We start from the raw sequence: 41,760 nt of genomic DNA on the forward strand, positions 1-41,760 counted from the left end.
GCCGCCTCGCGGAGCAGGCCGGCGCGACCGCCCACCTGACCGTGGTCGAGGGCGGCGAGGGGGTCGCGCTGGCCGTGGTCGAGCCGAGCTGGACGTCTTTCCACGTCGCGTACCGGACGGGGGCGCGGCACCCGCTGGAGCGCGGGGCGGCGGGACGGGCCATCCTCGCCGGCCGGGCGGGCGCCGCCGGCCCGGTGAGCACCGCCGGGGAGCTCCAACCCGGGGCGTACGGCGTGGCCGCCCCGGTGCTCGGCGTGCCGGGCCTGGAGGCGAGCGTCGGGGTGGTGGCGCTGGCCCAGCTCGACGCCGAGGTGGTCGGCGCGCAGGTCCTCGCCGCGGCCACCGCCATCGCCGCCGCCCTCTCCTGAGCCGGCCGGCCCTCTACCTCCCTCGACTGGGGGGACGTCCTGCGCCTCCCGAGGGGCGGTCCTCTAGCACATCCGGCGGCCGTCGTTCCGGTTGTCCACAGGCGACGGTTCCCGGTGCGACCCCGGTTGTCCACAGGGGTGTCGGGCGGCCCCGGGCGGCGGGCACGCTGGCCGCATGCCACCTCCACCGCACCGACCAGGCGTCCTGGCCTGGCAGGTCTTCCGCGGCTCGGACGCGATCCGACAGGGCCTCATCACCGAGCACCAACTGCGCAGCTCCGCCTGGCTGCGCCTGCGCCACGACGTCTACGCCGACGCCCGGCTGGACCGGGACCACGCCCTGGCCTGCCGGGCCGCCGCCCTGCGGTTGCCGCCCGAGGCGGTCGTCGCCGGCCCCTCGGCGGCCTACCTGCACGGTGTCGAGCACGCCGCCTCGTTCGTCGACGACGTGCACGTCCTCGTCCCGAGGGCGATGCGGCTCGGCCCGCAACGGGGCCTGCGCGTGCACTCCACGGGCCCGCACCGGCAGCCCGGAAAGGCGGGTGGCGGTCCGCACCCGACGCTCCGCACGCCGGCCGAGGGCGGGGGCACGGCGGCACCCGCAACCGCCGGCCGGGACATGGCGGTCTGCGCAACCGCCGGCGGCCGGGACACGGCGGCACCCGCGACCGCCGGTGGCGGGGAGGTCGTGGTCGTACCGCCGGGCGGCGGCCTGCGCACGGCGCTGCGCGCGCCGGCCGACGGCCCGGGCACCGCGGTCCGGCCGGTTCCGGCCGGCCTGAGGGTGGCGGATCTGCGCACCGCCGGTGTGCCGGTCAGCACCGATCCGACGTCTGCGGCGTGGGAGACGGCGGTCTGGTTGGAGCCGCTTCGTGCGGTCGGCATCGTCGACTCGCTGCTGCGGCAGGGGCTGACCAGCCGCACGGCCCTCGCCGACGTCGCCACCCGCAACGCCGACCGGCCCGGCGGTCGCCGGGCCCGCTGGGTGTTCGGCCTGGCGGATCCGGGCGCCCGGTCGCCGGCCGAGTCCGAGCTGCGGGTCCGGCTGGTGCTGGCCGGGCTGCCGCGCCCCGCCGTCCGGCACCCGGTCCGGGTCGCCGCCGGGCTGGTCGTGCACGCCGACCTGGCGTGGTCGGCGTACCGCGTCGCCGTCGCCCAGGACGGGCGGCACGCCGAGGCCGATGGCGGGCGCCTCGACCGGATCGCCCGGCTGGTCGGCGCCGGCTGGCTCGTGCTGCCGGTCACCGGCAGGCGGCTGCGCCACGACTTCCCGGGTGTCCTGCGCGAGGCTCGCGCCGCGCTCGGCGCCCGGGGCTGGCGCCCGTGACCGGGGCGCCCGCGTCGGGCAACCAAATCGACCGCCCGCCGCCGGACGTGCGAGGGGCCCGGCCGAAGTCGGCCGGGCCCCTCGGGTGGTGCGTCGTTACGGGCGGGCGTTGGGCTTGAGCGGGGTCTTCACCGCCGCGTACGCGTCGACGATGCCGTAACCGTAGAAGCCGTTGAAGTTCAGCCCTCCGGCGCAGTAGGCGTCGAACTCGGCGTCCCGGCCCTCGTTGGCGTACGACTGCAGGCGCGGCTCCGGGCAGGCGCGCTCGGTCGCCGTCCGGTAGAGGTGCTGCTCCACCAGCTTCGGTGCCATCCCGAAGCCGCCGTGACGCTCCTTCTTGCCGTGCTTGCTGACGATCAGCGCGGCGACGCCGGAGGCGTGCGGGGCCGCCATCGAGGTGCCCTGCAGGTAGGTGTAGTACCCGCACTCACCGTTGGCCTTGCACTGCTTGAAGACCGTCTCCTCGAAGCCGGCGACGATGTTGCCGTCGGCGTCGACCGAGCCCTCCTCCTGGAGCACCTTCTTCGGGTACGTCGAGAGGATCATGTTGGCGTCGGTGCGGTAGGTGTCCGTGCCGAAGCCGTCGCGGAACCAGCCGCCGGGCGCCGCCACGGCGGTCCGCTCGGTGCCGTAGTTCGAGAAGTCCGACTTCTTGCCCGACGGCCCGACCGCCGACACGCTGATCACGTTGGGGCCCTCGGCGGGCAGATCCCAGCAGGTGTCGTTGTCGATCTCGCGCGGGTAGGGCGCGGTGTCACCGTAGTCCGGGCTCGACACGTCGGTCCGCGGGTCGCCCAGGTCCTCGTGGTTGTTGCCCAGCGCGCCGACCAGGGTGACGCCCCGGTTGTGGGCGAAGTTCAGGGCCCGCTTCATGGCCTTGATGATGGCCCGCTGCTCGGCCTGGTGCTCCGGGGAGTCGGCCGGGTTGGCGGTGCAGTTGTAGAGCCACGGGTCGACGTAGAAGGACATGTTGACCACGTCCAGGCCGACCTTCCCGGCGTGCAGCAGGGAGTTGACCACCGGCTCCAGGAAGAAGTAGCCGGAGTCCTGGCCGCCCTTGAGCTCGACCAGGGAGACGTTCGGGGCGACGCCGGAGAGACCGAAGCCGTTGGCCGCGGCGCCGATGGTGCCGGCCACGTGGGTGCCGTGCCCGCCGTCGTCGGTGCCGACCGGGTCGAGGCAGCTCGCCACCTCGCACTCGCCGTCGACGTCGACGATGTCCGGAGCGAAGTTGCGGGACAGCGCCCAGTTGAAGTTCGGCGCGATGTCCGGGTTGCTGGCGTCGACGCCGGTGTCCAGGACGCCGACGGTGACCCGGCGGTCGCCCGGCTCGATCTTGCGCGCCTGGTCTGCCCGGATCATCTCCAGGCCCCAGAGCTTGTCGTCCAGCGGGTCCATCTTCTTGCCGCGCTTGGCGCCGGCGCCCTTGGCAGCGGCGGCGGCCAGCAGGTGCTCCTGCTCGACCCGGTCGAGCTTGGGTTTACGGCCGATCGCCTTCTGCTCGGTGGCGCCGATCAGCGCCGACGCGGCAGTGGCCTTCGCGGCGAAGTCCGTCCGGTCGCTGGTGACCCGGAACATGCCGACCTCGTCGGACCGGGAGACCACCGTGCCGCCGGCCGAACGGATGGCGGCGATGGCCGCGTCCGCGGAGACACCGTCCTCGGCGACGACGGTGAAGGTACGGGCACTGGCCGGCACGGCACTGGCCGGCACGCTCATACCTGTCACCGCAAGTGCCAGCGCGGTCGCGGACGCGACAGCACCGGCGGTGAAGCGCTTGCTCACCACATCGGATCCTCTCGTTGAGGGACGTGGCAGCCATCAGACATCACCGGTGCGCATTCCGCCAGGGCAGCGTCGGCTATGGCGGGAATCTCGTTTTCATCCGCACTGCGGGCAGCAGGCCGGACCGTTCAGGTCGTCACGGCAGGGCGGGCTCGGTGGCGCGCGGCTCCGGGCGGTCGTCGGCACGGGGAGCGCGCAGCTCGTCGACGCGCACCAGGGCGACGCCGGCGACGATCAGTGCGCCGCCGAGCAGTTGCACCACGGCGGGCAGTTCGCCCAGCACCAGCCAGGCGATCAGGACTGCGAACATCACCTCGGTCAGCCCGACGAACGACGACAGCCGCGCGCCGAGGATCCGGGTGCCGGCGATCCCGGCGAGGTACGCGACGACGGCGGCGATCAGCGACAGCCCGACCACCGGCACCAACCAGCTGGTGCGCTGCCCGGCGAAGGTGACCTCGCCGAAGGCCACCCGCAGCGGCAGCGCACCGACCGCCCCGAGCAGCAGCAGGACGGCGGCCCCGACGGCCATGCCGCCGCTGGCCATGGCCACGGAGGGCAGTTCCTCGTCGACCCGTCCCGCGAGCACGAAGTAGCCGGCGAGGCCGACCGCCGCCCCGAGCCCCCAGAGCACGCCCACCGCGTCGAGCCGGCCGGCGCCGGTCAGGTCCAGGACGAAGAACAGGCCGGCGAGGGCGGCCACCGAGCCGGCGACGGTCAGCCGGCGGGGACGCTGCCCGTGGACCAGCCACATCCAGCCCACCACCAGGACGATGCCGAGATACTCCAGCAGCAGCGCGACACCGACCGGCAGGTAGCGCACCGCGTTGAAGAAGCAGACCTGGGCCGTCGCGACCCCGAGCAGCCCGAACACGCCGATCGCGGCGAGGTTGCGGCGCAGCACGCCCCACCTGCCGCGCAGCGACAGCGCGGCCGGGACAGCCACGATCAGCGCGGCGACGCCGACGCGGGCGATCACGGCCGCCTCGGCCGACCAGCCGGCGTCGATGAGGGACCGGGCGAAGGTGCCCGACGTGGCGAAGGTGACGGCGGAGAGCAGGGCGAGGCCGAGGCCGAGCCCGGCGGCGGGTGGCTGACGCATCGATCCACTCCCACTGTCATGAGTAAAATGCAACTTCACTCGTGACGCTAGGTCGGCCCCCCGACAGGAGTCAAGTTGCTTTTCACCCATGACACGGAATGTTCCCTGACCGCCGTGGCAGCGCTGGTGAACACCGCCGGCCGCGACGGTGAGGGCCTGCCCGACGTCGCCGCCCTGGACGCGTACTTCGTCGCCCACGCCTACAGCGGGCGGCACGAGCACACCGAGGAGGAACTGCGGGCCGTACGCGACCTCCGGCCCCGGCTGCGCCGCGTCTGGTACGCCGACACCGAGGGCATCGTCACGATCGTCAACGAACTGCTCCGCGAGTACGACGCGTTGCCCCAGCTCATCACCCACGACGACGAGCCGTACCACTTCCACGCCGTGCCGCGCGACGCGCCGCTGGCAACCCGGATGGCCGTCGAGGCCGCGATGGCGCTGGCGGACCTCGTACGCGCCGGTGAGCTGCGCCGGCTGCGGATCTGCGACCACCCGGACTGCGAGAACGTGCTCGTCGACCTGTCGAAGAACCGCTCCCGCCGGTTCTGTGACGCCGGCTGCGGTAACCGTGCCGCCGTCACCGCCTACCGCGCCCGCAGGTCCGCCTCGCGCGGTTGACGGCGACGATTCAGCGGGCCCGGCCGCGCGTCCGCTCCCCCGTGCCGATCCACCAGTCCCCCGGCGCGGTACAGGAACCACACCGGCGACAGGTGCGGCGAAACGTCCGGGCGTAGGGTGCACAGCCACACCACGCGCTCGCGGCCGAGGCGGTCCAGGACCTCCACGCCGGGCACTACCGTCACCGCCGTCGACGCCGCCGATGGAAGCGTGTCAACCGTCCCGCCCGTCGGCACGCCTGCCCCCTGCCCTGTCGAGCTGCCCCGCCCATGGGACCACTCCGCGCACACGGCCCTCGCCCGGTGCTCTACGTCGGATGGTCCGCTTTCGGGTCAGCGCTGGGACACCTGGCTGTCGGCAGGGCCGTCGGCGCCCCGGTCTCACCGGCGGGGCAGGTCGACAGCGCACACACCGCCCTCCGCGAGCGGGGACCGGACACCACCCGGCACGGCCCCCCGGGCGAGGCGAGGCGGGACGACTCAGGGGTGGGTCATCCGGAGCAGGTCGAGCGCCTCGTCGAGCTGGGTCTCGGTCAGCTTGCCCGAGTCGACGTGCCCCCGGGCGATGACCACCTCACGGATCGAGATCTGCTTGGCCAGCGCCTCCTTGGCGATGGAGGCGGCCTCGTCGTACCCGAGGTGGCGGTTGAGCGGGGTGACGATCGACGGCGAACCCTCGGCGTACGCCAGGCAGACCTCGGCGTCCGCGACCAGGCCGACCACCAGGCGGTCGGCGAAGAGCCGGCTCGACGCGGCGAGCAGGCGGACCGACTCCAGCAGGTTGCGGCCCATCACGGGGAGCATGACGTTCAGCTCGAAGTCGCCCTGGGAGCCGGCGAACCCGACGGCGGCGTCGTTGCCGATGACCTGGGCGCAGACCTGCCGCATCGCCTCGGCGACGACCGGGTTGACCTTGCCCGGCATGATCGACGAGCCGGGCTGGAGGTCGGGGATGCGCAGCTCGCGCAGCCCGGCGCGGGGGCCCGAGCCCATCCAGCGGATGTCGTTGGCGATCTTGTAGAGGCCGACGGCGATCGTGCGCAGCTGCCCGGAGGTCTCCACCAGCGCGTCCCGGGCGCCCTGCGCCTCGAAGTGGTTGCGCGCCTCGGTCAGCGGCAGCCCGGTCGAGCCGCGCAGCTTCTCGATGACCTTCGCGGCGAAGCCGAGCGGGGTGTTGATGCCGGTGCCCACCGCCGTGCCGCCCAGCGGCAGCTCGGCCAGCCGGGGCAGTGCCCCCTCCAGCCGCTCGATGCCGTAGCGGACCTGGGCGGCGTACCCGCCGAACTCCTGCCCGAGGGTCACCGGGGTGGCGTCCATCAGGTGGGTGCGCCCGGCCTTGACCACGGTCTCGAACTCCGCCGCCTTGCCCTCCAGGGCCTCCGCCAGGTGGGCCAGCGCGGGCAGCAGGTCCCGCGCGACCGCCTCGGTGGCGGCCAGGTGGATCGAGGACGGGAAGACGTCGTTGCTGGACTGCGAGGCGTTCACGTCGTCGTTCGGGTGCACGTCGCGGCCCAACTCCCGGTTGGCAAGCGTGGCGATGACCTCGTTGGTGTTCATGTTCGACGACGTGCCGGATCCGGTCTGGAACACGTCGATCGGGAACTGGTCGTCGTAGCCGCCGTCGGCCACGTGCGCGGCGGCGGCGGCGATCGCCGCCGCCACGTCCGCGTCGATCACGCCCAGTTCGCCGTTGACCTCGGCCGCCGCGCCCTTGATCTGGGCCAGCGCCCGGATCTGGGCCGGTTCGATGCCCCGGCCGGAGATCGGGAAGTTCTGCACCGCGCGCTGGGTCTGTGCCCGCCACAGCGCCTCGGTGGGCACCTCCACCTCGCCCATCGAGTCGCGTTCGATCCGGTAGCCCGTCGCCTCTGGAGTCGTCACGCGTACCATCCTGCCGCCTCGACGAGGGACTCGCAGATGATCGCCCAGTCCAGCCCGGCCCCCGCGTACGCGGCAGGGACCGGCCGGCGCGCGGGATCGGTCGAAAGTCGGGCGCCGGCACCGGGACCAGGCACTTAGGATCGTGGAAGTATTCGCACTCCATCGGAGGGTCTTCCACCTTGCACGAACAACGGGGTTCCACCGGCGTGCCCGCCGTACGCCGACGGCGCGCTCCGCGCCGGTTCCTCACCACGGGGCTCACCGCACTGCTGACCGCCACCGGGGCGGTCGTCGTCACCACCCAGCCCGCCGTCGCCGCACCGGCCCACTGGGTCCCACCGACGAGCGTGAGCTACACGGACGCGCGGCAGCAGGGCACGACCTTCACCACCACCACCGAAGCGGACGTCCCGGTCGGCACCCTGGAGACCGCCGGGGTCAAGCACACGACCAGGGCCTACCTCACGTTCGACCTGACGCCCTACCAGGGCAGGGAGATCATCGACGCCACGCTACGCACCGGGGAGTCGGCGGTCGCGGACTGCGACCGGCCGCGCGAGCTGGAGCTGTGGCGCACGGACTCGCCGGCGACCGCGCCGACCTGGGACGACGCGCCGACCGTACGGGAGAAGGTCGGCGACCTCGGTCCCACCGCTGGATGCCCGGCGGCCCACCTCGAACTGCCGCTCACGCGGACCGTGCAGCAGGCGGTCGACGCCGGGCGGGGCTCGCTCACGCTGATGATCCGGGTCCCCGGGGACCACGAGGGGAACAAGCACCACGGTCGGCGGCTGCGGACGCCGGGCATCTCGCTGACCGCGAACGCCGCGCCCGACGTACCGGGCGCCCTCACCGTCGCCGGGCGGGACTGCGCCGGCGACCAGGTGGTCGACACCGCCACGCCGACCCTCGCCGCCGAGGTCACCGACCCGGACGCGAACGGGACCGGCCTCGTCGAACAGGTGACGGCGACCTTCGCGTGGTGGCCGGTCGACCGGCCCGACGAGCGGACGGAGTGGACCTCGGGGACGTTCTCCGCGCCGCGCCGCTTCCAGTACACGGTGCCCGCCGACGCGATGGTCGACGGCGGCAGCTACGCCTTCGCGGTCCGCGCGGCCGACCAGCACGCCACCTCCGCCTGGTCGGCGGAGTGCCGGTTCGCGGTCGACACCACCAGCCCCGCCGCGCCGACGGTCAGCTCCACGGACTACCCGGCCGACGACGGCTGGTACGGCGGTCCCGGCATCCCGGGCCAGTTCACCTTCTCCGCCGGCGGCGACACCGACACGGTGCGATTCCGCTACACCGTCTCCGGGCAGCCGGCGACCGACGTGGCGGCCGACGTCCCGGGCGGCTCGGCGACCGTCACCTTCACCCCCGACCGGGACGGGCCGAGGACGCTCACCGTCGAGGCGGTGGACCTCGCGGGCAACCGCTCCACGCCCACGAGCTACGTGTTCCGGGTGCGCACCACCAGCCCGACCATCACCGACGCCAACCCGACGGCCGGCTTCGGCCAGCCGCGCACCCTGACGTTCGCGCCCCGGATGGAGGACGTCGTCGAGTACACCTACCGGCTCGACGACGGACCGGAGCAGACCGTGCCGGCGACCGCCGACGGCACGGTCACGGTCACGATCACGCCGACGAAGCCGGGCTACAACACCGTGTACATCCGCAGCCGGACGGCCGGTGACCTGCCGTCCGGCGAGGGCAGCTACCGGTTCCACCTCGCGACCAAGCCCACGGTCAGCTCGGTCGAGTACCCGATCAACAAGTTCCAGGGTGCGGTCGCCGGCACGCCGGGGACGTTCGTCCTCCAGCCCGGCATGCCCGGGGTGACGGAGTTCGTCTACTCCTTCGACGGCCGTCCGGCGCAGACGGTCGCGGCGGGCGCCGACGGGTCGGCGTCGGTGGGTTACACCCCGACGACGGCCGGGATCCACCGGGTCACCGTCTACACGCGGACCGGCGACGGGACCGTCTCGGAGACCTTCAGCGGCACCTTCTACGCCAGCCGGGCGAGCTGACGTAGGGCAACGACGAGGGGCGCCGGGCCACTGCCCGGCGCCCCTTCGCGTACGTGGGTCAGCGGCGGCCGACCGTCAGCACCGGCTTGGTGACCTCGGCGAAGAAGTCGTTGCCCTTGTCGTCGACCACGATGAAGGCCGGGAAGTCCTCCACCTGGATCTTCCAGACCGCCTCCATGCCCAGCTCCGCGTATTCCAGGACCTCCACGTGCTTGATGCAGTCCTGGGCGAGCCGGGCGGCCGGGCCGCCGATCGAGCCGAGGTAGAAGCCGCCGTGCTGCTGGCAGGAGCGGGTGACCTGGGCGGACCGGTTGCCCTTGGCGAGCATGACCTGCGAGCCGCCCGCGGCCTGGAACTTCTCCACGTACGCGTCCATCCGCCCGGCGGTGGTCGGGCCGAACGAGCCGGATGCGTAGCCCTCCGGGGTCTTGGCGGGGCCCGCGTAGTAGACGGCGTGGTCGCGCAGGTACTGCGGCATCGGCTCGCCGGCGTCCAGCCGCTCCGCGATCTTGGCGTGCGCGATGTCGCGGGCCACCACGAGCGGACCGGTCAGCGACAGCCGGGTCTTCACCGGGTACTTCGACAGCTCGGCGCGGATCTCGTCCATCGGTCGGTTGAGGTCGACACGCACCACCTCGGACGCGTCGAGCGTCTCGTCGGTGACGTCGGGCAGGTAGCGCGCCGGGTCGGTCTCGAGCCGCTCCAGCCACACGCCCGACGGGGTGATCTTGGCGACCGCCTGCCGGTCGGCCGAGCAGGAGACGGCGATCGCCACCGGGCAGGAGGCGCCGTGCCGGGGCAGCCGGACCACCCGTACGTCGTGGCAGAAGTAGCGCCCGCCGAACTGCGCGCCGATGCCGAAGTTGCGGGTGAGCTCCAGCACCTCCGCCTCCAGCTCCAGGTCCCGGAAGCCGTGCGCGCTCATCGAGCCGGAGGTGGGCAGCGCGTCCAGGTACTTGGCGCTGGCGTACTTGGCGGTCTTCAGGGCGTACTCGGCGGAGGTGCCGCCGATGACGACGGCGAGGTGGTACGGCGGGCAGGCGGCGGTGCCGATGAGCCGCAGCTTCTCCTCCAGGAACTGCATCATCCGCGTGGGGTTCAGCAGCGCCTTGGTCTCCTGGTAGAGGTAGGACTTGTTGGCCGAGCCGCCGCCCTTGGCCATGAAGAGGAACTTGTAGGCGTCGGGCTGCCCGTCGGGGTCCTCCGCGTAGAGCTCGACCTGGGCCGGCAGGTTGCTGCCCGTGTTGCGCTCCTCCCACATGGTCAGCGGGGCGAGCTGCGAGTAGCGCAGGTTGAGCCGGGTGTAGGCCTGGTAGACGCCGCGAGACAGGGCCTCGGCGTCGCTGCCGTCGGTGAGCACGTGCCGGCCGCGCTTGCCCATCACGATGGCGGTGCCGGTGTCCTGGCACATCGGCAGCACGCCGCCGGCCGCGATGTTGGCGTTGCGCAGCAGGTCGAGCGCGACGAACCGGTCGTTCGGCGAGGCCGCCGGATCGTCGATGATCGCGCGCAGCTGGGCCAGGTGCGCGGGGCGCAGGAAGTGCGCGATGTCGTGCATGGCCTCGGCCGTCAGCGCGGTGAGCGCGGTCGGCTCCACGGTGAGGAACCGGCGGCCCCCCGGCCCGTTGACGACGTCGACGCCCTCGTCGGTGACCAGGCGGTATTCCGTCTGGTCCGGACCGGTCGGCAGCAAGGGAGCGTACGAGAACGCGGCGGCACTGCTCATGAGCGGAAAGCCTAGGGCAGAAGGGTCGATCAGTCCCACCCGCCGGGTCGGTCCTGGGACGACGCTCTCACCCGGGGCAGAGCTCCCGCTTCGGGCCGCAGCTGTCCGCCGGCCCCGGCACGCTCCCCGTGCCGCCGGGGCCCGGTACGCCGCCGTCGCGCGGCGGGACGGGGGCGCCCCGCGCGCCGCCGAAGCGGACGTAGCCGATCTCCCGCCCCTCGCCGATGACCATGCCACCCGGGCCGACCGCGAGGGCGTTCGCGGAGGTGCGCAGGCTCGCCAGTTCCCGCCCGGTACGCGGTTCCAGCGCCACCAGCCGGGACGGCTTCTCGTCGGCGATCACGGCCGCGTACGGGGTGAGCGCGGCGCCGGCCTTCGCCCCGGTGGGGCGCGTCCACCGGACCCGGCCGGCGCCCAGCTCCCGGCCGACCACCGCCCGCTTGTCGGCCGTCCGGACCAGGGCGTGCCGGTCGTCGACCGCGAGCAGCCGCTCCCCGGCGTCGGTGACCAGCAGCAGCCGCCCGTCGTAGCCGTCGAGGACCGCCTCACGGGCGTCCGGGGCCACCCCGATCAGCACGTTGCGCGCCCCGTACGGGTCCTCGCGCTGCGCGCAGCCGGCGTTGTCGGCGGTCCGCAGGTTGATCCCGGCCCGCTGCCACGCCTCCTGGCCGGTCGCCGGGTCCCGCCCGGAGATGGCGAAGTAGCAGGTGCCGTCCTGGGAGCGGGCGGTGATCCGCAGCAACCGGCCGCCGACCACCGACAGCCGCTCGTCCCGGCCGGGCTCGACGTCCTGGAGCATCCGCCCGGTGGCGGTGTCGAGGACGTGCACCCGCCCGTCGATGGGGAAACCGAGCAGCGGCGGTACGGGCTCCGGGCCGGCCACCTCGTCGTCGATCCGGACGGCGTCGAGGCGGCGGGTGTCGAGCAGCCCGGGGTTGTCGCCGAGCAGGCCGCTGCGCACCCCCGGCACGAAGGCCGTCCAGAGGGGGGCGGTGCCGCGCGGGTCCCAGGCGCTCACCGTGCAGTCGGTGGCGTCGACGCAGCGGGCGTCGAGCAGCATGTTGCGGTACGTCCAGACGGCCACCGCGTCGCCGTCGCGCCGCCGCGTGGCGCCGGTCGTCGGGTCTAGCACCTCGTACCCCTTGACCAGCAGCTTGCCCACGACGACGACCGGGTCCCGGTCGCCGCCGGCCACCGCGGACCAGTCGGCCTTGCGCTCCCACAGCTGGGCGCCCGTGGCCAGGCTGCGGGCCTCCACGCGGGTGCGCTGCTCGACCACGACGGTCTCGCCGGCGATGGTCACGCTGCGCGGGGTGCCGCCGACGCGTTGCTGCCAGACCACGTCGGGCTCGGAGATCGGCTCGCTGCGGTCGACCCAGTCCCACACCGCGGGGAACGGGTTCCACACCCCGGTCGCGGCGAGCGCGACGACCGCGGCGAGCGCGAGCAGCAGCCCACCACGCCACCCACCGAGGCCGCCCGCCTTCGCCACACGCACACCGTAGCGACGACCGCCGCGCGCCCGCCCTCCCGCGCCGCCGTGTCGCCGCCCTTTCTCGCGTGCCCGAGGGCGTACGGGAGGGCCTTCGGCCCGCTGCTCACCGCTGGACGGCGGAGCGCACCAGGGGAAGGGTGCGGTAGGGGATCTGCTCGGCCAGGGCGATGATCGTCGAGGCGCGGCGGATGCCCTCGTACGAGACGATCTGGTCGATCACCCGCTGGAGGTCGGTGTTCGAGCGGGCAACGATCCGGCAGAGCAGGTCGCTGGAGCCGGTGATGGTGTGCGCCTCCAGCACCTCCGGGATCGCGCCCAGGTGCGCGGCGACCCGGTCGTGCCCGTGCCGCTGGCTGATCTCCAGCGTGACGAAGCTGGTCACCCCGAACCCGATCGCCGCCGGGGTGATCTCCGGCCCGAACCCGGAGATGACGCCGCGCTCGGCGAGCTTGTCCAGCCGGGCCTGCACGGTGCCCCGGGCGACCCCGAGGCGCCGGGACGACTCCAGCACCCCGATCCGCGGCTCCTCCGCGAGCAGTTCGATCAACCGCGCATCGAGAGCGTCGAGCTGCACAACCTGACCAGCACTCATACGGTTGCACCCTACTTAATGCGCAACCTGACCAGGCACAGGCACGACAGTTGCCCAGTGCGGCCCTTCACCGCGATCCTCGCCACAGAGCCACGGCACACGACCGACGGCGGCGGCCACGAGGCCGACCGGAACTTGAGGGAGACCGCGATGACCCAGGCGATCGACCGACCCCAGGCAACCGAAGACGTCGACGTCGACGTGCTCGTCGGCGCCGTCGACCACGACATCAGCCGCGACCCGTTCCCCGTCAAGGGCCTCGACCACGTGCACTTCCTCGTGGGCAACGCCAAGCAGGCCGCGCACTACTACTCCACCGCGTTCGGCATGACCTGCGTGGCGTACCGGGGCCCGGAGCAGGGCTACCGCGACCACGCCCAGTACGTGCTGACCAGCGGCTCGGCCCGGTTCGTACTCACCGGCGCGGTCCGCCCGGACGCCGACGGCGCCGAGCACGTGACGAAGCACAGCGACGGCGTCTCCGACATCGCGCTGGAGGTGCCGGACGTCGACGCCGCGTACGCGCACGCCACCGCGCAGGGCGCCACCGGCCTGGTCGAGCCGCACGACGTCAGCGACGAACACGGCACCGTCCGGCTGGCCGCCATCGCGGCGTACGGCGACACCCGGCACACCCTGGTCGACCGGTCCCGCTACACCGGCCCGTTCCTGCCCGGGTTCGTGGCCCGCAAGCCGATCGTGGACCGGCAGCCGATGATCGACGCCGGCCTCCAGCCGAAGCGCTTCTTCCAGGCCGTGGACCACGTGGTCGGCAACGTCGAGCTGGGCCGCATGGACGAGTGGGTCGAGTTCTACAAGCGCGTCATGGGCTTCTCGAACATGGCCGAGTTCATCGGCGACGACATCGCCACCGACTACTCGGCGCTGATGAGCAAGGTCGTCGCCAACGGCACCCGCAAGGTGAAGTTCCCGCTCAACGAGCCGGCGATCGCCCGCAAGAAGTCGCAGATCGACGAGTACCTGGAGTTCTACCAGGGCCCGGGCGCCCAGCACATCGCCGTGGCCACCAACGACATCCTGGCCAGCGTCGACGCGATGCGTGCCGCCGGCGTCGAGTTCCTGGACACCCCGGACTCGTACTACGACGACCCGGAGCTGCGCGCCCGGATCGGCCAGGTACGGGTGCCGATCGAGGAGTTGAAGGCCCGCAAGATCCTGGTGGACCGGGACGAGGACGGCTACCTGCTCCAGATCTTCACCAAGCCGGTGCAGGACCGCCCGACGGTCTTCTTCGAGCTGATCGAGCGGCACGGCTCGCTCGGCTTCGGCAAGGGCAACTTCAAGGCGCTCTTCGAGGCCATCGAGCGGGAGCAGGAAGCGCGCGGCAACCTGTAACACTGACGGCGTGACGCAGCCTCCGACGTACCCGACGCCGCCGGCCGGTGGGCACCCGCCCGCCGCCGGCGGCTTCGCGCCGCCCGCCGGTCCCGCCCACCAGGGGTACGCGGTGCCGCCGCAGCACGTCCCGCCCGGTCAGTTCCCGCCGCCCGGCTGGACCCCGCCGCCCCCGGGCTGGGCCGGCCCGCCCCGCCCGGCCCCGGCGCTCGGCCCGGGCGGGCAGCCGCTCGCCAGCTTCGGTGACCGGCTGCTCGCCGCGCTGATCGACGGCGCGCTGAGCGGGGCCGTGGTGATGGTCCTCCTCATGCCGCCGATGCTGATCCTGTTCCTGAACATGACGAGCGACCTGTCCCGGACCAACCCGGACGGCACCCTCGGGCCGACGCCCGACGCGTTCCTCACGGAGTTCCTGCTGCCGCTGTTCCTGCTTCAACTGGGCCTGATGGTGGTGATGTTCGGCCTCTACTGGCTCTACCACGTCGAATACATGAAGCGCACCGGGCAGACCTTCGGCAAGAAGGTGATGAAGCTGCGCATCGTGCCGCTCGACCCGGCCGCCACCCTCGACCGGCGGATGGCCGGCAAGCGGTACGCCGTGCAGTACCTGGCCGCCGGCTTCCTGCCCGGCCTCAGCTACCTCGACGGGCTGTGGCAGTTGTGGGACAAGCCCTGGCAGCAGTGCCTCCACGACAAGTTCGCCGGCACCGTCGTCGTTAAGGTGTCTGCGTGAGCGAGCGCAGCGAGGCCAGGCCATGAGCGTCGAACCGGGCTGGTACGTCGACCCGGCAGACCCGGACACCCGGCGCTACTGGGACGGCGGGGGCTGGATCGGCGCGCCGATCCCCGTCGACGCCACCCCGCCCGAGGGCCCGCCGCCGGCCGAACCGCCCCCCGCGCCCGCTCCGACGCCGCCCGTGGCCCCGGTCTCCGCGCCGGGCGCCCCCACGGGCGGGCCGCCCCTGCCGGGGCAGCCGCATCCGGGCCAGCCCTACCCCTGGCAGCCGCCGCAGGGGCACGGCCACCCGCAGGCCCCGCCGCCCGGCTGGCCGCCCGGTGGCGGACCCCCGCCCGGTTGGCCGCCCGGCGGCTGGCCCGGACGGCCGCCGGAGCCCCGCCCGCACGGGCTGCCCCTGGCCGGGTTCGGCGCCCGGCTGGTCGCCCGGCTGATCGACTTCGCGATCGTCTTCGCGCTGAACGCCGTAGTGAACGGCTGGTTCGTCTGGCGGCTGGTCGAGGAGGTCACGCCGTACTGGCGGGAGGTGTTCCGGCGGGCGATGGCCGGCGACAGCTCCACCGACGGCCTGCCGCAGCCCAGCGAACAGGCCGGCGGCCTCCAGGTCGTGATCCTGCTGATCGCCACCGCGCTCTGGCTCGCGTACGAGGTGCCGACGATGTCCTCGGGCGGGCAGACGTTCGGCAAACGGCTGGTGGGCGTCAAGGTGGTGCCGATGAGCGCGAACGAGCCGCTCGGCTTCGGCCGGGCGCTGCGCCGCTGGAACACCCTCGGCCTGCCCACCCTGCTCTGGTACTGCTGCGGCCTCGGCCTGCTGCTCCAGCTCGTCGACGCGCTCTCCCCGCTCTTCGACCACCCGATGCGTCAGGCGTTGCACGACAAGCGGGCGCAAACCGTGGTGGTCCAGCTCCCCCGCCGCGACCGCACCACCGGGGGCGGGCGCACCGCCACCGACGAGCGCGCCGCCACCGACGAGGACACCGCCCCGGACGACCGCACCCCCGACGACCGCACCCACCCCTCGGGAGACACCCCATGACCGACCCCGGACGACACCAGCCGGCGCTGCGGCTGACCCGCGCCGACCTGAACGCGCTGCCCAACTACGTACCCGGCCGCAGCGCTGCCGACCTGGCCCGCGAGCTCGGCCTCCCCGAGGCGATCAAGCTGGCCAGCAACGAGGTGCCGTACGGGCCGCTGCCCGGCGTCGTGGAGGCCGTCGCCGAGGCCGTCACCGGGGTGCACCGCTACCCGGACATGGGCGTGCTCGCGCTGCGCCAGGCGCTGTCCGAGCGGTACGGCGTGGACATCGACCGGATCGCCACCGGCTGCGGGTCGGTGGCGCTGGCCGAGCACCTCGTCCGGGCCACCTGCCTGCCCGGTGACGAGTTCCTCTACGCGTGGCGCTCCTTCGAGGCGTACCCGATCATCGCGGCGACCAGCGGCGCGACCAGCGTGCGGGTGCCCAACGACGCCGGGCACGGGCACGACCTGGCGGCGATGGCGGCGGCGGTGACCGACCGGACCCGGCTGATCGTGGTCTGCAACCCGAACAACCCCACCGGCACCTCGGTACGCCGGGCGGAGCTGGACCGGTTCCTCGACGCGGTCGGCGAGGACGTGCTCGTCGTGATCGACGAGGCGTACCGCGAGTTCGTCACCGACCCGGAGGTGCCGGACGGCCTCACCTACCTCGACCGGCCGAACGTGGTCGTGCTGCGGACGCTCTCCAAGGCCTGGGGCCTGGCCGGCCTGCGGATCGGCTTCCTGGTCGCCCAGCCGGCGGTGGCAGCGGCCGTGCGCAAGGTCGTGACGCCGTTCTCCAGCAGCATGGCCGCGCAGGCGGGCGCGCTCGCCGCGCTGGCCCAGGAGGACGAGGTACGGCGGCGCTGCGCCCTCGTGGTGGCCGAGCGCGACCGCGTGACGGAGGCCCTGCGCAAGCTGGTCGGCGACGTGCCGGACAGCCAGGCCAACTTCGTCTGGCTGCCGCTGGGCGACCGGGCGGTGGACTTCGCCAAGGCGTGCGAGGCGCGGGGCGTGATCGTCCGGCCGTTCGCGGGCGACGGGGTCCGGGTGACCATCGGTACGCCGGCCGAGAACGACGCCTTCCTGGCCGCGGCGGAGGCCGCGCTGGCCTGAGGCGGGTGCCGGTCCGGTCCGCCATCCCCTCGCGGACCGGACCGGCTGCTCAGGCGGCCGCCACCGGCTGCCGGACCCGGATCCGGCGCCGGTACGCGTACACCGCGAACAACACCAGGACCAGCCCCGAGGTGGCCAGCCCGCCGGTGAGCACCTGGCCGGAGCGGTCGACGGCGGTGGTGGCCGCCACCGGTACGGGCCCGAAGCTGACCCGGCCGGTGGCGGAGCGCTTCGTCCAGCCGCTGGCCAGGTCGAGCTTCGCCGCCCACGGCCCGTCCGGCAGCCGGCGGTCCAGGGCGACGCGTACGGTGGTCGTGCCGTCCAGCGCGAGCGTGCCCGCCTCCACCTTCACCGGCCCGGCCGACAGCCCGCCCGGCCCCTCGGTGAGCCGCAGGTCGCCGGCCAGGTCGAGCGCCCGCCTGCCGGTGTTGCGCACCTCGGCGGTGAGCACGGGGGTGCCGTCCTTCTCCCGCTTGCCGGTGAGCGGGCCGATCTCGAAGCCGGAGGGCGGCTCGCCACCGGGCCCGACGGAGAGGTAGACCCGGACGCCGGCCCGGCCGACGTTGCGTACGGTCTGCCCGTCGTCGGCACCGGCGACCTCGGCCCATACGACGGCGTACCGCTCGCCGGCCTCGGCGGCGCGTGGCACCTCGATGGTCACCAGAACCTCGGTCTCCTCGCCCGGTTCCAGGTCCAGTTCCGGGCGGCTGACCGTGATCCAGCTGCTCAGCTCGTTCTCGGTGCGGCCGGGCGCGAAGACGAAGCCCTCGCCGGTGACGTCCGCAGCGGCGGCGTAGACCGCGACGGGGCGACGATCCTCGGACTGGTTCTTGACCATGATCCGCCGCTCGATGGTCGTGCCCGGGCGCAGGTGGTCGACGACGTACCTGTGCGCCCGGGTGTCGTCGCGGCGGTTCACCGGGGCGTCGAGCAGCCTGATCCCGACAGCGGACGCCGGCCCGACCGGACTCGGGCTGGGCGACGGTTCGCGTGGGCCGTCCCGGCCGGGCGGCTTGACGGCCGGTTGGTCCGTGTCGGGCAGGTCCGGCGCCTGCGCCATCGGGTCGGAGCGGACGGACGGCCCCGACCCGTACGGGGCGGCCAGCGCCGGCGCCCCGACCGTGACGAGGAGGGTCAGGGCCAGGGCGACGACGCGGGCCGGGTCACGCCACCGAATGGGTCACCGTCGCACTGTAGGTGCCGCTCACCGCCGTTGCCGGGACGTTGATGCGGATGGTCGGGTTCCAGGTGGCGGAGTTGTTGCCGCTGCCGGAGGTCTTCGAGAAGGCCACCCGGGGCGAGGAGAGGGTGACGGCGTCCGCCTCGGTCGGCTGTCCGGGGACGAAGACGCCGGTGCCGGTGGTGGCGGTCGCGGGGCCGGACCAGTACTCGACCAGGCTGGGGGTGATGGTCTCCTCGGGGCTGCCGGCGCCGCTGACGAACTCCGTCACGCTCACCGTGGCGACCCAGGTGGCGTTGAGCGCCGCGCGCTGGTCAACGACCTGCACCGGGCCGATCTGGCCCTGGATGGTGGTGTCGGCGAAGGTGGAGCCGAGGTTCACCCCGGGCGGAGCGAAGACGTCCAGGTTCGCGGCCCCCACCGTGAAGGTGACGATGGTGTCGTCGGTGGGCGAGGCCGCTGCGGGCGAGCCCAGGGCCACCACGGCGGCCGCGGCGGCGGTCAGGGCAAGAAGTGGCTTTCTCATACGGCCCACGCTAGATACCCGACCTCGACCATAACGCCCTCTTTCGGACAAATCACCCATCAGGCAACGGAATGGATGATGGCGCCCCGATACGTGCCCGCCACGATGTCCGCCGGGATGGCGATCCGGATCGTCGGCACCCAGACCACCGCGTTGTTGCCGTTGCCGGCGGTCTTGCGGAACGCCTCGCGCGCGGTCCCCAGGGACACCGCCTGCGCCGAGGTGGACTGCCCGGGCACCAGGGTGCCGCCGCCCGTGCTGCGCACCGCCTGCCCGGACCAGTACGAGACCCGGCCGTTGGCGATCGTCCGCTGCGGGCCGCCCGCCCCGGCGACGAAGGCGGTCGCGGAGACGGTGGCGACCCAGGTGTTGGGGTTGACCGACCCCCGCGAGTCGCGCACCTCGACCGCACCCAGCTGCGCGGTCAGGGAGCCGCCGACGAAACCGGCACCGAGGTTCGCCGTGGCGGGCACGGCGATGTCCACCCCCACGGTCCGGGCGAGCCGGACCGTCCGGCCGGACGGCGCGGCGTCGGCCGGCGAGGCGGTGACGAGGATCAGGATCGCGCCCAACAGGGCTGCCAGTAGACGCACAGTGGGACTATAAATAACTTATGTCCGTTTTGCGAGTAGCCTGGCCACCCCCGCGTTTCATGTCGCGGCGAGGATGATCGGCTCCGAGGTCAGGTAGTAGCGCTGGTCGTCACCGGTCGGGTCGACGGGCTTGCGAAGCCGCTCCACGGCCACGAACCCGTCGGCCGCGTACGCCGCGCCGGGCGCCCAGCCGATGCCGTCCGAGCCCGCGTTGAGCGCGAAGAAGGACCGCTGCGCCCCCGTCGCCGGGTCCAGCGTCACCAGGTCGTTCGTCTCCGTCAGCAGGTGCACGCGGTCGGGCTGCACGGCGAGCAGCCGCACCGGCGGCAGGCCGACCCGGCGCCACAGTTCCGCGCCCGTACGCGCCGACCGGCCGACCGGCACCCCGTCGACGACGGCCACGGCCGTGCCGCCGACGAGTTCGGCGTCCGGCCGGTCCAGGGCCGGGGCCGCGACCGGCGCACCGGCACCGAGCAGCCAGCCCCGCCCCGGCTCGTCGCCCGGCCCGGCCGTCCGCAGCCCGGCGCACCCCGTCCGGCCGGTGCCGCAGCCCACCAGGGTCGCCACCAGCTCGTCGCCGGCGTCCGGCGGGCGCCAGCGCAGGCCCACCGCCCCGGTCACGGCGTCGCGGAACTCCACCACCGCCGGGCCCGCGCAGGAGTCGACGATCATCACCTGTCCCGACCCGGTCGTGCCGAGCGCGTCCCGGCACCCGGCGAACGCGTCGGCGTCCCCCGGCGGCACCGTGACCGTGCGGTGGGACTGCCACAGTTCGCGGCCGTCGGCCAGATCCACGGCACTCATCCGCTCCGCCCCGGCCGCCACCACCGCCTGCCGACCGTCGGCCCCCCGGGCCACGAGGAGCCCCCGGGGATCCCAGACCGTCGCCGCGCCGGTGCGCCGGACCGTCCGCTCCCCGGCCGGCGCGGGCCCGTCCGCCCGCCAGGCGACCCGGCCCGTCCGCGCGTCGAGCGCCACCAGCCGCCCGTCGGACCAGCGGGTGACCACCGTCGTCCCGCTCGCCACGACCCCGTCGAGCGTCGCCGGCCAGCGGCGGTACGACCAGTACGGGGTCGTCCGGTACCGCCAGTCGGCCGGCCGGTCGGCGTAGACCTGGCGGTGGGCCGCGTAGACCCGTAGCCGTCCGTCCACGAGGAGCGGGGCGACGGGGAGCCGGCCGACCACGCCCACGGTGGGAGACGCGGCCGGCGGATACCCGGCCCGGGCGGGCGTGACGACCTCGGCGGGGGCGAGCACCCGGTAGACCGTCGCCGCGACGGCGACGGTGGCGAGCAGCGCCGCGACCGCCACCGCGATCCGCCGCCGGCCGTTCGGGAACCCCATGCCGCACCTCCGTCCGGCACCCTACCCAGCGGGGCCGGTCAGGGCCCGGTCAGGTCGCCGGCGGGCGGGTGCTCCGGCGGTGACCGTCGGCGTACGCGCGGCGCGGCCGGCGCCCGCCGCCGCGCACCGGTGCCCCGACGTGCGACTCAGGCCGCCTCGGTCGCGCCGGTGGCCGCCGCGGCGGCCAGGTCGGCGACGTCCTGCCGCAGCGCGCGTTCGACCGCCCGGGCCGCCAGCCCGCCGAGCAGCAGGGCCACCACCCGACCGTACGGGGCGGTCGGCACCGCCTCCTGCTCGACGGTGACGGCGGTGCAGCCCCGGCGCCGCCGCTCGACCGGGCGCAGCGTCCAGGTGATCCGGTAGTCAACGCCGGCGCCCCGCGAGCCGAGCACCAGCCGTCGGGGCGGCTCGGCCTCGATGACGACGAACTCCTCGAGCAGCGCGGTGCCGTCGGGCTGGGAACGGGTCTCCCGCCACGCGGTGCCCGGGCCGAACGGGCCGGGAGTGAGCACCTCCACCGGGCCGGTGAAGCGCCGGGTGCGGGCGGTCAGGTCGGTCAGCAGCCGCCAGAGGTCGACGTCGTGCGCCTCCACGAACTCCGTGACCGCGACCGTCGACATGCCACCTCCCGTGGCCTCGACGGTACGCCGGGTGAGCGGGGATCGGGGCCCCGGAGCGGAATTTTCACACCGCCGGGAGCCCCGATCGTGGGCGACGCGTCAGCGATCGAACCGGCCGGCCCGGATCGCGCCGACGAACGCCGTCCACCCCGGCGGGCTGACGGCCAGCGTGGGGCCCGCCTGGTCCTTGGAGTCACGTACGCCCACCACGCCGAGGGCGTCGACCAGGTTGTCCGCCACCTCCACGCAGAGACCCTGGTCGTTGGAGCGGCTGCTGGTGCGCCAGACCGCGCCCGGGAGATCGTTCATCGTCGTCACCTTCCTGTCGTCGGTGCGCCAACCGGCGGCCGGGACCGGGACCGGAAGGGGGCGTCCGGGCCGGCCCCGGCGCGGCATGGCGACGGAATCCGCGACGATCAACGCGGAAGACGCGGTCCCCGGTCGCACACTTGGTGCGACCGGGGACCGGCGATGATCGGAAGGCGGGTCAGCGGGCGGCGACGACCTTCCCGGTCACCTCGCCCAGGGCGATGGTGGTGCCGTCCGGGCCGGGCGCGGTGGCGGTGATCGTGACGGTGTCGCCGTCCTCCAGGAAGGTGCGCGTCCCGCCGTCGGCGAACTTCACCGGCTCGGTCCCGCCCCAGGTGAGTTCCAGAAACGAGCCGACCTGGCCCCGTTCGGGCCCGGAGACGGTGCCCGAGGCGTAGAGGTCGCCGGTGCGCAGTGAGGCGCCGTTCACGGTGAGGTGGGCCAGCTGCTGGGCCGGCGTCCAGTACATGGTGGCGAACGGCGGCTCGCTGACCTGCTCCCCGTTCCACTGCACCGACAGGCGCAGGTCCAGCCCGAGGTGCGGCACGTCGCGCAGGTAGTCGGCGACCGGCGGGTCCTGCTCGGGGGCGGGGACGAAGGCGTCGCCCAGCGCGTCCAGCGGGGTCACCCAGGCCGAGACCGAGGTGGCGAAGGACTTGCCCAGGAACGGGCCGAGGGGCTGGTACTCCCAGGCCTGGATGTCGCGGGCCGACCAGTCGTTGACCAGCACGACGCCGAAGACGTGGTCGGCGAAGTCGTCGGCCGGGACCCGGTCGCCCAGCGGGCTGGGCACGCCGACCACGAAGCCGACCTCGGCCTCGATGTCGAGGCGTACGGACGGGCCGGTGACCGGCCCCTGCGGGGTGGCCCGCTGCCCGCTCGGCCGCACCACGGGGGTGCCGGAGACGACGACCGTGCCGGCCCGGCCGTGGTAGCCGATCGGCAGGTGCTTCCAGTTGGGCAGCAGGGGCGGCTGGCCGGGGCGGAAGATCTGGCCCACGTTGGACGCGTGGTGCTCGGAGGAGTAGAAGTCGACGTAGTCGGCGACCTCGAACGGCAGCTGCATCCGCGCCTCGGCCAGCGGCACGAGCAGCGGCTCCACCGCCGCCCGGTGTGCGGCGTCGGTGAGCAGCTCGGTCACCCGCTGCCGGACAGCCGTCCACTGTGGGCGTCCGAGCGCCATGAAGTCGTTGAGGGTGGGCCGCCCCAGCGCCCCGGCGGCCAGCACCAGACCAGCCTCCTCCGCGCCGGCCAGGTCGAGCACGAAGTCGCCGATGCGTACGCCGACGCGCGGCGCGCCCTCCGCCCGGCGGAACACCCCGTACGGCAGGTTGGCCACCCCGTACGGCGAACCGTCGGCACCCGTCACCCACGTCATGCGTCGAAGCCCCCGTTCACCAGCCCCAGCCGGATCAGATCGGTCAGTGGTTCCAGGATGCTGCACGAGCCGAAGCCGATCCACAGCGGGCGCGGTTCGGCGAGTCCCGCCTCGGCGTACTGCACCAGCGGGCGCGGGTCGGCCGCGGTGAGCAGATCGGCGACCCGGGCCACCGGGGCGCCCCCGGCGGCGGCCAGCGTCGCCGCCAGCACGTTGACGAAGCCGTGGTGGGTGAACCCGGTCTCCGGGTCGAGGTGCCGCACCGCCTGGTGCAGCCCGGCGGTCAGCTTGAACGGCAGGTCCCGGTCCCGGCAGGCGCAGATCACGGCGGCCAACTCCGCCGGGGTGGGGAACAGCTCGGCGGCCAGCCCGCCGGTGCGGAACTTCGCGGCGACCGGCACGCCGTCGGCGCGGGCGGCGGCGAGTGCGTCCAGCGCCCCCATCAGCCCGAACGTGAGCGGCAGCTCGGCGTAGACGGCGTCGAGGGAGGCCGGGCCGGCGCCGGCACGGCGGGTCAGGGCCACGAGCTCGGTCAGGCCGGGCAGCGGGTCCTCGCCGCGCCTGGCGACCGCCGCCTCCACCTGGCGTACACGGACGCGCGGGTCGGCCGTGGCGCGCACCTCGTCGAGTTGGTCGAGCGGCACGTCGCCGATCACCCCGACGGCGATCCGCTCGTCGGCGCCGAGCAGGCCCGTCAGCTCGGGCAGCCTGGTGGCCGGCACCAGGAGCGGGCCGACCAGGTCCGCGTACCAGGCGCTGCGGTGCCGCCGGTGCGCGGCGACGGCGTCGGGCAGCGGCGCGCTGCCGGGCGGGAAGACGGCGGCGTCGTCGACGAGGCCGTCGAGAAGCGCGGGCACCTGCGTTGACACGAGACAAGAATGTACGGGACGCTACAAGGAACGGACAACAGCGTCCGATTATCGGACGCCGTTGGATCGGTGAACGGGACGAACCGGGAGGCGAGATGCCGTACTACCGCAGCGTCGGCGAGGTGCCGCGCAAGCGCCACACCCAGTTCCGCCAGCCCGACGGCAGCCTCTACGCCGAGGAGCTGATGGGCCAGGAGGGCTTCTCCTCCGACTCGTCCCTGCTCTACCACCGGCACGCGCCGACCGCGATCGTGGCGGCCGAGGAGTTCACCCCGCCGGCGTTCACCCGGGTGCCGAACCTGCCGCTCAAGCCCCGGCACCTGCGCACCCACAAGCTCGACGGCGCCGGCGCCGACCCCGTGCTCGGCCGGCAGTACCTGCTCGCCAACGACGACGTGCGGATCGCGTACGTGCTGGCGGACCGGCCGTCCCCGCTGTTCCGCGACGCCACCGGTGACCACTGCCTGTACGTGGAGTCGGGCACCCTGCGCGTCGAGTCCACGTTCGGCGTGCTCGACGCGGTGCCCGGCGACTACGTCGTCATCCCCACCTCGACCATCCACCGGCTGGTGCCCACCGGCGACGCGCCGACCCGGCTGCTCGCCGTCGAGGCGGCGGGGCACATCGGTCCGCCCAAGCGCTACCTCTCGGTGCGGGGTCAGTTCCTGGAGCACTCGCCCTACTGCGAGCGCGACGTCCGGGGGCCGGACGCGCCGCTGCTGGTCGACGGCGAGGACGTGGAGGTGCTGGTCCGGCACCGACGCGGCTGGACCCGCTACGTCTACGCCAACCACCCGTTCGACGTCGTCGGCTGGGACGGCCACATGTACCCGTGGGCGTTCTCCATCCACGACTTCGAGCCGATCACGGGCCGGATCCACCAGCCGCCGCCGGTGCACCAGACCTTCCAGGGCCCCAACTTCGTGATCTGCTCGTTCGTGCCCCGCAAGGTCGACTACCACCCGGACGCGATCCCGGTGCCGTACAACCACCACAACGTCGACTCCGACGAGATGCTCTTCTACATGGGCGGCAACTACGAGGCCCGGCGCGGCTCCGGCATCGAGCAGGGCTCGATCTCGCTGCACCCGTCCGGCTTCACCCACGGCCCGCAGCCGGGCGCCGCCGAGCGCTCGATCGGCGCCGACTTCTTCGACGAGTTGGCCGTCATGGTCGACACCTTCCGGCCGCTGGACCTCTGCGACGCCGCCACCGCGTGCGAGGACGACGGCTACGCCTGGACCTGGGCCCGCCGCCCCTAGCGCGTCGACCGGTCGAGCTTGCCGAGGGCTGGCGTGGCAGCTCCGTTCGCGGCGGGAAAGGGCTGCCCGTGCCGATGACGGCGCACGGCCGGAACGATCGACGCCCGGCCGCGCCCGTCGAGGTCTACAGGGTCGACACGGCCCCGTGGGCAAGCATCAGCATCACCGCCAACTTCACCGCGACCTTGTGGGCGTCAGCGCGCTTCTTCTCGCTGCGGGAAGCCACGGCGAAGCCGACAGCCACGACGAACGGCATCCCTACGAGCAGCAGGTAGGCCGCCCCTACGCCTGCCGCAATCCGGTCCTGCACGAGTGCTCCTCTCCACGGTGAGGCGTCCGCCCCATGTGCGGACGATGAACGCGGGACGCGGTATCTCCGTTCGGACGATGTGTGCGAGCGGTGCGGGCGGGCGTTCGGTCCAGGACTTCGGGTAGGCCACCTGTACCCGACCCGGACAGCGCCCCGTCCGGCGCTCGACCTGGTGCCTGTGGTGGAACGTCGATCGGGTGACAGTCGCCTAGGCCGTCGTACGGGACAGCACGGCGAGTTCGGCGGCGGTCGCGGCGAGGATGGCGAGCACCAGCGGCCACGGGGTGCCGACCAGGGCGTAGAGCAGGATCAGCGCCGGGGCGGTCGCCGCCGCGTAGACGGCCAGCGCCAGGACGCGGTCGGAGCGCAGCAGGCTCGGCAGGATGGTGCGGGCCAGGCCGGGCAGCCGGGCGGCGAAGCGCCAGACCACCAGGGCCCCGCCGAGCGCCGCGAACGCCGCCGCGACCCGGGACAGCCCGGCGCTGCCCGGCGCCATGCAGGCGATCAGCACGGCGGTGATCATCGTCCAGCCCGCGCCGTAGACCACGAGCTGGCGCAGGCCGACCGAGATGGTCCGGCCGGAGTCGACCCGGCCGGGGCTCATCGCGGCGGCCTCGGCCAGGTGTTCCAGCGCCTCGCTCCAGCGCCGCTGCTCCAGCCGCAGCACCCCGATGTCGTGGCGGGCCTCGGCGAGCTGCGGGTCCAGCCGCAGCGCCTCGCGGTAGGCCCGCTCGGCCAGGTCGTACAGCTGCATGTTGGCGGCGACCAACCCCAGGACCAGGTGCGCCTCGGGCTCCTCGGGGGTCAGCTCGACCCCGCGCCAGGCCGCGTTCAGCGCCGGCTGCCCGTTGCGGGAGCCGGCCAGGATCGCCGCGGCGCTGCGCTGGGCGTACGCGTCGTCGGGTCCGAGCGCCAGGATCCGGTCGGCGGTGCGGGCCGCCTCGGCGTACTGCTCCAGGTCGCCGAGTGCGAGGGCGCGGGCGACCAGCGCCGGCACGGCGTCCGGAGCGGCGGCGACCGCGGCGTCGGCGGCGGTGAGCGCCTCCGTCGGCCGGCCGGCCGCCAGGTGCACCCGGGACAGCATGGTCAGCGCCCCGGCGCTGGCCGGGTCCAGCGCGACGGCGTACGCCAGCTCGCCCGCGGCCTCGTCGTAGCGCCCGAGTTCGGCGAGGAGCTTGGCGCGCTGGACGTAGCCGTCGAAGGCGGAGCGGTCGGAGGTGGCGTCGCTGGACATCGCGGCGAGCCTAGGCGGCCGGAGCCTCGTACACCAGGGCCACCGCGATGCCGGTGAGGCCCTCGCCGCGCCCGGGGAAGCCGAGGCCGTCGGTGGTCGCCGCGGAGACGGTCACCGGCGCGCCGACCGCCTCGGAGAGCACCCGCTGGGCCTCCTCACGGCGCGGGCCGATCTTGGGCCGGTTGCCGATCACCTGCACGGAGACGTTGCCGATCGCGAAGCCGGCGGCCCGCACCCGGCGAGCGCTCTCGGTGAGCAGGGCGACGCCCGACGCGCCGGCCCACTCGGGCTGGCCCACGCCGAAGTTGGCGCCGAGGTCCCCGAGGCCCGCCGCCGAGAGCAGCGCGTTGCAGGCGGCGTGCGCGGCCACGTCGGCGTCCGAGTGCCCGGCCAGGCCGTCCTGGTCGGGCCAGTGCAGGCCGGCCACCCAGCACGGCCGGCCCGCCTCGAAGGCGTGCACGTCGGTGCCGATGGCCACCCGGGGAACGATCATGCGAAGAGGGTACGCGTCACGCGCCGGTGGCGAGCAGGTGCTCGGCCAACGCCAGGTCGAACGGGCGGGTGACCTTCAGCGCGTACTCCGAGCCGGGGACGCAGGACACCGGGACGCCCTGCTTCTCGACCAGGCCCGCGTCGTCGGTGAGCGGGTCGCCGGCGGCGGCGTGCGCGGCCGTCAGCACGGCCCGGCGGAAGCCCTGCGGGGTCTGCACCGCCCGCAGGGCGGAACGGTCGACGGTGCCGAGGACGACCTCGTCGGCGCCGACCTCCTTGATCGTGTCGACCACGGGCAGCACCGGGATCACCGCGTCGTGACCGGCCCGGACGGCCGCCGCGACGGACTCCACCAGGTCGGGCGGGGTCAGCGCCCGGGCGGCGTCGTGGACGAGGACGATCTGCGGGCCGGCGGGCACCGCCGCGAGGGCGGCGGCCACCGACGCCTGCCGCTCGGCGCCGCCGGGCACCACGGTCACCGGGGCGACCGGGGCGAGCAGGTCCCGCACCGCCTCGACCTCGGCGGCCGGGGCCGCCACGACGATGGTGTGCACCGACGGCGCGGCGGCGAGCCGGCGGACGGCGTGCACCAGCAGGGGCTCCCCGCCGAGCAGGCGCAGGGCCTTGGGGCGGCCGGGGCCGAGCCGTACGCCGGCACCGGCCGCAGGCACGAGGACCGCGACGTCACCGCACGGATTGAGCTGCGCGGTCACGTCGCGGTCCTCGGTGGTTTGTTCGCTACGAATCGGGTACGACGATGCTGTGGGGACTAGGCCTCGGTGAGGACCTTGTCGAGCAGCGTCTCCGCCTCGTCCTTGGTGCTCTTCTCAGCCAGCGCGACCTCACCGACCAGAATGTCGCGGGCCTTCGCCAGCATGCGCTTCTCACCCGCGGAGAGACCCCGCTCCCGCTCCCGGCGCCACAGGTCGCGCACGACCTCGGCGACCTTCAGCGGGTTACCGGAGGCCAGCTTCTCCAGATTCGCCTTGTAACGCCGCGACCAGTTGGTCGGCTCCTCGGTGTGCGGTGCACGGAGCACGTCGAAGACCTTGCCGAGGCCCTCTTCGCCGACCACCTCGCGCACACCCACGATCTCGGCGTTCTCGGCGGGCACCCGGACCGTCAGGTCACCCTGTGCGACCCTCAGGACGAGGTATTGCTTAGGCTCGCCCTTGATGACCCGAGTCTCGATTGCCTCGATGAGTGCGGCCCCGTGGTGGGGGTAAACAACGGTCTCGCCGACACTGAAAACCATAGGTTCGAAACCCCTTTCGCTGTGTCTAGGGTAACACGCTCAGGCACCGATGTCTCACCGCTGTCCTGACCGTTGGCGCAGCTCAGGGGCCCTGTGAGAGGTATTTCTTCAGCTTGACAGGCCGCCAAACCGGTGGTTTGACCACGCTCCGTAACGCTTGGATGACGTCCCGGTACGAGTGACGCGAACGTCGAGATCAAGGGCTATGCGCTCCTCCCATGGTAGCCCGCCGGCCCGGTACGCGCCCAGGTGTAGCGGCAGCCGGCCCCGTGCGGGACGCTGGAGGCCGAGCCGCTGTCCGCTCGCCGAGACGTCCCTGGGGGTGCGATGGGCAAGCCCGACGCAGACGGCCCCGGACTGCCCGACCTGCCACCCGAGTGGGGCCGGGTGGTCGTACCCGACGACGCCTCCGCCCTGGCCACCGAGGCCGAGCAGATCCGCCACGAGCTGCGCCGTACGCCCCGTCGCACCGTCGCGGCCCGGTCCCCGTACGCCCTGCCCCTGCTGGTGCTGATCGTGGCGGTGCTGACCACCCTCGCGGGCCTCGCGGCGGTCACCTGGCCCCGCACCGGCCGCTCCACCCCGCAGCCCACCCCCGCCCCGCACGCGCCGCCCGCCGGGCTGGCCGGCCGGCCGCTGCCCGCGCTGGACCTGGTCGACGCGGGGCAGTCACCGGTGCCCCTGCGCGCGCTGGTACCGGCGATGATCATCCTGGTCGACGGCTGCCCCTGCCCGCAGGAGGTGGCCACCGCCGCCGCCCTGGCACCGCCCGGCGTGACGGTGGTCACCGTCGCCGGCGCCCGGCCCGTACGCGCCGGAGCGACCGTACGACCGCTCGCCGACCCGGCCGGCGGGCTGCGCGCGTTCCTGCACCTGCCCGCCCGCCCCGGCGCCGCCACCGCGCTGCTGGTGGACCGCTCCGGCGTCCTCGTCAGCGTGGTGCCGGAGATCCGCTCCGCCGAGGACTACCGCGCCGACCTGACCCGCCTCGCCGCCTGAGCCACACCGTGGACCGCGCGGCGGACCCGCGCCCTGGACCGCGTGGTGGAGGCGGCGGACCCCGGCAGGAGCGGATCAGGGCAGGGCGACCAGTTGCGCCTCGACGCGGAGCGGCTCGGCATTGGCGCTCGACAGTGAGACCTGGAACGGCCCGCCCCTGCCGGTGACCTCCGTCGACGTCATCGAACCGTCGCAGGCGCTGGTGATCGGGTCCGCCGCCCAGGCCCCCTCGACCACGATCAGCAGCTCGCCGGGGCCCACGCAGCGGTACTGGAGCAGGTGCCGGGCCCCGCCCTCGGCGGAGGCCTGCTTGACGAGGCCCTCCCCCGGGCTGAGCAGGGCCCGGGCGGTCCAGAGCGTGCCGGGGAAGCTGTCCAGCCCGCTGCGCCGCCCGCCGCCCTCCTGGCGCCAGCCGTCCCCGGCGCGGCGCGGCTCCGGGTCGGCGACGTCCACCCGCACCCTCGCCCCGCTGCGCGGGTCGGTCCGGAACGCGGCACCGTTGCGCGGGTCGGCCCGGAAGGCGGCACCGTTGCGCGGATCCACCCAGACGCTGACCGGCCCGTCGGATCCCCGCGGCACCGTGAACCGGACCGAGGCGTCCGGGGGCACGCCGAGCAGGGCCCGGTCCGCCGGCGCGAGGACGCTCGACGCGGCCGGTACGGGATCGGTGCGGGGCGCCTCGGCCTGCCACCACCAGCCGCCACCGACCAGCGCGGCCAGCCCCGCCACGGCCAGTACGGCGCCGTGCAGCCGGTCGTCGGTGGCAGCCGGAGTCGCCCGCTCACCGGGATCCGGTCCGGATTCCGGCCGGTCTGCCACGTCGGCGTCCATTACCAGAGGGTAACCGCAGCGGGCGACCGGTTCACTCCTGTCGTTCGAGCAGCGCGGCGTAGAGCGTCAGGCCGGGGCCGAACGCCAGCATCACCACCCGTCGTGGCGGCGACGCGGCCCGGCGCAGCCGGTCGAGGATCAGCAGCACCGTCGGCGACGAGCAGTTGCCGTGCTCGTCCAGCGTCGCCCTGGAGGCCGCCAGCCCCTCCGGCGGCAGAGCCAGTTCCCGCTCGACCACGTTCAGGATGCGCGGACCGCCCGGGTGCGCCGCCCAGCCGTCCACCTCGGACAGCGTCGTGCCGTGCCGGGCCAGCAGCCCGTCGACCAGGCCGCGTACGTGCGTGGAGAGCACCTGCGGCACCTTCGGCGACAGCCCCATCCGGAAACCGGTGTCGGTGACGTCCCAGGTCATGTGGTCGGCCGTCGAGGTGTCCGTGACGGAGGTGACCTCGCGCAGCGCGTACCCCCGGCCGCCGGGGACGACCACGGCGGCGACGGCGGCGTCCGAGAAGAGCGCGTGGGAGACGATCTGCTGGGTGTCGACCCGGGCGCTGGAGGGCTGGATGTGCAGGCTGGTCAGCTCCGCGCAGAGCAGCAGCGCCGGCCGGCCCCGGGCGGTGACGAAGTCGCTTGCCGCGCCCAGCCCCGGCAGGGCCGCGTAGCAGCCCATGTGCCCGACGAACATGCGCTGCGTGTCCGGGGCCATGCCCAGGTCCCGGGCGAGCAGGATGTCCAGCCCTGGGGTGGCGTACCCGGTGCACGAGCAGACGACGAAGAGCCCGACGTCGCCGGCGGACAGACCGGCGGCGGTCAGCGCCCGACCCACCGCCTCCTTGCCCAGCGGCAGCGCCTCGACCAGGTAGCGGCGCATCCGCCGCTCCGTCGGCCAGTCGGAGACGTCCTCCAGCAACGGGTTCACGGCCGCCTGGCGGCGGGTGACCCCCGAGTGCGCGAAGATCCGCTGTGCCAGCGCCCGCGTGCTGCCGGAGAAGTGCTTCGAGAAGAAGCCCTCCCACAGGTCGTCCTGCGCGGCCGACGGCGGGTGTGCCGTCCCCAGCCCCGCGATCACCGGTACGGCCACCATGCCCACCTCTCGTCCGGCCTTGCGCACCGGGCGGCCGAGCCCGCCCCTGGACGGGCCCCCCGTACCGTGCGCCCGCGCGTCCGCCACCCCGGCGGACCCCCCACGCTCACCAACGAGGAACCGTCGTGTCGCGGTCCGGGTCGCCGCCCAGCGCGGCGATGCCGAGCCAGTCCGCGCAGACGTCCGACGTCGCCGGGTGCAGCGATCCGCAGCGGGCGTCCCGGTACAGCCGCTCCAGCGGATGCCCCCGCCGGGTGGCCGACGTGCCGGCCGCCTCCAGCATGGACGCCGCCACGTCGGCGGCGGTGGTGCCGGCGAGCAGCTTCGCCCGCCAGACCCAGCGGTTCGTCTCCGCGTCGCCCGGGGCCTCGTCGACCCGGCGGGCCGCCTCGGCGACCACCAGTTGGGCCGCCGCCACGGCCGCGTCGGCCCGGCCGAGGCGGGACCGGACCGCCGGCAGTCCGGCGAGGTTGCGGGCGTTCAGGTGCTCGGCCGCCGCGTCGACCGCCGCCCGGGCGACCCCGACGTAGACGGCGGCGTAGCTGGCCACCAGCCAGTGCGGCATGAGCTGGGCGACCACCAGGGCCAGCCCCTCCACGCCGCCGAGCAGCCGGTCGGCCGGCACCGTCACGTCCAGGTGCAGGTCGTGCGAGGAGGTCGCGCGCATGCCGAGCGAGTCCCAGGTCGGCTCGACGGTCAGCCCGTCGCCCGCCGGCACCAAAAACTGCGACACCACCGACGGGTCGGCGGCGCTGCGGGCGGCCACCAGGTAGCCGTCCGCGTGCCCCGCCCCGGAACAGAACGTCTTGCTGCCCTTGAGGTGCCAACCACCGTCGGCCGGCTCGTAGACGGTGCTGAGCTGGGACAGCCGGGCGCCGGCGCCGCGCTCGCTCATCGCCACCGCGTACCAGGCGCCCTGGGCGGCGGCGGCGAGCAGCCGGTCCCGGGCGGCCAGCGCCTCGTCCGGCACCCCGAGCGCCTCGGCCAGTTCCTCGGTGACCGCGCCGAGCGCGCCGGTGACCGAGGCGTGCATGTTGAAGACCAGGGCCGTCGCGCCGTTGCCCCGGGCCAGCTCGGTGGCGACGGCGGCGTACTCGGCGAAGGTGGCGCCCATCCCGCCGAGCGCGGTGGGGACCATCAGGCCGAAGAGCCCGGCCTCGCGCAGATCCCGGAAGTCCTCGGACGGGAACGAGCCGTCCCGGTCGTGCTCCGCCGCCCGGGCGGCAAGCCTCGGTGCCAGGCGGCGAGCCGCCTGGAGCGCGTGCTGCGTCATACAGCCCCCTTCTCGGCCCTCTCCCTACCCAGGGACGGGCTCCGCTATCCGCTCCGCGTGCCACGCCCCTGGTAGAGCACGGCCGTCGACCAGGTCGGCACGATCCGCGGTGTGGGGCCGGCGGCCGTCGCGTCCGGACGGTCGCCCGGCGTCGCGTCCGGACGGCCGGCGGCGCGCATCCGGCGAGCCAACCAGCCGAGCAGGCCGGGCAGCCCCGGCCGGATGCCCCGCAGCCGCAGGTCGACCCCGTGCCGGGCACACTCGGCCACCAGCGCCCGGGCGTCCACGAACAACCGTGGATCGTGGATGCCCCTCGGCACCGTCGGCAGCCGCTCGGCGATCCGCACGGCGAGCAGGCGGCTCAGCGCCGTGTCGTTCAACGTGTCCAGGACCAGCAGGCCACCGGGCCGCAACAGCCGGCACGCCTCGGCCACCGCGCGCCGCCAGTCCGGCACATGCTCCAGCAACTCGCCCGCCGCGACCACGTCGGCGCAGCCGTCCACCAGCGGTACGGCGGTGACGTCGCCGTTGACGGCGGTCACCCCGTGCGCGGCAGCCTGTTCCAGGGCGGAGCGGGTGAGGTCGACGCCCACGTGCCGGTAGCCCTTGCCCGCCAGGTGCGGGGCGAGCAGCCCGGCGCCGCAGCCGAGGTCGACCAGGAGTGCGCCGGGGCGGGACGCCGGCGGCACGAGCGCCGCGCGGGCCTCGGCCAGCCAGTGCAGCATCGCAAACGCGCCGTCGGGCCGCCACCACTCGCCGGCCAGGTCGTCGTACTGGCGCGGATCGTTGCGTGGCAGGGTACGGCCCGCGTCTGGCATGGACCGAGCGTGGCACGACTGCCCGGTAACGACCAGACTTTCCTCATGTCGCCAACGGTGCTAGGGCTGGTCAGGGCGAGTCACCCGGAGCCGGCCGCCGCGGTCACCACGGTGGCCGGGCTGCTGGCGTGGGGCGTCGGGCACCGGCCCGTCGGGATCCTCGCCGTGGTGCTCACCGTGGCGGCCAGCCAGCTCGCCGTCGGCTGGGCCAACGACGCGCTCGACGCCGACCGGGACGCCACGGTGGGGCGTACCGACAAGCCGGTGGCCGCCGGCGCGGTCGGCCGGCGCGCGACGGCCCTGGCCGCCGCGGTGGCCGCGCTCGCCACCCCGGCGCTGGCCCTGGCCACGGGGCCGACCGCCGCCCTCTGCGCCACCCTCGGGCTGGTCTCCGCGCTGCTCTACGACTGGCCGCTGAAGTCGACCCCCGTCTCGGTGCTGCCCTACGCGGTGTCCTTCGGCTCGCTGCCGGCCTTCGTCGTGCTGGCACTGCCCGGGGCGGTCCTCCCCCCGGTCTGGCTCGTCGCCGCCGCGGCCTGCCTGGGCGCCGGGGCGCACTTCGCCAACGTGCTGCCCGACCTGGCCGACGACGCCCGGACGGGGGTGCGCGGGCTGCCGCACCGGCTGGGTCCGGCCGGCAGCCGGGCGGCCGCCGCGCTGCTGCTGCTCGCGGCGACCGCCACGCTGGTCCTCGGCCCGCCCGGGCCGCCGTCGGGGGTCGGCGTCGCGGCGGTCGCGGCCGCCGTCGTGGTGCCGCCGCTGAGCTGGTACGGCGGGCTCGCGACCGCCCGTTCCGGGGGCCGGCAGGTGGCCGCCTTCCGGGCCGTGATGCTGGTCGCCCTCATCGACGTCGTCCTGCTGGTCACGAGCGGCCGACTGGTGTGAGGCGCACCCCCTCGGGTGGCATCTCCGGGTCGGCGTGCGGCGGTCGATCAGGCCCAACTACCCTGGAGCGCGGTCTGCGCGGGCATGGCCACCATGCCCGGCGTGAGCACCGGGTGGGATCGTGACGAGGAGGACCGACGTGACGCGCTCGATCAGGGGTTCCCGGCGGGCGGCCCTGCTGCTGTCCGGGATGGCGGCGGCGACCGGGCTGCTGCTGTCCGGCTGCGGCGCCGGCCAGGTCTCCGAGACCGCCAACAAGGAGCCGTCGGTCCAGGGCGTCAACCTGTCGGCCGGCAACGGCGAGTACGCGGTCCGTGGCCTGCTGGTCGACTTCCCCGGCACCGAGGGCTACCAGGCGGGCGCCAACGCCGTCCTGAACGCCGTCATCTACAACGACTCGCGCAACCCGGTCACCGTGACCGTGACCACCGACAGCGCCCGCGAGGTGGTGATCACCGGCACCGGTGCGGCCGCCAGCCCGTCGGCGTCCCCGAGCGGGTCGCCGTCGCCGAGCGCCCCCGAGAGCCCCGGCGCCTCCGAGAGCCCCTCGGGCTCGCCCGCCCCGGGCACCTCGGAGAGCCCCTCGGGCTCCGCCAGCCCCGGCGCCCCGGAGAGCCCGTCGGCCCCGGAGAGCCCCGCCGCGCCGGCCGGCGAGCCGGCCCGGATCGAGATCCCGCCGCTGAGCTACGTGCAGCTCAACACCGAGGCCGACCGGGTGCTCCGGCTCATCGGCCTGAACGAGTCGCTGCGCTCCGGCCAGAACGTCTTCGTGACCTTCGACTTCGGCAACGGCGTCACCGTCACCAGCCCGGCGCCCGTCGCCGTACCGCTCACCCCGGCCGCGCCCCCGTCGCCGATCATCGAGCGCGAGGGCGGCTACGAGGGCCAGGAGGACGGCGGGCACTGACCCCGCCCCCGACGACCGACGACACCGTCGGCGTGGTGACCGCCACGCCGACGGTGTCTTCGTCGTACCCGGGGACTAACGTCCCAATGTGACCACCTCCCGATCGACCTCCCCCCGCGCCGGCGGGGCCGGCGGGCGCGGCCGCGCCGCCGCGCGCGAGCCCCGGCCGGCCTACGAGTGCGACGCCTGCGGCCACCAGCCGCCGAAGTGGGTCGGGCGCTGCCCGGAGTGCGGCGAGTGGGGCTCGGTGGTCGAGTGCACGGTCACCGGCCCCACGGTCTCCGGAAAGGTGGTCAGCTCCCGGATGCCGGCCGAGCCGGCCCGGCCGATCGCCACCATCAGCGCCGCGCCGGCCCGGGCCCGCCCCACCGGCGTCAGCGAGCTCGACCGGGTCCTCGGTGGCGGCCTGGTCCCCGGCGCGGTGGTGCTGCTCGCCGGCGAGCCGGGCGTCGGCAAGTCCACCCTGCTGCTCGACGTGGCCCAGCAGTGGGCCGCCGGCGCGGGCAGCCCCTCCCTGGTGGTCAGCGGCGAGGAGTCGGTCAGCCAGGTCCGGCTGCGCGCCGAACGGATGGGCGCCCTGCACGACCAGCTCTACCTCGCCGCCGAGAGCGACCTCGCCGCCGTGCTCGGCCACCTCGACGCGGTCAAGCCGGGCCTGCTGGTGCTCGACTCGGTGCAGACCATCTCCACCAGCAACGCCGAGGGGGTCTCGGGCGGGGTGACCCAGGTGCGGGCGGTCACCGCCGCCCTGGTGTCCGTGGCCAAGGAACGCGGCATCGCCACGGTGCTGGTCGGCCATGTCACCAAGGACGGCCAGGTGGCCGGCCCCCGGGTGCTGGAGCACCTGGTCGACGTGGTGCTGCACTTCGAGGGCGACAAGCACTCCTCGCTGCGCATGGTGCGCGGGGTGAAGAACCGGTTCGGCGCCGCCGACGAGGTGGGTTGCTTCGAAATGCACGAGGGCGGCATCAGCAGCCTGGCCGACCCGTCCGGGCTCTTCCTGACCCGCTACTCGGAGCCGGTGCCCGGCACCTGCGTCACGGTGGCCATGGAGGGCCGCCGGGCGCTCGTCACCGAGGTGCAGGCGCTGATCGGCGCGACCGTGGCCGGCTCGCCCCGGCGGACGGTCTCGGGGCTCGACTCGGCCCGCCTGGCGATGGTGCTGGCGGTGCTCCAGCGCCGCACGGAGCGGCTGACCCTGCACGACCGGGAGGTCTTCGCGGCCACCGTCGGCGGCATCCGGGTGGTGGAGCCGGCGGCCGACCTCGCCGTCGCCCTCGCCGTCGCCTCGGGCGGGCTCAACCTGGCCATCGCGCCGCACCTGGTGGCGATCGGCGAGGTAGGCCTGACCGGCGAGGTACGCCGCGTCGGGGCGGTGCCGCGCCGGCTGGCCGAGGCGGCCCGGCTCGGGTTCCGGCTCGCCCTGGTGCCGACCGGCTGCGGCCCCGACAGCACCGGCGTCACCCCCGAGCACATGCGGGTGATCGAGGTGACCGACGTGCGCGCGGCACTCCAGGCCGTCGCCCGGGTGTCCGCCGAGTGACCGCCGTGGCGCTCGACGGAACGTATGCCGCGATACCGGGCAGCCCGGACGCCGCCCCACCGTCCGGGCGAGGTGGGGCATCGTGACACATCACAGTAACCACGACAGCACCCACCGCAGGGCAGTCCGTAGACTGTGCCCGTGCCGATCGACCGCGACACCGCCAAGCCTGCTGGCGCGACACCCCACGCCCGCACCGGCGCCGTGTCCCCCGCCCGCGCGATCAGCGTGACCGTGACCGGCGGCGCCGGGGGCGCTGGGGGCGCTGGCGACCCGCTGCGGGCGAACCTGGCCCTGATGGCCCCGGGCACCGCGCTGCGCGACGGCCTCGAGCGCATCCTGCGCGGCCGGACGGGCGCGCTGATCGTCCTCGGCTACGACAAGGTGGTCGAGGGCCTCTGCACCGGCGGGTTCCCGCTCGACGTCGAGTTCTCCGCCACCCGGGTCCGGGAGCTGTGCAAGATGGACGGCGCGGTCGTGCTCTCCAGCGACGGCACGCGCATCGTACGGGCCGCCGTGCACCTGATGCCCGACCCGACCATCCCCACCGAGGAGTCCGGCACCCGGCACCGCACGGCCGAGCGGGTCGCCCGGCAGACGGGCTATCCCGTGATCTCGGTCAGCCAGTCGATGCGGATCATCAGCCTCTACGTCAACGGCCAGCGGCACGTGCTGGACGACTCGGCGGCGATCCTGTCCCGCGCCAACCAGGCGCTCGCCACGCTGGAGCGCTACAAGCTCCGGCTGGACGAGGTCTCCGGCACCCTCTCGGCCCTGGAGATCGAGGACCTGGTCACCGTACGGGACGCGGTCGCCGTCGTGCAGCGGCTGGAGATGGTCCGCCGGATCGCCGACGAGATCGCCGGCTACGTGGTCGAACTGGGCACCGACGGCCGACTGCTCGCCCTCCAACTCGACGAGCTGATGGCCGGCGTCGACGCCGACCGCACCCTGGTGATCCGGGACTACCTGCCGGCCGGCCGGAAGTCCCGCACCCTCGACGAGGCGCTGGTGGAGCTCGACCTGCTGGGCGCCACCGAGCTGATCGACCTGGTCGCGGTCGCCAAGGCGATCGGCTACCCGGCCGCGTCCGACGCCCTCGACGCGGCGGTCAGCCCGCGCGGCTTCCGGCTGCTGGCCAAGGTGCCCCGGCTGCCGGTGACCGTGGTCGACCGCCTCGTCGTGCACTTCGGCAGTCTCCAGCGCCTGCTGGGGGCCACGGTCGAGGATCTCCAGGCCGTCGAGGGGGTCGGCGACGCCCGCGCCCGGGGCGTCCGCGAGGGGCTGTCCCGGCTCGCCGAGGCGTCGATCCTCGAACGCTACGTCTGACCCCGGCCGGGCCTGGGCACCTCGACCCGCCCCGACGGCGACCGGTGCACGTACCGGAGCGGCCCTTGTCCCGGCGGGCCGCAGGCCGTGGTGCACGCCGTCCCGGGGCCCGGCCCCGGCTGCGTCGAGCAGTGGGCGGCGCTGGGCGGACCAGCCGGCCGAGGCGGGCCGTTCCTGATCGCCCGGCACCCGCTGGCGGCCGGGCCGAGGGCACTACGGGGCGTGCGGGCGGTCAGTTGGTGACGGTGAGCTTGACCGGCTCGCTGAGCTTGGTGCCGACCCGGGCGAAGACCTGGTAGGTGCCGGCCGGCGGGTTGGGGCCCGCCGCCACCCCGTTGGCGCACTTGGTGGTGTCGCGGCCGTTCCAGCCCACCTGGTAGGAGCGTTCGAAGCCCGGGGTGAAGGACTGCACGTCGGCGCCCTGGGCGGTGCCGCACGTGTCGGACGACCAGATCTTCTCCGCCCCCGACTTGATGAACAACTCCTGCACGGAGGCGCCGACGTCGCGGCTGCACGTCCGCTCCGACCGGTTCTTGATCTTGAGTTGCAGGTCCACGACGGCCCCGCGCACCACCGAGGCGGGCTGGGCCACCGGGGTCACCGTGATCTCGGCATCCGTGCAGGTGCCGTCGTCGACGGCCGGCACCACGGGCGCCACCGGCGGCGAATCGGTGGTGACCGAACCACCCGGCGGGTCACCGGCGGAACCACCCGACGGCTCACCGGCGTCGGGGCCACCCGGCGCGCCCGGCGAGGGCGCCCCGGTCTGCGGGGTGAGCACCGAGCCGGTGGGTTCCGGCGAGGCACCGGACGACGTCGCACCCGCGGAGGGCTGCGCGTCGCCGCCCTTGTTCGCGTTCCGGCTCGAACCGGTGCACGAATAGAGCAGGACAATCAGGAAGAGAAGCCCCGCTCCGAGTACGACGGCGCGACGCCGCCAGTAAACGGCGGGGGGCAGGGGGCCGACCGTCAGACGCATGATGCCCCCACCGTAGCGGCGCGGGGCACGCCAGCACCGCGCGACGCGCCGAGTCCGCCACGGCTCACCGCGCCAACCCTCCACTTGCGACGGTTCCGCGTGCCGACCGTGTCCCGTCGGCGACGCTCGGTCGACGTGCCGGCGCCACTCAGAGGTACACCTTGCGCTGGTAGATGGCGTGGGCACCGGCGACCCGGTCCAGGAAGAGCAGGCCGGCGCAGTGGTCGATCTCGTGCTGGAGGGCCCGCGCCTCGAACCCGTCCGTCACCAGCCGTACCGGCCGGCCGGTGCCCGGCAGCACGCCCTCCACCACCAGCCGGCTCGCCCGCTTGACGTCCCCCGTCAGGTCGGGCACCGACATGCAGCCCTCCCGGGCGACCTTCCACCGGCTCGCCTCGACGACCCGCGCGTTGCAGAGCGCGAAGGTGCCGTGCACGGTGAGCGCCTTCGGATGGCCGACCACGTCCACCGCGAAGACCCGCGCGGCCACACCGATCTGCGGGGCGGCCAGCCCGACGCAGCCCGGCGACACCCGCATGGTGGCGATCAGGTCGGCGGCCAGCCGTACGGTCTCCTCGGCGGTCGGGTCCACCTCACCGCCGACGTAGGTGAGCACCGGCTCCGGGGCGGACACCACGGGCCGCACCTCCCCCGGCACGCCCAGCGAATCCGGGGTCCAGTCGCCGAGGCCCGCGTACGCCTCGCTGTCCGGGCCGCGCTCGCCGCCGGTCACAGCACGTCCGGATCTGCCGGGCGCAGGGTCACCCCGACGCCCAGTTCCGCAGCCGCCGCGGTCAACCGTCCGGCCAGCTCGTCCGCCGTTCCGGGCGGCAGCTCCACCTCGGCCACCACGACGTAGAGCGCACCGGCCAGCCGGGTGCTCAGGTCGGTGACGTTGCCGCTGGCCTCGGCGAGCACCCGGGTCATCGCCGCCACGATGCCCATCCGGTCCGCGCCGTGCACCGCCATCACGTACGGCTCGCCGGCGGGAGCCGTCTCACCGTCGGGGGTGACCGCGCGTACGGTCGCCAGCAGCTGACCGTCGGCGGAGAGCGGCGCCAGCGCGGCCTCGACGTCGGCGGCGGCCGGGCCCACACAGATCAGGGTCATCGCGAAGTGCCCCCGCAGCCGGGTCATCGTGCTGTCGGTGAGGTTCGCGCCGAGCCGGGCCAGCACCTCGGCGACGTCGGCCACGATGCCCGGCCGGTCCCGGCCGATGACGGTGATCGCGAGCTCGTTCATCCGGGCATTCTGCCCGATCCGTCCGCCGCCGCCGCAGCACCCCGCCCGCACCGCCCAGCCAGCGGGACGCTATGCGGCCGACGGTGGGCGGCGGGGTACGCCCGGCTTCGATCGGGACGCGGCGGGCGGCCGGGTCGCCGCAGGCCAGGGCGAGGCGGGCGGCGCGTCGTCGCCCGCGCCGCTCCGGTCGTGGGCCGCGTGACATCATCGGCGGCGCGATGACTGAGCCCACTTTCGCCACCATGGTCAGCCGGTGGTACGAGCAGAACGCCCGCGACCTGCCCTGGCGCGGGCCCGACGTGAGCCCGTGGGCCATCCTGGTCAGCGAGGTCATGCTCCAGCAGACGCCGGTCGTGCGTGTGCTCCCCGCCTGGGAGGCCTGGCTGGCGCGCTGGCCGGAGCCGGCCGCCCTGGCGGCGGACAGCCCCGCCGAGGCGATCCGGATGTGGGGACGGCTCGGCTACCCCCGCCGGGCGGTACGGCTGCGGGACTGCGCCGTGGCGATCGTCGAGCGCCACGGGGGCCACGTCCCGGACCGGCTCGACCAGCTGCTGGCCCTGCCGGGCGTCGGCACGTACACGGCCCGGGCGGTCGCCGCGTTCGCGTACGGTCAGCGGCACCCGGTGGTCGACACCAACGTACGACGGGTCGTCTGCCGGGCGATCGCCGGCGAACCGGACGCCGGCCCGGTCACCCGCCCGGCCGACCTGGTCGCCACCGAGGAACTGCTCCCCACCGAACCGGCCGCTGCCGCCCTGGCCAGCGCGGCTTTCATGGAGCTGGGCGCGGTGGTCTGCGTCGCCCGGTCGCCCCGCTGCGGGGCCTGCCCCGTCGAGTCGGTCTGCGCCTGGCGCGCGTCCGGCCGCGAGGCGCCCGCGGGTCCGACCCGCCGCCCCCAGCGGTACGCCGGCACCGACCGGCAGGTACGCGGGCTGCTGCTCGGCGTACTGCGCGAGGCCACCGGGCCGGTGCCGCACCAGCGGCTCGACCAGGTGTGGGCCGACGACGTCCAGCGGTCCCGGGCCCTCGCCGGGCTGGTACGGGACGGCCTCGTCGAGCCGGTCGGCGAATCCTCGTTCCGCCTCGTCGGCGACGGCCCGCCGGTCCCGGTGAACTGACGCGCCTCGACGCGCCCGGGCTCGACGCCGCGCTCGGGCCGGTCCGGTGCGCCGAGGCCCCTCGGCTCCTTCCGGGCTCGGCGCAACGTCCCGGCTCGGCGGCGTGGCGCCTCCGGCTAGCTCGACGCCCGACAACGGTATGACGCAAGGGCCGGCCCCCGGGTGGGGGTCGGCCCTTGTCGTCGTTGCGTGGTGCGGGGCTGCTGGTCAGGCGGTGTAGCCG

41 protein-coding genes (1 of these 41 only partly in view) are annotated in these 41,760 nt (G+C 74.5%); 15 read left to right on the plus strand and 26 right to left on the minus strand.

Annotated features, from left to right (window positions below; translation table 11 throughout):
- Positions 1–368 carry the 3' portion of an IclR family transcriptional regulator gene (locus ACTMS2_RS17005; protein WP_089003149.1) on the plus strand. 280 nt of this gene lie to the left of the window's left edge, so only the last 368 of its 648 coding nucleotides appear in the window; the start codon falls outside the window, past its left edge; the stop codon is at positions 366–368.
- A gap of 175 nt (positions 369–543) precedes the next feature.
- A complete protein-coding gene (locus ACTMS2_RS17010; RefSeq protein WP_441176225.1) occupies positions 544–1,695 on the plus strand; it encodes a hypothetical protein in 1,152 nt (383 codons plus the stop codon).
- Positions 1,696–1,791: 96 nt separating this feature from the next.
- Here ACTMS2_RS17010 and ACTMS2_RS17015 read toward each other — a convergent pair whose 3' ends face one another.
- Together ACTMS2_RS17015 and ACTMS2_RS17020 are read right to left on the minus strand one after the other, a co-directional pair.
- Positions 1,792–3,480: a S8 family serine peptidase gene (locus ACTMS2_RS17015; RefSeq protein ID WP_441176226.1), complete on the minus strand. Its 1,689-nt coding sequence runs from the start codon at positions 3,478–3,480 to the stop codon at positions 1,792–1,794.
- Between the two features lie 136 nt (positions 3,481–3,616).
- On the minus strand, positions 3,617–4,582 hold the full coding sequence (locus tag ACTMS2_RS17020) for an EamA family transporter (protein WP_441176227.1): 966 nt from the start codon (positions 4,580–4,582) through the stop codon (positions 3,617–3,619).
- 75 nt (positions 4,583–4,657) lie between these two features.
- Between ACTMS2_RS17020 and ACTMS2_RS17025 the strand changes: the two genes are divergently transcribed.
- On the plus strand, positions 4,658–5,203 hold the full coding sequence (locus tag ACTMS2_RS17025; protein WP_441176228.1) for a CGNR zinc finger domain-containing protein: 546 nt from the start codon (positions 4,658–4,660) through the stop codon (positions 5,201–5,203).
- A gap of 479 nt (positions 5,204–5,682) precedes the next feature.
- Here ACTMS2_RS17025 and ACTMS2_RS17030 read toward each other — a convergent pair whose 3' ends face one another.
- Complete coding sequence (locus ACTMS2_RS17030) at positions 5,683–7,092, minus strand: class II fumarate hydratase (protein WP_441176229.1); 1,410 nt, start codon at positions 7,090–7,092, stop codon at positions 5,683–5,685.
- 170 nt (positions 7,093–7,262) lie between these two features.
- On the opposite strand from ACTMS2_RS17030, the gene ACTMS2_RS17035 reads away from it, so the two are divergent.
- Positions 7,263–9,113 (plus strand): hypothetical protein, encoded by a 1,851-nt coding sequence (locus tag ACTMS2_RS17035; protein ID WP_441176230.1) that lies wholly within the window; start codon positions 7,263–7,265, stop codon positions 9,111–9,113.
- A gap of 58 nt (positions 9,114–9,171) precedes the next feature.
- Here ACTMS2_RS17035 and ACTMS2_RS17040 read toward each other — a convergent pair whose 3' ends face one another.
- From ACTMS2_RS17040 to ACTMS2_RS17050, 3 genes are all read right to left on the minus strand, one after another.
- Positions 9,172–10,839 carry a fumarate hydratase gene (locus ACTMS2_RS17040; protein ID WP_441176231.1) on the minus strand — a complete coding sequence of 556 codons (1,668 nt, stop codon included), beginning with the start codon at positions 10,837–10,839 and terminating at the stop codon, positions 9,172–9,174.
- A 67-nt stretch (positions 10,840–10,906) separates the two neighbouring features.
- Positions 10,907–12,331, minus strand: coding sequence for an outer membrane protein assembly factor BamB family protein (locus ACTMS2_RS17045; protein ID WP_441176232.1), 1,425 nt, complete (start codon positions 12,329–12,331; stop codon positions 10,907–10,909).
- A gap of 106 nt (positions 12,332–12,437) precedes the next feature.
- Entirely contained in the window at positions 12,438–12,926 is a 489-nt protein-coding gene (locus tag ACTMS2_RS17050; protein WP_441176233.1) for an Lrp/AsnC family transcriptional regulator, read from the minus strand.
- A gap of 150 nt (positions 12,927–13,076) precedes the next feature.
- Between ACTMS2_RS17050 and hppD the strand changes: the two genes are divergently transcribed.
- From hppD to hisC, 4 genes are read left to right on the plus strand one after another with little or no spacing between them, the layout of a single operon-like run.
- Entirely contained in the window at positions 13,077–14,282 is a 1,206-nt protein-coding gene (gene hppD / locus ACTMS2_RS17055) for a 4-hydroxyphenylpyruvate dioxygenase (protein ID WP_441176234.1), read from the plus strand.
- Positions 14,283–14,292: 10 nt separating this feature from the next.
- Positions 14,293–15,015 (plus strand): RDD family protein, encoded by a 723-nt coding sequence (locus ACTMS2_RS17060; RefSeq protein ID WP_441176235.1) that lies wholly within the window; start codon positions 14,293–14,295, stop codon positions 15,013–15,015.
- 22 nt (positions 15,016–15,037) lie between these two features.
- Positions 15,038–16,057 (plus strand): RDD family protein, encoded by a 1,020-nt coding sequence (locus ACTMS2_RS17065; RefSeq protein WP_441176236.1) that lies wholly within the window; start codon positions 15,038–15,040, stop codon positions 16,055–16,057.
- Entirely contained in the window at positions 16,054–17,157 is a 1,104-nt protein-coding gene (gene hisC / locus ACTMS2_RS17070; RefSeq protein WP_441176237.1) for a histidinol-phosphate transaminase, read from the plus strand. The genes ACTMS2_RS17065 and hisC overlap by 4 nt, the downstream gene beginning before the upstream one ends.
- A gap of 49 nt (positions 17,158–17,206) precedes the next feature.
- Here the strand turns inward: hisC and ACTMS2_RS17075 are convergent, their stop codons facing one another.
- From ACTMS2_RS17075 to ACTMS2_RS17110, 8 genes are all read right to left on the minus strand, one after another.
- Positions 17,207–18,217, minus strand: a complete 1,011-nt coding sequence (locus ACTMS2_RS17075) for a hypothetical protein (protein WP_441176238.1) — start codon at positions 18,215–18,217, stop codon at positions 17,207–17,209.
- Positions 18,218–18,320: 103 nt separating this feature from the next.
- Positions 18,321–18,863 (minus strand): hypothetical protein, encoded by a 543-nt coding sequence (locus ACTMS2_RS17080; RefSeq protein ID WP_441176239.1) that lies wholly within the window; start codon positions 18,861–18,863, stop codon positions 18,321–18,323.
- A gap of 59 nt (positions 18,864–18,922) precedes the next feature.
- Positions 18,923–19,456, minus strand: a complete 534-nt coding sequence (locus tag ACTMS2_RS17085; protein ID WP_441176240.1) for a hypothetical protein — start codon at positions 19,454–19,456, stop codon at positions 18,923–18,925.
- Positions 19,457–19,513: 57 nt separating this feature from the next.
- The gene (locus tag ACTMS2_RS17090; protein WP_441176241.1) at positions 19,514–20,800 is read right to left on the minus strand and encodes an outer membrane protein assembly factor BamB family protein; all 1,287 of its coding nucleotides are present in this window, start codon (positions 20,798–20,800) and stop codon (positions 19,514–19,516) included.
- A gap of 146 nt (positions 20,801–20,946) precedes the next feature.
- Positions 20,947–21,420 carry an SRPBCC family protein gene (locus ACTMS2_RS17095; RefSeq protein ID WP_441176242.1) on the minus strand — a complete coding sequence of 158 codons (474 nt, stop codon included), beginning with the start codon at positions 21,418–21,420 and terminating at the stop codon, positions 20,947–20,949.
- Positions 21,421–21,519: 99 nt separating this feature from the next.
- Entirely contained in the window at positions 21,520–21,729 is a 210-nt protein-coding gene (locus ACTMS2_RS17100) for a DUF397 domain-containing protein (RefSeq protein WP_441176243.1), read from the minus strand.
- Between the two features lie 178 nt (positions 21,730–21,907).
- Complete coding sequence (gene fahA / locus ACTMS2_RS17105; protein WP_441176244.1) at positions 21,908–23,107, minus strand: fumarylacetoacetase; 1,200 nt, start codon at positions 23,105–23,107, stop codon at positions 21,908–21,910.
- Entirely contained in the window at positions 23,104–23,976 is an 873-nt protein-coding gene (locus tag ACTMS2_RS17110; protein ID WP_441176245.1) for a hypothetical protein, read from the minus strand. Before ACTMS2_RS17110 ends, fahA begins: the two co-directional genes overlap by 4 nt.
- Positions 23,977–24,071: 95 nt before the next feature.
- On the opposite strand from ACTMS2_RS17110, the gene ACTMS2_RS17115 reads away from it, so the two are divergent.
- Positions 24,072–25,238: a homogentisate 1,2-dioxygenase gene (locus ACTMS2_RS17115; protein WP_441176246.1), complete on the plus strand. Its 1,167-nt coding sequence runs from the start codon at positions 24,072–24,074 to the stop codon at positions 25,236–25,238.
- Between the two features lie 124 nt (positions 25,239–25,362).
- On the opposite strand, the gene ACTMS2_RS17120 is transcribed toward ACTMS2_RS17115, so the two are convergent.
- The 5 genes from ACTMS2_RS17120 to ACTMS2_RS17140 form a co-directional block, all read right to left on the minus strand.
- On the minus strand, positions 25,363–25,548 hold the full coding sequence (locus tag ACTMS2_RS17120; RefSeq protein ID WP_441176247.1) for a hypothetical protein: 186 nt from the start codon (positions 25,546–25,548) through the stop codon (positions 25,363–25,365).
- 208 nt (positions 25,549–25,756) lie between these two features.
- Positions 25,757–26,782 carry a tetratricopeptide repeat protein gene (locus ACTMS2_RS17125; RefSeq protein WP_441176248.1) on the minus strand — a complete coding sequence of 342 codons (1,026 nt, stop codon included), beginning with the start codon at positions 26,780–26,782 and terminating at the stop codon, positions 25,757–25,759.
- A 10-nt stretch (positions 26,783–26,792) separates the two neighbouring features.
- The gene (gene ispF / locus ACTMS2_RS17130) at positions 26,793–27,275 is read right to left on the minus strand and encodes a 2-C-methyl-D-erythritol 2,4-cyclodiphosphate synthase (RefSeq protein WP_091101607.1); all 483 of its coding nucleotides are present in this window, start codon (positions 27,273–27,275) and stop codon (positions 26,793–26,795) included.
- 16 nt (positions 27,276–27,291) lie between these two features.
- The gene (gene ispD / locus ACTMS2_RS17135) at positions 27,292–27,987 is read right to left on the minus strand and encodes a 2-C-methyl-D-erythritol 4-phosphate cytidylyltransferase (RefSeq protein ID WP_441176249.1); all 696 of its coding nucleotides are present in this window, start codon (positions 27,985–27,987) and stop codon (positions 27,292–27,294) included.
- Positions 27,988–28,043: 56 nt separating this feature from the next.
- A complete protein-coding gene (locus ACTMS2_RS17140) occupies positions 28,044–28,529 on the minus strand; it encodes a CarD family transcriptional regulator (RefSeq protein WP_007073334.1) in 486 nt (161 codons plus the stop codon).
- Between the two features lie 327 nt (positions 28,530–28,856).
- Between ACTMS2_RS17140 and ACTMS2_RS17145 the strand changes: the two genes are divergently transcribed.
- Positions 28,857–29,528 (plus strand): hypothetical protein, encoded by a 672-nt coding sequence (locus tag ACTMS2_RS17145; RefSeq protein ID WP_441176250.1) that lies wholly within the window; start codon positions 28,857–28,859, stop codon positions 29,526–29,528.
- A gap of 75 nt (positions 29,529–29,603) precedes the next feature.
- Here ACTMS2_RS17145 and ACTMS2_RS17150 read toward each other — a convergent pair whose 3' ends face one another.
- From ACTMS2_RS17150 to ACTMS2_RS17165, 4 genes are all read right to left on the minus strand, one after another.
- A complete protein-coding gene (locus ACTMS2_RS17150) occupies positions 29,604–30,359 on the minus strand; it encodes a hypothetical protein (protein ID WP_441176251.1) in 756 nt (251 codons plus the stop codon).
- A gap of 31 nt (positions 30,360–30,390) precedes the next feature.
- Positions 30,391–31,449, minus strand: coding sequence for a type III polyketide synthase (locus tag ACTMS2_RS17155; protein WP_101413030.1), 1,059 nt, complete (start codon positions 31,447–31,449; stop codon positions 30,391–30,393).
- A gap of 100 nt (positions 31,450–31,549) precedes the next feature.
- Positions 31,550–32,716, minus strand: coding sequence for an acyl-CoA dehydrogenase family protein (locus ACTMS2_RS17160; RefSeq protein ID WP_363896156.1), 1,167 nt, complete (start codon positions 32,714–32,716; stop codon positions 31,550–31,552).
- 44 nt (positions 32,717–32,760) lie between these two features.
- Positions 32,761–33,534, minus strand: coding sequence for a methyltransferase domain-containing protein (locus ACTMS2_RS17165; RefSeq protein WP_441176252.1), 774 nt, complete (start codon positions 33,532–33,534; stop codon positions 32,761–32,763).
- A gap of 45 nt (positions 33,535–33,579) precedes the next feature.
- Between ACTMS2_RS17165 and ACTMS2_RS17170 the strand changes: the two genes are divergently transcribed.
- From ACTMS2_RS17170 to disA, 4 genes are all read left to right on the plus strand, one after another.
- Complete coding sequence (locus tag ACTMS2_RS17170) at positions 33,580–34,419, plus strand: UbiA family prenyltransferase (RefSeq protein ID WP_441176253.1); 840 nt, start codon at positions 33,580–33,582, stop codon at positions 34,417–34,419.
- Between the two features lie 139 nt (positions 34,420–34,558).
- A complete protein-coding gene (locus ACTMS2_RS17175; protein WP_363896147.1) occupies positions 34,559–35,326 on the plus strand; it encodes a hypothetical protein in 768 nt (255 codons plus the stop codon).
- Positions 35,327–35,414: 88 nt separating this feature from the next.
- Positions 35,415–36,869, plus strand: a complete 1,455-nt coding sequence (gene radA, locus ACTMS2_RS17180) for a DNA repair protein RadA (RefSeq protein ID WP_357713158.1) — start codon at positions 35,415–35,417, stop codon at positions 36,867–36,869.
- A 141-nt stretch (positions 36,870–37,010) separates the two neighbouring features.
- Positions 37,011–38,198, plus strand: coding sequence for a DNA integrity scanning diadenylate cyclase DisA (disA, locus tag ACTMS2_RS17185; protein WP_363896145.1), 1,188 nt, complete (start codon positions 37,011–37,013; stop codon positions 38,196–38,198).
- A gap of 232 nt (positions 38,199–38,430) precedes the next feature.
- Here the strand turns inward: disA and ACTMS2_RS17190 are convergent, their stop codons facing one another.
- The 3 genes from ACTMS2_RS17190 to ACTMS2_RS17200 form a co-directional block, all read right to left on the minus strand.
- Complete coding sequence (locus ACTMS2_RS17190) at positions 38,431–39,177, minus strand: hypothetical protein (RefSeq protein WP_089003115.1); 747 nt, start codon at positions 39,175–39,177, stop codon at positions 38,431–38,433.
- A 148-nt stretch (positions 39,178–39,325) separates the two neighbouring features.
- A complete protein-coding gene (locus ACTMS2_RS17195; RefSeq protein WP_363896139.1) occupies positions 39,326–39,910 on the minus strand; it encodes a peptide deformylase in 585 nt (194 codons plus the stop codon).
- Positions 39,907–40,419 (minus strand): glycine cleavage system protein R, encoded by a 513-nt coding sequence (locus tag ACTMS2_RS17200; RefSeq protein WP_441176255.1) that lies wholly within the window; start codon positions 40,417–40,419, stop codon positions 39,907–39,909. Before ACTMS2_RS17200 ends, ACTMS2_RS17195 begins: the two co-directional genes overlap by 4 nt.
- A gap of 218 nt (positions 40,420–40,637) precedes the next feature.
- On the opposite strand from ACTMS2_RS17200, the gene ACTMS2_RS17205 reads away from it, so the two are divergent.
- Positions 40,638–41,537, plus strand: a complete 900-nt coding sequence (locus ACTMS2_RS17205) for an A/G-specific adenine glycosylase (RefSeq protein WP_441176256.1) — start codon at positions 40,638–40,640, stop codon at positions 41,535–41,537.
- Positions 41,538–41,760: the final 223 nt, after the last annotated feature.

The organism is Micromonospora sp. SD12 (assembly GCF_052068495.1).
Lineage (GTDB): Bacteria > Actinomycetota > Actinomycetes > Mycobacteriales > Micromonosporaceae > Micromonospora > Micromonospora echinofusca.

What these genes read in the sequence shown, in the direction of transcription:
- ACTMS2_RS17095 (WP_441176242.1), bottom strand. Translation starts at nt 21,420, where the DNA reads ATGTCGACGGTCGCGGTCACGGAGTTCGTGGAGGCGCACGACGTCGAC.
- hisC (WP_441176237.1), top strand. Translation starts at nt 16,054, where the DNA reads ATGACCGACCCCGGACGACACCAGCCGGCGCTGCGGCTGACCCGCGCC.
- ACTMS2_RS17020 (WP_441176227.1), bottom strand. Translation starts at nt 4,582, where the DNA reads ATGCGTCAGCCACCCGCCGCCGGGCTCGGCCTCGGCCTCGCCCTGCTC.
- ACTMS2_RS17150 (WP_441176251.1), bottom strand. Translation starts at nt 30,359, where the DNA reads ATGGACGCCGACGTGGCAGACCGGCCGGAATCCGGACCGGATCCCGGT.
- ACTMS2_RS17040 (WP_441176231.1), bottom strand. Translation starts at nt 10,839, where the DNA reads ATGAGCAGTGCCGCCGCGTTCTCGTACGCTCCCTTGCTGCCGACCGGT.
- ACTMS2_RS17205 (WP_441176256.1), top strand. Translation starts at nt 40,638, where the DNA reads ATGACTGAGCCCACTTTCGCCACCATGGTCAGCCGGTGGTACGAGCAG.
- ACTMS2_RS17140 (WP_007073334.1), bottom strand. Translation starts at nt 28,529, where the DNA reads ATGGTTTTCAGTGTCGGCGAGACCGTTGTTTACCCCCACCACGGGGCC.
- hppD (WP_441176234.1), top strand. Translation starts at nt 13,077, where the DNA reads ATGACCCAGGCGATCGACCGACCCCAGGCAACCGAAGACGTCGACGTC.
- ACTMS2_RS17145 (WP_441176250.1), top strand. Translation starts at nt 28,857, where the DNA reads ATGGGCAAGCCCGACGCAGACGGCCCCGGACTGCCCGACCTGCCACCC.
- ACTMS2_RS17080 (WP_441176239.1), bottom strand. Translation starts at nt 18,863, where the DNA reads ATGAGAAAGCCACTTCTTGCCCTGACCGCCGCCGCGGCCGCCGTGGTG.
- ACTMS2_RS17010 (WP_441176225.1), top strand. Translation starts at nt 544, where the DNA reads ATGCCACCTCCACCGCACCGACCAGGCGTCCTGGCCTGGCAGGTCTTC.
- ACTMS2_RS17170 (WP_441176253.1), top strand. Translation starts at nt 33,580, where the DNA reads ATGTCGCCAACGGTGCTAGGGCTGGTCAGGGCGAGTCACCCGGAGCCG.
- ACTMS2_RS17050 (WP_441176233.1), bottom strand. Translation starts at nt 12,926, where the DNA reads ATGAGTGCTGGTCAGGTTGTGCAGCTCGACGCTCTCGATGCGCGGTTG.
- ACTMS2_RS17065 (WP_441176236.1), top strand. Translation starts at nt 15,038, where the DNA reads ATGAGCGTCGAACCGGGCTGGTACGTCGACCCGGCAGACCCGGACACC.
- ACTMS2_RS17125 (WP_441176248.1), bottom strand. Translation starts at nt 26,782, where the DNA reads ATGTCCAGCGACGCCACCTCCGACCGCTCCGCCTTCGACGGCTACGTC.
- ACTMS2_RS17075 (WP_441176238.1), bottom strand. Translation starts at nt 18,217, where the DNA reads ATGGCGCAGGCGCCGGACCTGCCCGACACGGACCAACCGGCCGTCAAG.
- ACTMS2_RS17090 (WP_441176241.1), bottom strand. Translation starts at nt 20,800, where the DNA reads ATGGGGTTCCCGAACGGCCGGCGGCGGATCGCGGTGGCGGTCGCGGCG.
- ACTMS2_RS17030 (WP_441176229.1), bottom strand. Translation starts at nt 7,092, where the DNA reads ATGGTACGCGTGACGACTCCAGAGGCGACGGGCTACCGGATCGAACGC.
- ACTMS2_RS17115 (WP_441176246.1), top strand. Translation starts at nt 24,072, where the DNA reads ATGCCGTACTACCGCAGCGTCGGCGAGGTGCCGCGCAAGCGCCACACC.
- ACTMS2_RS17100 (WP_441176243.1), bottom strand. Translation starts at nt 21,729, where the DNA reads ATGAACGATCTCCCGGGCGCGGTCTGGCGCACCAGCAGCCGCTCCAAC.
- ispF (WP_091101607.1), bottom strand. Translation starts at nt 27,275, where the DNA reads ATGATCGTTCCCCGGGTGGCCATCGGCACCGACGTGCACGCCTTCGAG.
- ACTMS2_RS17190 (WP_089003115.1), bottom strand. Translation starts at nt 39,177, where the DNA reads ATGCGTCTGACGGTCGGCCCCCTGCCCCCCGCCGTTTACTGGCGGCGT.
- ACTMS2_RS17200 (WP_441176255.1), bottom strand. Translation starts at nt 40,419, where the DNA reads ATGAACGAGCTCGCGATCACCGTCATCGGCCGGGACCGGCCGGGCATC.
- ACTMS2_RS17165 (WP_441176252.1), bottom strand. Translation starts at nt 33,534, where the DNA reads ATGCCAGACGCGGGCCGTACCCTGCCACGCAACGATCCGCGCCAGTAC.
- ACTMS2_RS17160 (WP_363896156.1), bottom strand. Translation starts at nt 32,716, where the DNA reads ATGACGCAGCACGCGCTCCAGGCGGCTCGCCGCCTGGCACCGAGGCTT.
- fahA (WP_441176244.1), bottom strand. Translation starts at nt 23,107, where the DNA reads ATGACGTGGGTGACGGGTGCCGACGGTTCGCCGTACGGGGTGGCCAAC.